The 55,353-nt window shown below is 63.3% G+C and carries 53 protein-coding genes and 1 pseudogene (2 of these 54 cut by a window edge); 20 read left to right on the top strand and 34 right to left on the bottom strand.

Features of this window, described 5'->3' with window-relative positions; translation table 11 throughout:
* Both BGRAMDRAFT_RS02510 and BGRAMDRAFT_RS02505 read right to left on the bottom strand, forming a co-directional pair.
* On the bottom strand, positions 1–146 hold the beginning of the coding sequence (locus BGRAMDRAFT_RS02510; RefSeq protein ID WP_006047076.1) for an acetate/propionate family kinase. Its footprint begins 1,003 nt before the window's first position; only the first 146 of its 1,149 coding nucleotides appear in the window; its start codon is at positions 144–146; its stop codon lies off the left edge, out of view.
* 12 nt (positions 147–158) lie between these two features.
* On the bottom strand, positions 159–2,552 hold the full coding sequence (locus BGRAMDRAFT_RS02505; protein WP_006047075.1) for a phosphoketolase family protein: 2,394 nt from the start codon (positions 2,550–2,552) through the stop codon (positions 159–161).
* Between the two features lie 329 nt (positions 2,553–2,881).
* On the opposite strand from BGRAMDRAFT_RS02505, the gene BGRAMDRAFT_RS35825 reads away from it, so the two are divergent.
* Positions 2,882–3,007, top strand: coding sequence for a hypothetical protein (locus tag BGRAMDRAFT_RS35825; RefSeq protein WP_258196184.1), 126 nt, complete (start codon positions 2,882–2,884; stop codon positions 3,005–3,007).
* A gap of 94 nt (positions 3,008–3,101) precedes the next feature.
* Complete coding sequence (locus tag BGRAMDRAFT_RS02500) at positions 3,102–3,632, top strand: ankyrin repeat domain-containing protein (RefSeq protein ID WP_006047073.1); 531 nt, start codon at positions 3,102–3,104, stop codon at positions 3,630–3,632.
* Here the strand turns inward: BGRAMDRAFT_RS02500 and BGRAMDRAFT_RS02495 are convergent.
* From BGRAMDRAFT_RS02495 to BGRAMDRAFT_RS02480, 4 genes and pseudogenes are all read right to left on the bottom strand, one after another.
* On the bottom strand, positions 3,629–4,330 hold the full coding sequence (locus tag BGRAMDRAFT_RS02495) for an HAD family hydrolase (RefSeq protein ID WP_044020110.1): 702 nt from the start codon (positions 4,328–4,330) through the stop codon (positions 3,629–3,631). The genes BGRAMDRAFT_RS02500 and BGRAMDRAFT_RS02495 overlap by 4 nt on opposite strands.
* Positions 4,331–4,406: 76 nt before the next feature.
* Positions 4,407–5,443: pseudogene (gnd, locus tag BGRAMDRAFT_RS02490) on the bottom strand (phosphogluconate dehydrogenase (NAD(+)-dependent, decarboxylating)).
* 201 nt (positions 5,444–5,644) lie between these two features.
* On the bottom strand, positions 5,645–6,988 hold the full coding sequence (locus BGRAMDRAFT_RS02485; protein WP_044020108.1) for a sugar efflux transporter: 1,344 nt from the start codon (positions 6,986–6,988) through the stop codon (positions 5,645–5,647).
* A 158-nt stretch (positions 6,989–7,146) separates the two neighbouring features.
* Positions 7,147–7,443 (bottom strand): DUF2628 domain-containing protein, encoded by a 297-nt coding sequence (locus BGRAMDRAFT_RS02480; protein WP_006047070.1) that lies wholly within the window; start codon positions 7,441–7,443, stop codon positions 7,147–7,149.
* A 236-nt stretch (positions 7,444–7,679) separates the two neighbouring features.
* Between BGRAMDRAFT_RS02480 and BGRAMDRAFT_RS02475 the strand changes: the two genes are divergently transcribed.
* From BGRAMDRAFT_RS02475 to BGRAMDRAFT_RS02465, 3 genes are all read left to right on the top strand, one after another.
* Positions 7,680–8,000, top strand: coding sequence for a thioredoxin family protein (locus BGRAMDRAFT_RS02475; protein ID WP_006047069.1), 321 nt, complete (start codon positions 7,680–7,682; stop codon positions 7,998–8,000).
* Between the two features lie 22 nt (positions 8,001–8,022).
* Entirely contained in the window at positions 8,023–8,442 is a 420-nt protein-coding gene (locus BGRAMDRAFT_RS02470) for a secondary thiamine-phosphate synthase enzyme YjbQ (protein ID WP_006047068.1), read from the top strand.
* Between the two features lie 76 nt (positions 8,443–8,518).
* The gene (locus BGRAMDRAFT_RS02465) at positions 8,519–9,538 is read left to right on the top strand and encodes a class I fructose-bisphosphate aldolase (protein ID WP_006047067.1); all 1,020 of its coding nucleotides are present in this window, start codon (positions 8,519–8,521) and stop codon (positions 9,536–9,538) included.
* A gap of 132 nt (positions 9,539–9,670) precedes the next feature.
* On the opposite strand, the gene BGRAMDRAFT_RS02460 is transcribed toward BGRAMDRAFT_RS02465, so the two are convergent.
* Positions 9,671–9,973 (bottom strand): hypothetical protein, encoded by a 303-nt coding sequence (locus tag BGRAMDRAFT_RS02460; RefSeq protein ID WP_006047066.1) that lies wholly within the window; start codon positions 9,971–9,973, stop codon positions 9,671–9,673.
* 116 nt (positions 9,974–10,089) lie between these two features.
* Complete coding sequence (locus tag BGRAMDRAFT_RS02455) at positions 10,090–12,243, bottom strand: hybrid sensor histidine kinase/response regulator (RefSeq protein ID WP_029970598.1); 2,154 nt, start codon at positions 12,241–12,243, stop codon at positions 10,090–10,092.
* 282 nt (positions 12,244–12,525) lie between these two features.
* Here BGRAMDRAFT_RS02455 and BGRAMDRAFT_RS02450 point away from each other — a divergent pair, with 282 nt between their 5' ends.
* Positions 12,526–14,118, top strand: coding sequence for an FAD-dependent oxidoreductase (locus BGRAMDRAFT_RS02450; protein ID WP_006047064.1), 1,593 nt, complete (start codon positions 12,526–12,528; stop codon positions 14,116–14,118).
* Positions 14,119–14,265: 147 nt separating this feature from the next.
* Entirely contained in the window at positions 14,266–14,439 is a 174-nt protein-coding gene (locus BGRAMDRAFT_RS34860) for a hypothetical protein (protein WP_006047063.1), read from the top strand.
* A 94-nt stretch (positions 14,440–14,533) separates the two neighbouring features.
* Here BGRAMDRAFT_RS34860 and BGRAMDRAFT_RS02445 read toward each other — a convergent pair whose 3' ends face one another.
* From BGRAMDRAFT_RS02445 to glgX, 3 genes are all read right to left on the bottom strand, one after another.
* Positions 14,534–16,606, bottom strand: coding sequence for an AI-2E family transporter (locus BGRAMDRAFT_RS02445; protein WP_006047062.1), 2,073 nt, complete (start codon positions 16,604–16,606; stop codon positions 14,534–14,536).
* Positions 16,607–16,669: 63 nt separating this feature from the next.
* Positions 16,670–16,849, bottom strand: a complete 180-nt coding sequence (locus BGRAMDRAFT_RS02440; protein WP_006047061.1) for a DUF2934 domain-containing protein — start codon at positions 16,847–16,849, stop codon at positions 16,670–16,672.
* A gap of 107 nt (positions 16,850–16,956) precedes the next feature.
* Complete coding sequence (gene glgX, locus BGRAMDRAFT_RS02435) at positions 16,957–19,173, bottom strand: glycogen debranching protein GlgX (RefSeq protein ID WP_006047060.1); 2,217 nt, start codon at positions 19,171–19,173, stop codon at positions 16,957–16,959.
* A 204-nt stretch (positions 19,174–19,377) separates the two neighbouring features.
* On the opposite strand from glgX, the gene BGRAMDRAFT_RS02430 reads away from it, so the two are divergent.
* Positions 19,378–19,797 (top strand): PRC-barrel domain-containing protein, encoded by a 420-nt coding sequence (locus tag BGRAMDRAFT_RS02430; protein WP_006047059.1) that lies wholly within the window; start codon positions 19,378–19,380, stop codon positions 19,795–19,797.
* 87 nt (positions 19,798–19,884) lie between these two features.
* On the opposite strand, the gene BGRAMDRAFT_RS02425 is transcribed toward BGRAMDRAFT_RS02430, so the two are convergent.
* From BGRAMDRAFT_RS02425 to BGRAMDRAFT_RS02395, 7 genes are all read right to left on the bottom strand, one after another.
* Positions 19,885–22,134, bottom strand: coding sequence for a xanthine dehydrogenase family protein molybdopterin-binding subunit (locus BGRAMDRAFT_RS02425; RefSeq protein WP_006047058.1), 2,250 nt, complete (start codon positions 22,132–22,134; stop codon positions 19,885–19,887).
* Positions 22,131–23,135: an FAD binding domain-containing protein gene (locus tag BGRAMDRAFT_RS02420; protein WP_006047057.1), complete on the bottom strand. Its 1,005-nt coding sequence runs from the start codon at positions 23,133–23,135 to the stop codon at positions 22,131–22,133. Before BGRAMDRAFT_RS02420 ends, BGRAMDRAFT_RS02425 begins: the two co-directional genes overlap by 4 nt.
* On the bottom strand, positions 23,132–23,692 hold the full coding sequence (locus tag BGRAMDRAFT_RS02415; protein WP_006047056.1) for a (2Fe-2S)-binding protein: 561 nt from the start codon (positions 23,690–23,692) through the stop codon (positions 23,132–23,134). The genes BGRAMDRAFT_RS02420 and BGRAMDRAFT_RS02415 overlap by 4 nt, the downstream gene beginning before the upstream one ends.
* 180 nt (positions 23,693–23,872) lie before the next feature.
* A complete protein-coding gene (locus tag BGRAMDRAFT_RS02410) occupies positions 23,873–24,739 on the bottom strand; it encodes an SDR family oxidoreductase (protein ID WP_006047055.1) in 867 nt (288 codons plus the stop codon).
* 255 nt (positions 24,740–24,994) lie between these two features.
* Positions 24,995–25,453, bottom strand: coding sequence for a response regulator (locus BGRAMDRAFT_RS02405; RefSeq protein WP_006047054.1), 459 nt, complete (start codon positions 25,451–25,453; stop codon positions 24,995–24,997).
* Positions 25,454–25,581: 128 nt separating this feature from the next.
* On the bottom strand, positions 25,582–27,267 hold the full coding sequence (locus BGRAMDRAFT_RS02400; protein WP_006047053.1) for an ATP-dependent DNA ligase: 1,686 nt from the start codon (positions 27,265–27,267) through the stop codon (positions 25,582–25,584).
* Positions 27,264–28,418: a ligase-associated DNA damage response exonuclease gene (locus BGRAMDRAFT_RS02395; protein WP_006047052.1), complete on the bottom strand. Its 1,155-nt coding sequence runs from the start codon at positions 28,416–28,418 to the stop codon at positions 27,264–27,266. The genes BGRAMDRAFT_RS02400 and BGRAMDRAFT_RS02395 overlap by 4 nt, the downstream gene beginning before the upstream one ends.
* Positions 28,419–28,553: 135 nt before the next feature.
* Here BGRAMDRAFT_RS02395 and BGRAMDRAFT_RS02390 point away from each other — a divergent pair, with 135 nt between their 5' ends.
* The 3 genes from BGRAMDRAFT_RS02390 (at position 28,554) to BGRAMDRAFT_RS02380 (ending at position 31,869) form a co-directional block, all read left to right on the top strand.
* Positions 28,554–29,456 carry a YihY/virulence factor BrkB family protein gene (locus BGRAMDRAFT_RS02390; protein WP_006047051.1) on the top strand — a complete coding sequence of 301 codons (903 nt, stop codon included), beginning with the start codon at positions 28,554–28,556 and terminating at the stop codon, positions 29,454–29,456.
* Between the two features lie 156 nt (positions 29,457–29,612).
* A complete protein-coding gene (gene zapE / locus BGRAMDRAFT_RS02385) occupies positions 29,613–30,689 on the top strand; it encodes a cell division protein ZapE (RefSeq protein ID WP_006047050.1) in 1,077 nt (358 codons plus the stop codon).
* Positions 30,690–30,783: 94 nt separating this feature from the next.
* A complete protein-coding gene (locus BGRAMDRAFT_RS02380; RefSeq protein WP_006047049.1) occupies positions 30,784–31,869 on the top strand; it encodes a hypothetical protein in 1,086 nt (361 codons plus the stop codon).
* A 67-nt stretch (positions 31,870–31,936) separates the two neighbouring features.
* Here BGRAMDRAFT_RS02380 and tkt read toward each other — a convergent pair whose 3' ends face one another.
* The 4 genes from tkt to BGRAMDRAFT_RS02365 all read right to left on the bottom strand — a co-directional run bounded on the left by tkt (position 31,937) and on the right by BGRAMDRAFT_RS02365 (position 35,494).
* Positions 31,937–34,021 carry a transketolase gene (tkt, locus tag BGRAMDRAFT_RS02375; RefSeq protein WP_006047048.1) on the bottom strand — a complete coding sequence of 695 codons (2,085 nt, stop codon included), beginning with the start codon at positions 34,019–34,021 and terminating at the stop codon, positions 31,937–31,939.
* Positions 34,022–34,262: 241 nt separating this feature from the next.
* Positions 34,263–34,865, bottom strand: a complete 603-nt coding sequence (locus tag BGRAMDRAFT_RS02370; protein WP_006047047.1) for a cupin domain-containing protein — start codon at positions 34,863–34,865, stop codon at positions 34,263–34,265.
* A 99-nt stretch (positions 34,866–34,964) separates the two neighbouring features.
* Positions 34,965–35,135 carry a hypothetical protein gene (locus BGRAMDRAFT_RS34855; protein ID WP_006047046.1) on the bottom strand — a complete coding sequence of 57 codons (171 nt, stop codon included), beginning with the start codon at positions 35,133–35,135 and terminating at the stop codon, positions 34,965–34,967.
* Between the two features lie 26 nt (positions 35,136–35,161).
* Positions 35,162–35,494 (bottom strand): hypothetical protein, encoded by a 333-nt coding sequence (locus tag BGRAMDRAFT_RS02365; protein WP_006047045.1) that lies wholly within the window; start codon positions 35,492–35,494, stop codon positions 35,162–35,164.
* A gap of 171 nt (positions 35,495–35,665) precedes the next feature.
* Between BGRAMDRAFT_RS02365 and BGRAMDRAFT_RS02360 the strand changes: the two genes are divergently transcribed.
* Positions 35,666–35,902 carry a hypothetical protein gene (locus BGRAMDRAFT_RS02360; protein ID WP_006047044.1) on the top strand — a complete coding sequence of 79 codons (237 nt, stop codon included), beginning with the start codon at positions 35,666–35,668 and terminating at the stop codon, positions 35,900–35,902.
* Positions 35,903–35,922: 20 nt separating this feature from the next.
* On the opposite strand, the gene BGRAMDRAFT_RS02355 is transcribed toward BGRAMDRAFT_RS02360, so the two are convergent.
* The gene (locus BGRAMDRAFT_RS02355) at positions 35,923–36,168 is read right to left on the bottom strand and encodes a DUF6723 family protein (RefSeq protein WP_006047043.1); all 246 of its coding nucleotides are present in this window, start codon (positions 36,166–36,168) and stop codon (positions 35,923–35,925) included.
* Positions 36,169–36,360: 192 nt separating this feature from the next.
* Between BGRAMDRAFT_RS02355 and BGRAMDRAFT_RS02350 the strand changes: the two genes are divergently transcribed.
* Positions 36,361–36,582: a hypothetical protein gene (locus BGRAMDRAFT_RS02350; RefSeq protein ID WP_006047042.1), complete on the top strand. Its 222-nt coding sequence runs from the start codon at positions 36,361–36,363 to the stop codon at positions 36,580–36,582.
* Between the two features lie 110 nt (positions 36,583–36,692).
* Here BGRAMDRAFT_RS02350 and BGRAMDRAFT_RS02345 read toward each other — a convergent pair whose 3' ends face one another.
* Both BGRAMDRAFT_RS02345 and BGRAMDRAFT_RS02340 read right to left on the bottom strand, forming a co-directional pair.
* Positions 36,693–37,799 carry a porin gene (locus BGRAMDRAFT_RS02345; protein WP_006047041.1) on the bottom strand — a complete coding sequence of 369 codons (1,107 nt, stop codon included), beginning with the start codon at positions 37,797–37,799 and terminating at the stop codon, positions 36,693–36,695.
* Between the two features lie 183 nt (positions 37,800–37,982).
* Complete coding sequence (locus BGRAMDRAFT_RS02340; RefSeq protein ID WP_006047039.1) at positions 37,983–38,663, bottom strand: MarC family protein; 681 nt, start codon at positions 38,661–38,663, stop codon at positions 37,983–37,985.
* Between the two features lie 300 nt (positions 38,664–38,963).
* Here BGRAMDRAFT_RS02340 and BGRAMDRAFT_RS02335 point away from each other — a divergent pair, with 300 nt between their 5' ends.
* The 3 genes from BGRAMDRAFT_RS02335 (at position 38,964) to glgA (ending at position 42,505) form a co-directional block, all read left to right on the top strand.
* Positions 38,964–39,179: a DUF3311 domain-containing protein gene (locus tag BGRAMDRAFT_RS02335; RefSeq protein WP_006047038.1), complete on the top strand. Its 216-nt coding sequence runs from the start codon at positions 38,964–38,966 to the stop codon at positions 39,177–39,179.
* Complete coding sequence (locus BGRAMDRAFT_RS02330) at positions 39,176–40,648, top strand: sodium:solute symporter family protein (RefSeq protein WP_006047037.1); 1,473 nt, start codon at positions 39,176–39,178, stop codon at positions 40,646–40,648. The genes BGRAMDRAFT_RS02335 and BGRAMDRAFT_RS02330 overlap by 4 nt, the downstream gene beginning before the upstream one ends.
* Before the next feature lie 249 nt (positions 40,649–40,897).
* On the top strand, positions 40,898–42,505 hold the full coding sequence (gene glgA, locus BGRAMDRAFT_RS02325) for a glycogen synthase GlgA (protein WP_044020104.1): 1,608 nt from the start codon (positions 40,898–40,900) through the stop codon (positions 42,503–42,505).
* A gap of 32 nt (positions 42,506–42,537) precedes the next feature.
* Here glgA and BGRAMDRAFT_RS02320 read toward each other — a convergent pair whose 3' ends face one another.
* On the bottom strand, positions 42,538–43,689 hold the full coding sequence (locus BGRAMDRAFT_RS02320; protein ID WP_006047035.1) for a GGDEF domain-containing protein: 1,152 nt from the start codon (positions 43,687–43,689) through the stop codon (positions 42,538–42,540).
* Positions 43,649–44,521, bottom strand: coding sequence for a hypothetical protein (locus BGRAMDRAFT_RS02315; protein WP_006047034.1), 873 nt, complete (start codon positions 44,519–44,521; stop codon positions 43,649–43,651). The genes BGRAMDRAFT_RS02320 and BGRAMDRAFT_RS02315 overlap by 41 nt, the downstream gene beginning before the upstream one ends.
* Before the next feature lie 299 nt (positions 44,522–44,820).
* On the opposite strand from BGRAMDRAFT_RS02315, the gene BGRAMDRAFT_RS02310 reads away from it, so the two are divergent.
* Positions 44,821–45,129: a hypothetical protein gene (locus BGRAMDRAFT_RS02310; RefSeq protein WP_044020102.1), complete on the top strand. Its 309-nt coding sequence runs from the start codon at positions 44,821–44,823 to the stop codon at positions 45,127–45,129.
* Here the strand turns inward: BGRAMDRAFT_RS02310 and BGRAMDRAFT_RS02305 are convergent.
* From BGRAMDRAFT_RS02305 to BGRAMDRAFT_RS02275, 7 genes are all read right to left on the bottom strand, one after another.
* The gene (locus tag BGRAMDRAFT_RS02305) at positions 45,123–45,482 is read right to left on the bottom strand and encodes a cupredoxin domain-containing protein (RefSeq protein WP_006047033.1); all 360 of its coding nucleotides are present in this window, start codon (positions 45,480–45,482) and stop codon (positions 45,123–45,125) included. The two genes, BGRAMDRAFT_RS02310 and BGRAMDRAFT_RS02305, sit on opposite strands and share 7 nt — an antisense overlap.
* Before the next feature lie 29 nt (positions 45,483–45,511).
* Positions 45,512–46,453: a metallophosphoesterase family protein gene (locus BGRAMDRAFT_RS02300; RefSeq protein ID WP_006047032.1), complete on the bottom strand. Its 942-nt coding sequence runs from the start codon at positions 46,451–46,453 to the stop codon at positions 45,512–45,514.
* A gap of 198 nt (positions 46,454–46,651) precedes the next feature.
* Positions 46,652–48,820 (bottom strand): M1 family metallopeptidase, encoded by a 2,169-nt coding sequence (locus BGRAMDRAFT_RS02295; RefSeq protein ID WP_006047031.1) that lies wholly within the window; start codon positions 48,818–48,820, stop codon positions 46,652–46,654.
* 609 nt (positions 48,821–49,429) lie between these two features.
* The gene (locus BGRAMDRAFT_RS02290; protein ID WP_006047030.1) at positions 49,430–50,065 is read right to left on the bottom strand and encodes a glutathione S-transferase family protein; all 636 of its coding nucleotides are present in this window, start codon (positions 50,063–50,065) and stop codon (positions 49,430–49,432) included.
* A gap of 51 nt (positions 50,066–50,116) precedes the next feature.
* Entirely contained in the window at positions 50,117–50,563 is a 447-nt protein-coding gene (locus tag BGRAMDRAFT_RS02285; protein WP_006047029.1) for an SRPBCC family protein, read from the bottom strand.
* A gap of 2 nt (positions 50,564–50,565) precedes the next feature.
* Positions 50,566–50,898: an ArsR/SmtB family transcription factor gene (locus BGRAMDRAFT_RS02280; protein WP_006047028.1), complete on the bottom strand. Its 333-nt coding sequence runs from the start codon at positions 50,896–50,898 to the stop codon at positions 50,566–50,568.
* A 209-nt stretch (positions 50,899–51,107) separates the two neighbouring features.
* The gene (locus BGRAMDRAFT_RS02275; RefSeq protein ID WP_006047026.1) at positions 51,108–52,262 is read right to left on the bottom strand and encodes an epoxide hydrolase family protein; all 1,155 of its coding nucleotides are present in this window, start codon (positions 52,260–52,262) and stop codon (positions 51,108–51,110) included.
* A 136-nt stretch (positions 52,263–52,398) separates the two neighbouring features.
* On the opposite strand from BGRAMDRAFT_RS02275, the gene BGRAMDRAFT_RS02270 reads away from it, so the two are divergent.
* The 3 genes from BGRAMDRAFT_RS02270 to treA all read left to right on the top strand — a co-directional run.
* Positions 52,399–52,782, top strand: coding sequence for a CidA/LrgA family protein (locus BGRAMDRAFT_RS02270; RefSeq protein ID WP_006047025.1), 384 nt, complete (start codon positions 52,399–52,401; stop codon positions 52,780–52,782).
* Complete coding sequence (locus BGRAMDRAFT_RS02265; RefSeq protein ID WP_006047024.1) at positions 52,779–53,519, top strand: LrgB family protein; 741 nt, start codon at positions 52,779–52,781, stop codon at positions 53,517–53,519. Before BGRAMDRAFT_RS02270 ends, BGRAMDRAFT_RS02265 begins: the two co-directional genes overlap by 4 nt.
* 330 nt (positions 53,520–53,849) lie before the next feature.
* Positions 53,850–55,353 carry the 5' portion of an alpha,alpha-trehalase TreA gene (treA, locus tag BGRAMDRAFT_RS02260; protein ID WP_006047023.1) on the top strand. It continues 200 nt past the right edge of the window, so only the first 1,504 of its 1,704 coding nucleotides appear in the window; its start codon is at positions 53,850–53,852; its stop codon lies off the right edge, out of view.

Raw genomic sequence — 55,353 nt, 5'->3', positions numbered from 1 at the left:
TCGCCGCGGCCGATGCCTTGCGCGCTGCCTTCGAGCAGCAGCGATTCGTCGTCGCCCGAATGCGCGAACAGCCCGAACTTCAGTGACGACGATCCGCTGTTCAGCACGAGAATGGTCGGCGGCGAAGCGCCGTGCTGCGTGTTCATGACGCGCCTCCCTCAGTCTTTCCACGTCCAGTTGCGGATTTCTTCCTTGTCGATGCCCTCGGCATGCGCATAGGCGAGATGCTCGATGATCTGCCCGCGCAGCCATTCCTTCGCGTGATCGCCGACGCCGCGCAGCTTCGGCACGCGATCGATCACGTCGATGGCGAGCGAAAACCGGTCCACCTGATTGATGATCGCGAGTTCGAGCGGCGTGTTGATGTTGCCCTTCTCGTGATAACCGTGCACGTGCAGGTTGTCGTGATTCGTGCGGTTATACGTCAGCTTGTGAACCAGCGACGCATACGAATGGAAGTTGAAAATCACCGGCTTGCTCGTCGTAAACAGCGAATCGAAATCGCGGCTCGACAGGCCGTGTGGATGCGCATGCTCGGGCATCAGCCGGAACAGATCGACGACGTTGACGAAGCGGATTTTCAGATCAGCGAAACGCTCTTTCAGAAGCTGCACGGCGGCGAGCGCCTCCATTGTCGCGATGTCGCCCGCGCACGCGATCACCACGTCCGGCTCGGCGCCCTGGTCGGTCGACGCCCAATCCCAGATGCCGATGCCCTTCGTGCAATGCGTGACGGCCGCATCCATGTCGAGATACTCCAGATGCGGCTGCTTGTCCGACACGATCACGTTCACGTAATCGCGCGAACGCAGGCAGTGATCTGCCACGCTCAACAGACAGTTTGCGTCGGGCGGCAGATAAATACGCACTACGTCCGGGCTTTTATTCGTCACGACGTCCAGAAAACCGGGGTCCTGATGCGTGAAGCCGTTGTGATCCTGACGCCATACAAGCGACGTGATGAGCAGGTTGATCGACGGCACTGGCTGGCGCCAGCCGAGTTCGCGCTTGGCTTTTTCGAGCCACTTTGCGTGCTGGTTGAACATCGAATCGATCACATGCACGAACGCTTCATACGTCGCGAAGAGACCATGCCGGCCCGTCAGCACATAACCTTCGAACCAGCCTTCGAGCGTGTGTTCGCTCAGCATTTCCATCACGCGGCCATCCGCCGATAGCGCGCCGCCGTCCGCGTCGTTCGGCTGCGAGTCGGCGAGCCAGGTCTTGTCCGATGCTTCATAGATGGCCGTGAGCTTGTTGCTCGCTGTCTCGTCGGGGCCGAACACGCGGAAGTTGGTCATGTTCCTGCGCATCACGTCGCGCAAAAATTTGCCGAGCGTCTGTGTGGGCGACGAGTACGCGGATGCGGGCTTTTTCACTTCGACCGCGTAGTCGCGAAACGCGGGCATGTCGAGCATCTTGCACAGCACGCCGCCGTTCGCATGCGGATTCGCGCTGATGCGGCGCGTGCCCTTCGGCGCGAGTTCGCGCAATTCCTCGACGAGCCGCCCGCTTTCGTCGAACAGCGACTCGGGCTCGTAACTGCGCAGCCAGCCTTCGAGCAGTTTCAGGCTCTTGCTGTTGGTCGCCGGATCGGCAATGGGCACCTGGTGCGAGCGCCACGAACCTTCCACCTTGTGACCGTCCACTTCTTTCGGACCGGTCCAGCCTTTCGGCGAACGCAGCACGATCATGGGCCAGCGCGGACGCGTCGTGTCGTTGCTGGCGCGCGCATGTTGCTGGATCGCCCTGATTTCGCCGATGCATTGTTCGAGCGTCGCGGCCATCTGCTGATGCATGACGTTTGGATCGTCACCTTCGACGAAATACGGCTTGTGGCCGTAACCGGTCAGCAACGCTTCGAGTTCTTCGCGCGGAATGCGTGCGAGCAGCGTCGGATTCGCGATCTTGTAGCCGTTCAGATGCAGCACCGGCAGCACCGCGCCGTCGCGCACCGGGTTCAAAAACTTGTTCGAATGCCATGACGTGGCGAGCGGCCCGGTCTCCGCTTCGCCGTCGCCGATCATCACCGCGACGATCAGGTCGGGGTTGTCGAACGCCGCGCCATAGCCATGCGACAGGCTGTAGCCGAGTTCGCCGCCTTCGTGAATGGAGCCCGGCGTTTCCGGCGTGCAGTGCGAGCCGATGCCGCCGGGAAACGAAAACTGGCGGAAAAAGCGCCGCAGGCCGGCTTCGTCTTCGCTGCGGTCCGGATAGATTTCCGAGTAATGTCCCTCGAGATAACAGTTCGCGAGCGTCGCGGGTGCGCCGTGCCCTGGACCGGAAATGTAGATCATGTTCAGGTCGAGCTTGTTGATGAGCCGGTTCAGATGCACGAGCAGGAAGCTCTGTCCAGGGTCCGAGCCCCAATGTCCCAACAGACGATTCTTGATGTGCTCCGGCTTCAGCGGTTCGCGCAGCAGCGGGTTGTCGCGCAGATAGATCATGCCGGCGGACAGGTAATTGCATGCGCGCCAGTAGCGGTCCATCTTGCGCAGCGTGTCGGGGTCGAGAGTTTGCGGCGGGGCAGGACGGGAGATTGCTTCAGCCATGACGTCACTCCTCGTAAGAACTGTCAGGCGGGTTAGCGGACGTTGCGAAGTGTTTTGCCGATGCGTGTCATGCGCGTGACATGACGGGGGTGAGGCGTGTTGCGAAGCGCGGTCGTCTGCGGTGTGACCGTATGCGCGCATCATGGTTCGGGAATGCGGACAAATGCTTGCGCGTGGTCAAGCGTCACCATCACCGCACGCCGCACGCCCCGCTGCAAGTCCTGCGCCACCCACGCTGCACGCATCCACCGAAACGCTTAAGCTGCGCGAAGCGACTGCGCATATCGTCGCGCACCCGTATTACTCGCTCTTAACCATACACATTCATCATGCCGACTTCCAACCGTATGAAAGCGCCGCTCGTTCTTCTTCTCACGCTCGTGGTGCTGTGCGCGGGCCTGGCTGTCCTCGTCGGCATATTCGGGCTGCTCGTGAAGCTGTTCGGCCACGCGTGATGGGACGTGCCGCTGCGCGCGTCGACGGCACAAACTGTGTATGCTGCCGGTGTTCATGCGCCGAGCGGCGCAGCGTTCCTGCAAGGAGATTTCATTGACCAATCCGGCCGACTCTTCCCCGCCTTCCGGGCAGCCCATCGACCCGCAAGTGCTCGAACTCGCGCGACAGGTGTTCGATCTTGCGCGCCAGGGCGATGCCGCGATGCTCGCCGCCGTGATCGAAAAAGGCGTGCCGCCCAATCTGCGCAACGACAACGGCGACAGTCTGCTGATGCTCGCGAGCTATCACGGACATGTCGACGCGGTGCGCACGCTGCTCGAACGCGGCGCCGATCCCGACTTGCGCAACAATAACGGCCAGACGCCTATCGCGGGCGCGGCTTTCAAGGGTTTCGACGCCGTGGTCGAAACCTTGCTCGCGCATGGCGCCGATGTCGAAGGTGCATCGCCCGACGGACGCACCGCGCTGATGGTCGCCGCCATGTTCAACCGCACCACGATCATGGATCTGCTGATCGCGCACGGCGCGAATCGCGATGCGCGCGACGCGGCAGGCACAAGCGCACAGGATGCGGCAGGCAGAATGGGCGCCGCCGACGCGCAGGAAAAACTGCGCAGCGTCTAGGGCTTTTCCGCCAGCAGCGCTTTCACGTCAAACTGCGCGAGGTCGCCGATCCGCTCGATCGTGACGTCCGCGGGCGGATTGCCGAGTATCTCCTTCGGGTCCAAAGCGTAGTGACCCTGGCGCGGAAATACCGTGGTGAGCCGCCCGCCCCAGGCATTCTTCATCGCGGTGAGAATGCGCAGCTTGTCGTCGACCATCACGTAGTGGCGCGCGGGGTAGCATTCCATCACCTGATCGAGCATCAGCTCCTTGTGGATGTAGATCAGCACGCGGCCTTCGACTTCGTCCCATAGGCCCGAACGCGCGACCTTGCGCGGCTGGAACACCACGTCCCCGTCCGACAGAATCACCGTGGGCCCGTACTCGCCGACGTGGCGCAACGCGTCGAGCGCGCCCGGATAGAGCCGGTTCGCAAACGGATAATCGATCAGAAACGACGACATCAGCAACAGCCGCGTGTCCCGCGGATGCTCCGTGCGATATCGCTGCAACGCGCCCAGGTAGTCGGCATAGCCGAGCTCGCCGCGCAATTGCTCGAAAATTTCCCAATAGCGCGTGCTGTTGTCGGTGCCGAACTCACGCATCATGTGGCTGCGCAAGTCGGAGAGCACATGGTCGTTGTCGAGCAGCGTGTTGTCGCAATCGAAGAGGAAAACGACGTCGTGCGGTGCAGTGCGGGTGGCGGGTGCGGCTGGCATGTGCGGCTCCGTGGATTCGGCTGTGCTTGTGCTCTGTGCTTGTGCTGCTTGGGCTGCTCGGGCTATTAGCGGACGATCAACCCTGCGAACTTGCGGGCGGCGCAGCCGGCTTTTCTGCATGGCCGCCGAAGTCATGACGCATCGCCGACACACGCGGTTCGCGAAGTCCGCTTCGCCGCGCGAACTGAAGCGCGCGAACAGCGCCGCGCTCAGCACGGGCGCGGGCACGCCTTCGTCGATGGCCGCCGACATCGTCCAGCGTCCTTCGCCCGAATCGGATACGCGGCCCGCGTACTGTTGCAGATCGGCATCGCCCGCGAGCGTGCCCGCGATGAGGTCGAGCAGCCACGAGCCGATCACGCTGCCGCGCCGCCACACTTCGGCGATATCGGCCAGATTGAAATCGTATTGATACAACTGCGGACGACGCAGCGGCGACGTCTCGGCGTCCGCCTCGCGCGCGTGCTTGCCGGCATCCGCGTGACGCAGAATGTTGAGGCCCTCGGCATACGCGGCCATCAAACCGTATTCGATGCCGTTGTGGACCATCTTCACGAAATGCCCCGCGCCGAGCGGACCGCAATGCAGAAAGCCCTGCTCCGCCGTGCTGTTGCCCGGATTGCGTCCTGACGTCGCGGGCGCGGCGGCGGCGCCTGGCGCGAGCGTCGAAAAGATCGGCTCAAGCCGTTCGACCACCTGCGCTTCGCCGCCGATCATCAGGCAATAACCGCGCTCGCGGCCCGCGACGCCGCCGCTCGTACCGACGTCGACGTAATGCAGTTTGCGTGCGGCGAGGTCGGCGCCGCGGCGAATGTCGTCGTGATAGTACGAGTTGCCGCCGTCGATCACGATGTCGCCCGGCCCGAGCAACGGCACGAGTTTTTCGAGCGTGCCGTCGACCACCGCGGCGGGCACCATCAGCCACACGGCGCGCGGCTTGTCGAGCCTGGCGACGAGGTCTTCGAGCGACGACGCGCCCGTCACGCCCTCCTGCGCGAGCCGCTCGACAGCCGCAGGCTGTACGTCGTAGACGACGCATTGCTGCGCGCCCTTCGTCAGGCGCCGCACCATGTCCGCGCCCATGCGTCCCAATCCAATCATGCCTAGCTGCATTTTCTCCGCTCCCGAAAGTGCCTTGTGATGCTGCCTGGTTTCAGTCAGATGGTCATGCTGCGTTTGTTGCGTCGGCCGCGTCCGGCAGCATGCGTGACGACAACGATACGCCTCCTTGCGGAAGTTGTGCGCGGCGTAAGGTCCCTGTCATTCAGCGCGTGGCAAACCGGCCCGCCGCATATGAAACGTGTGCCGTGCCCGCTAAAGCTCGCGGCCGCCGCGCAGCGCACGCCTCGATTGAAGCTTCGCGTATTGCGTGCGGGCGAAACGCCGCACGCCTCGCCACATCAGCGGATAACGATAGCCCGGCACGGCAAACAGCACGAGCGCGCACAGCGCGAGCAAGCCGCAGAAGAGGAACGTGCCGCGATAGCTGAACGCCTGCACCAGCAGGCCGGACAACACGCCGGAAAGAATCGAGCCGACCCGCGCTGCGTTGAAGAAGAGCGCGGTGGCGCGGCCTGGCGCATCGGGCATCAGGTCCTGCACGTAGGTCATGCCGAGGCATGAAGTCACGGCAACGACGAACGCGTTGAGAATCTGCATCGGAATCAGCACATGCACGTTTCCGGCGAGCGACATCGCGACGAAATAGGCCGCGTGAACCGCCGCGCAGGCGGCAAGCCAGTTCGGCTTGTGCAGGCTCGAAGACTTCGCGCCGAGCGCGAGCATCATCGGAATCTCGGTCAATGCGCCGAGGCCGAGCATCACCGATACGTCCAGATGCGTGCCGTTCAGGCCATGCACGATGTAAAGCGGCAACACGATCATCGTGGCGTTGGCCGCGAGCCCGAGCAAGGTCAGCGCGGCGACCGCACGGCCAATGTCGTTCGCCGATGCGACGCCGGGCAGGTCCTCGTGCGCGTCGGCGCCAGGTTCCCTGAGCGGCGGCACGGTAATCGACGACGACGGCTCCGATGCGGTGTCTTCTACCGTATGGTCGCCGAGATGCCCTTGCGGCTCGCGCATGCGCCACACGATGGCCGCGCACGCCGCAAAGCTCGCCGCGGCGAATAGAAAGAGTCCGGTGAAACTCGTCGCCGCGAGCACCAGCGCGCCCACCGACGGCCCGAACACCCACGCCGCCGAGAGAATCGTGCGCAGCGTCGCGCTGGCAAACGCGCGTTCGGACGCGTCGGGCACGGGCAGCGCCGCGCGGCTGAACGAGAACACCATCGAAATAGCCGAGCCGCCGACGCCGATAAACACAATGCCGACGACGAGCAGCAGCCTGTAATCGCGCACCACGCATAACGACAGATAGCCGAGCGCGGCCAGCACGAGCGCGACGAGCAGTAACGGCCGATGCCGTCCGCTTGCATCGCTCCAGCGGCCGGCGAAGGTGCTCGCGAGCACGCCGCTTGCCGCGATCAGCGTCATGAAGACGCCGAGCCGGAACGGCGTCATGCCCGCGCGCTCGACGCCGAACAGCGACAGATACGGCGCGGTGAACGACATGGCCACACCGAGCATCAGCGTGGCGGCGGCAAGCGGCTTGAAGCCGGGAATGTGCAGCAGACCAAAAAAACGTGAGTTTTTCGACACGGGCGGCTGTGAGTTCAGGAGAAGCGAGCCTGCGAGGCGCGGCGCGCACGGCAGGCTTCGTGGCGGGAATGAACGGGGCATTATCGACCGCTCGCGCGGGCGCGTAAAGGTGGGGAGGCGTGTCCCAAATCTCACTCCCGACCGCACTGGCGCGTGAACTACAGCACCGCATACCCCCGTTTCTCCAATACCCGTCGATGCCAGTCATTGCCATACTTCCCGCAGGCGATGCCAAACAGGATCGACAGGAGCAAGGTCACTATGTTGCCCCGGTCTAACCACAAGCTCGGTAAGTACAGTGCCAGCTCCACAGCCACCATTGCAAAGGCCGCAAACCACATGCGCCTCGAGAGAGCCCAGATCGGGCCCAGCAAGAATGCGCCCCAACTGAAACCAGTGGGGACGCCAATGGTGTCGTCCGTGCCGGGGCGCCCCAGATAAATCCTGTCCGCCATTTTTCCTTCCTCAAATTCGCCGGCAGATTGCCGACGATGTCAGGCATTGTTTAACAGCCGCGCGTGACGAACTTGTACGTTTGTGTCAAATCCCCGTTCCGCCAGTCTGAACCCCGAACCAATAGCTGATACTCTTATCCAAGCAAAATGCGGCGCGTGTCAACCGCAACGGCCACAGGATCGCCGCGCGCCGCGGCAACCCCACACCGCACAACCCGATCCACAGCGGAGCATGCATGGCAATACGGACGCCCTATTCCACCAAAGCCCCGTCGCGAGCCGAAGTCGACGCCCTGCCCGGCGCCACCGTCATCGAGTTCGGCACGGACTGGTGCGGCTACTGCCAGGGCGCGCAGCCTTCGATTGAAAAAGCGTTCGAAGCGCATGCCGGCGTCAGGCATCTGAAGATCGAGGACGGCCCCGGCCGGCCGCTAGGCCGCTCGTTCAAGGTCAAGCTGTGGCCCACGCTGATCTTCATGCGCGACGGCGCGGAAGTGGCGCGCGTCGTGCGCCCCACCAGCGTCGAGCAGATCACAGACGCGTTCGCGTCGCTATAAACCGTAGACGAGCGCTTCCATCATGAAGCAGGCCATCCACCATCTAAGCGTCAAGGCGCGCACTCGCGGACTTGCCGAATTCACCGACGAAGCGCGCCGCTTCGTCGCGGCGCAGCACATCGACACGGGACTGCTGACGCTCTTTTGCCGTCACACGTCGGCATCGCTGCTGATTCAGGAAAACGCGGACCCGTCGGTGCAGCGCGACCTGGAGCGGTACTTCGCGAACCTCGCGCCCGAAGACGAGCAACGCTATGAGCACGACGCCGAAGGTCCCGACGACATGCCCGCGCATCTGCGCACCGCGTTGACGCAAGTGCAATTGAGCGTGCCCGTCGAACATGGCCAGATGGTGCTCGGCACCTGGCAGGGCCTGTATCTATTCGAGCATCGGCGTCATGCGCAGCATCGCGACATCGTGTTGCATCTGATCGGCGAATAAGTCATAACCCGGGCGCAGCCGCACGCGCCGCGACGGCAGGTTTTCTTCCGCAACCCGAACAAAGGGAGCACATCTCATGGATACCCGCAGCGAACTGCAAGCCACCGTCGACGCCATGGTTCAGCCCGGCAAGGGTCTGCTCGCCGCCGACGAAAGCGGTCCCACCATCGCAAAACGCTTCAAGACGATCGGCATCGACTCCACCGAGGAAAACCGCCGCGCGTATCGCAACCTGCTGCTCACCACGCCCGGTCTCGGCGAATTCGTGAGCGGCGTCATTCTGTATCAGGAAACACTCGGTCAAAAGGCCGACGACGGCATGCCGTTTCCACAACTCGCCGCCCGAAACGGCATCGTGCCCGGCATCAAGGTCGATCTCGGCAAGATTGCGCTCGCCCATGCTCCGGGCGATGAAATCACCGAAGGCCTCGACGGCCTCGCACGCCGCTTCGTCGATTACAAGCAACAAGGCGCGCGCTTCGCGAAGTGGCGCGCGGTCTACAACATCACGGCCAGTCTGCCGAGCCGTCTCGCGATCGAAGCCAACGCGGATTCGCTCGCGCGCTATGCGGCGATCTCGCAGGAAGCGGGCATCGTGCCGATCGTCGAACCCGAAGTGCTGATGGACGGCGATCACAGCATCGAGCGCAGCGCCGAAGTCACCGAAGCGGTGCTGCACGAGGTGTTTGATGCGCTGCATCGGCATCGCGTGGTGCTCGAACATATTCTGCTTAAACCGAGCATGGTGCTCGCCGGTTCGGAGAACGCGCGGCAATCGTCCACCGCGGACATCGCCGCTTATACCGTGCGGATTCTGAAACGCACGGTGCCTTCGGCCGTGCCCGGCATCGTGTTTCTGTCCGGCGGACAATCGCCCGAGGAAGCCACCGCCAATCTCGACGCAATGAATCGCCTCGGGCCGCTGCCGTGGAATCTGAGCTTCTCGTATGGGCGCGCGTTGCAGGAACCGCCGTTGCAGGCATGGAAAGGCGCGGCGGGCAACGTCGAGGAAGCGCAGCAGGCGTTGCTCAAACGCGCGCGTTTGAACAGCGCCGCGGCGCTCGGGAAATACGACGCAGCGCAAGAGAAAAGCTAGGCTGCGTTAGCCAGAACAAACGCGAAAGTAAAAACAACAGCGCGGTGTAAATGAGTGACGCGCACACGGGCGCGTCACTCACGAAACTTACGCAAGCGTGCGTGCGTGAACTCTACGCACACGACGCACACATTACTTACCCTTCGTGTCGCTGCTCGCGTTCGCGCCCGGCATATTTGTGGTGTCGGTCGCGGGCTTGGTCGTCTTCGACGAATGCTTCTTCGTCTTCGAATGCGACATCGTGCCCGATCCCGTGTCGCCGCCTTCGCGCGTCGACGTATTCGCGCCGGCGCTCGTGCTCGGGTCGTTGCCGGCCGGGCCCGCGCCGCCACCTCCGCCGGCGCCGCCACCACCCGCACCGCCTGTGCCTTGCGCCATGGCCAGCGACGACGCTGCGAGCAGTGTGGAAACGAGCAATGCCTTCTTGATCTTCATAACTGTTCTCCTGTCGGGATGAATGCGGAATAGAAGCGGATTGCGCAAGCGGACGCGCCGCCTGCGCATGCCTCGTCAGGAGTTCAGCAAGGGGTGTGCCGCACAAACGGCGTGGCTTACGATTCGCAAGCGACGAGCGCGTGCAGTTCCTCGATATCGAATGGCTTCGCGAGAATGGCGACGCCGATGCGGCGCGCGCGTTCGAGCTCGTCGGCATAGCCCGTCATCAACGCGATTTTCTGCGAAGGCCAGGTGCTGCGCACTCGTTCCGCGAGGTCGATGCCGTTCAGCTTGCCCGGCATCTGAATGTCCGACAGCACGAGTTCGAAACGCTCGCCGCCGTTGAGCACGTCGAACGCCTGGTCGGCGGTCGGCTCGTGCCGCACCTCGCAGCCGAACGTCTCGAGCACCGCTGCGACGCCCGCGGCGACATCCTCGTTGTCTTCCACCAGCAGCACCATGCCGGCATGCCGCAGCGCGGGCTGTTCGACCACGGTCTGACTCGCCGCGTGCGTCGCGCGGCGCTCGCGATAGCGCGGCAGATACAGCCGCACCGTCGTGCCGCTGCCAGGCACGCTGTCGATCTTCGCGGTGCCGCCCGCCTGTTCGCACATCGACAGCACCTGCGCGAGACCGAGGCCCGCGCCCGAGCCGCTCAGCTTGGTCGTGAAAAGCGGCTCGAAGGCGCGCCGCGCGACCGATTCGGGCATGCCCTCGCCGTCGTCCGAACACGCGATCAGCACATACTCGCCGTCGGGCAGCAAGGTATCGCTGCCGACCAGCCGGTTGTTCTGGCAACGAATCACGAAGCGTCCGCCGCGCGGCATGGCATCGCGCGCGTTGACCGCGAGGTTCATGATCGCGAGTTCCAGGTCGGTCGGATCGGCGAGCACGGGCCACACATCGTCGACGATGCTGAGCGCCAGTTCGATTTTGTCGCCGAGCGCCGCTTCGATGAGCGGCGCCGCGCCCGGCATCCATTTCCTGAGGTCGATCGGCTCCTGCTTGAGCGGCTGCTTCTTCGCGACACTCAAAAGCCGGCGTGTCAGCGATTCAGCCGTTGCGGTCGCACGCTGCACGGCGGTCATCTCCTTCTCAAGGTTGTTGTAGCGCTTTAGCCGCGCCAGTTCGATATTGGCGGACACGACCATCAACAGATTGTTGAAGTCGTGCGCCACGTTGGCAACCAGATTGCCGAGCGCGCCCATGCGCTGCAATTGCCGGCTCGATGCTTCCGCCGACAGCCGCATCGCGACCTCGCCCTGCCAGCGTTCCCACGCGACGCGCTCGCCGTCGAGCTGACGCAGCGAGTACAGCACCAGCATCCAGATCGCGATGCACGGCACCGCGGTCAGCGCGGCGATCACGATGAAGTGCCGGCGCCATGCATCGACGATCGAGCCCGTTGCATAAGCACTCGACACGTAGAGCGGATAATCGCCGACGCGCCGAAACGCAACGAGCCGCTCCACGCCATCGACCGGCGATTTGACGCGCACATGGCCCGACAACTGTTTGTCGCGCAAGGCGGCGCCAAACGCGTTCGCCGCGGGCGGCTGCACGCCGCCTGGCCACGGCGGATAGCGCACCAGCAGACTGCCGTCCTGCCGATACAGCGAGAGCGCAAGCGACGGATCGCCGTTCGTCAACTCGCGATAAAAGCGCGAGAAATACTCGCTGCGCAATGCGACAGAAACGACGCCGAGAAATTTGCTGTCCGCCCCGATACGCCCAATCGAGGTGTTGAACACGTTCGTCTGCGACAGCGTGCCGAGCATCGGCAGCGAGAAGTACGGATGCGGGCGCATCGCGCGCGCGGCGATAAAGTCTTCGCGCTGACTGACAGACACGGTTGGCGCGGGATAAGCACGGGTCGACACGAGCAGATCGCCGTTCGCGCCGATCAGATAGATGGACGCCACTTGCGGGAAGTCTCCGCCGATCTCGCGCAACTGCCGGTTCAATTCCGCCTCGCGCGCGCGAATCTGCGCGTCGTCTTCGGTGCCGATCAACTCGACGATGCGCGACGCCATCTGCTGATTGAGGTCGAGCACCTTGACCGCCTGTTCTTCGGCGACGCGCACGAGCCGGTCGATCACATCGTTTGAATCGGCGATGCGGCGCTGGTAATCGAAGTAGCCATAACCGGCGAGGCAGGCAAGCGGGAACAGAATGGAAACGGCAAGAACAATAAGGAGCATCCGCCGCGTCGCCGCAAAGTTGCGCGACGGCATCGGAAAATCAACTGCGACTCGCTCCGCACGCTGCACGGCCCACGCTCCATCAAAGGTCATACAAGTTAGGCAATCGGACGCACGTATCGTGCCGCGGCGTTCGTGCGCTAATTCCTTAGTGAGGAATCTACCCCACTTTCGGCCATGTACATAGCGACGCGCGAAGAAACGCGAACGTTTCTGCTTAACTGAGTTATCAGGGCGTGTTGGGCACATGAATTGCTGCTCACGCAACGAGTTTCGCATTCTCCCGAGTCGCCGAATCGCTGCGGCATCCTGCCGCGCCGAATCCTGCTGATTACGTTCACGGAAACCAGCATGCCCACCACCGCCCGACACGTTGGCCAGCTTTCGCAACTGCGCGAAGACCGGGGCCAACGCGTTGTCGTGGACGGTGAAAAGATCATGCTGATCCGCGACGGCGACGTGGTGCGCGCGTATTCCGCCGACTGTCCGCACGCAGGCGGACCGCTCGAAGAAGGCGCGCTATGCCGCGGCAGGATCATTTGTCCGTGGCACAAAGGCACTTTCGATGCGGCCACCGGCAAGGTGCTGGAGCCGCCGCCGCTGGTGCCGCTCAAACGTTACGCGGTGATCGTCGACGGCGACGACGTCATGGTCACGCCCGACAAGCTGCCGGACGAAACCGAACCCGCCGCGACGCAAGAGCCGCACTTCGCGGTGATCGGCGCGGGCGCGGCCGGCGCGGCCGCCTGCGCGGCGCTGCGCGAATATGGCTTTACGGGGCGCCTCACGCTGATCGGCGATGAACCGCACGCGCCCTACGACCGCACATCGCTTAGCAAGTTTGTCCCGTCCGCCGAAATGCCTCCCGCCGACGTGCCGCCGCTGCTCGCGCCCGACTGGTACGAGCAGCACCGCGTCGAGCGCTTCGTCGCGAAGGTCGCGCGGCTCGACGTGCGCAATCGCACGATTCATCTGGAAAGCGGCGGCGAACTGACGTACGACACGGCCTTGCTCGCCAGCGGCAGCACGCCGAAAGTGCCGCGAATTCCGGGCTGCGAACTCGGCGGCGTGCATGTGCTGCGTCATCTCGACGACGCCACCGCGATTGTCGAGGCGCTCGGCGACGCGGATGCCCGCGGCCCCTCAGAAAACGCCGGCTCCCTGCAAGTCGCGATTCTCGGCAGCAGTTTCATCGGGCTCGAAACCGCAGCCGCGCTGCGCAAACGCGGCGTGCAGGTCACGGTTATTTCGCCGGATAAGGTGCCCTTTGCGAAGCAGTTCGGCGAGCGCATCGGTGCGATGTTTCGCGAGTTGCATGAACGCAATGGCGTCAAGTTTCATCTGCAAGCGAAGGTTGCTTCGCTGGAGGGCGAAGAAGGCAATGTGCATGAAGTGATGCTCGAAAGCGGCGAACATATCGCCGCGGACCTCGTGCTGTTGGGCACCGGCGTTACGCCTGCGACCGGCTTTATCGACGGCTTGCCGTTGCAGAAAGATGGCGGCGTGATCGTGAACGCGGGCATGCAGGCCGCGCCGGGTCTCTACGCCGCAGGCGACATCGCCGTGTTTCCGCTGCGCGAAAACGAAGAGCCGTTGCGGATAGAACATTGGCGCGTCGCGCAGCAACATGCGCGCATCGCGGCTCAAAACATGTGCGGAGCGCGCAACCGTTACAGCGGCGTGCCGTTTTTCTGGACCTATCACTTCGGCAAGAACTTCGAATACCTCGGCCATGCAAGCGAGTGGGACGAGCTTGTCGTCGACGGCGAGCTGGATCGTCAGGATTTTGCCGCGCTTTATGTGAAGGACGACAACGTGGCCGCCGTGCTTGCCTGCGAACGCGACACGCAGACCGCGCATCTGATCGACGCGATGCGCCGCGGCCCGCTCACATGCGCGCAGGCATTGCGGATTGTCGGGCGCGACTCGTGCGACAGAAGCTGAACCAAAGTGAAAAACAGGCTGCTTCGAATCGAAGCGTACCGGCTTATCGTTCAACTCTACATGCTCATGTAAAAAGCACCGCACGTGGGCCGCGCGAACCGCGTGTCTTTTTTGCGCACACCATTCGTTAGCTAAAGGAGAAGCGCCATGCCAGAACCCAAGGAACAACATCCGAACGCCGACAAGACGGAGAAGCAGATCGACAAGGAAGTTGAAGACACGTTTCCGGCGAGCGATCCGCCTTCTACCGGCGGCACCACCAAAATCGTGACCGACGACGAAGATTCTTCGTCCGACGACGGGGAAGCTACCGGCAAATAAATAGCATCTGCATCGCGATGCAGCGATGCACAACGCACAACGCCCGGACGCGCAAGCGCCGGGCGTTTTTTACATGCGCGGGTTGCGTCCGTTGTTATCCGTTAGCCACCGCTAGCGATTCATCGCGCGTCGTGCTGCCGCACAAATGGCAAGCGGCCAGCATCTCCTGCAACGAAGTCACGTAGCATTCGGCGCCCATCGCGTTTTGCAGATCGACGCTCCACTTCTGCAGATCTTCGGGCGTCCATAGTCCGACGATAATCGACACGTTCGGCAAGCGCGCGCGAATGCGCCGGACCATGTAGCGCAAGTGCGAGGGAATGCCGTCTATCTGCAGATAGAGAAGGCACACGATACCGACGTCGTCGGCGTCCATCCGGTCGATCGACGCACGCGATGCCGCTTCATGCGGCAATGCGCGCGCCGTGAAGCCGTGCTTGCCGAGCAACTGCAGCATGATCGTCGTCGCAAGCGGATCGAGCGGGCCGCGCCCGGGAATGCACAAGACGCGTTGATTCGCGGCGCGCGGCATTGTGTGCGCCTGCGGCAGTTCGGGCGCGCGTTGCAAGGCTTGCTCGCGCGTATCGTCTTCCGCGCTGTCGGCGGCGTTTTCGCGTGCTTCGTCGGCCGCGCCGCGTGCCTGGTTCGCGAACAGCATATGCGTTGCCGTCGAAGCAGGCGGCCCTTCACGCGACGGCGCGACCGGTCCGATCTCAGCACTTGCGTTTTCTGCTGCGTGCTGCGGCGGCTCGTCGGCATAACTGTCGAGGCCATCGACGAGATCGTTCGTCGTGGACTCGATGCGCGCAAGCTGCACCGCCGTGACGCTGCCGCGCACGACATCGTTCGCGGCCAGTTGCAAACCCTTGATCGCCACCTCGTCGTAGTAAGCCGATAACGAACGCTCGCGCAGCAGCGCTTCGGCTTGCGCAATCGCTTCGTCGGGATCGCCCGCAAGTGCGCGCTGATAAAAATTTTCGACCGGCGTGAGCGCGGGCTGATCGCCCAGCATCACGTCGAGAAATTCCAGGCGCCGGATATGGCGGCCGAGCACGAGCAGGCAAAGCGTCAACGGCGTCGACAGGATCAGGCCAATGGGCCCCCAGATCCAGCTCCAGAAGATTGCCGCGACGACCACCGAGAACGGCGAGAGCCCCGTGCTGCGTCCGTACAGCAACGGCTCGACTACCTGGCCCACCAGCAGTTCGACCGTCACGAAGAGCGCAATCGACCAGATCGCCATGTCCCAACCCGGACTCACCGCGGCGGCGAGCGCAGTGGCCAGCCCGCCGGCGATCCAGATGCCGACATACGGCACGAGCCGCAGCAAGGCCGCGAGGATGCCCCACAGAATCGGACTCGGCACGCCGATGAAAAAAAGCCCCGCGCCAATCGCAACGCCGAGGGCCGCATTCAATCCGAGCTGCGAAACGAAGTAGCGGCTCAAGCGCCGCGCGGCTTCGTCCATCACCATCGTCGTGCGGTGCAGATCGCGCGAACCGAACAGACGAATCGCGCGGTCGCGCAAGTCGTCGCGTTGCAGCAGGATCACCACCATCACGACGAATACGATGAACGCCGTCTCCAGCGGACTAATGGCCGGCGACAACACGCGGCGCGCGACTTCGAGCGGCGTGGGCACCGGCTCGCGCACTTCGACGGGCACGGCGGCAGGCGCGCGGCCATCGGAAGAAGACGCATCGTGGCGCGGCTCCGGTTGCGGCGGCTCGACGGTCGCGCGTTGCAACGCCTGGCCCGCGGCTTTCGCAAAACGGTCGAGCTTGCCCACCGTCAGCGTGTGCGCCGCTTCCATCTTGCGCTCGATCGTCGCCTGATAACGCGGCATGCCCGCGGCGAGGTCGCTCAACTGCATCGTGATGACCGCGCCCAGCACACCGATCACCGAGATCGACATCACGACGGCCGCAAACACCGACGCAACGTGGCCGAGCTTCAGTCGGCCCAACCATTTGACGAGCGGCGCGACGAGAAAGCTCAGCAGAATCGCGAGCGTCATCGGAATCAGCACGGCGCGCGCGAAGTACAGGCACGCGACGAAACCGGCGCCGACCGCGAGCGCGATCAGCGCATCGAGACCGAACGCGGCAGGCGGCGCATCGATGCGCGTGGGCGTCCCGCCGCGCGACGGTTCCGGAATGTCCTTCATTGCGCTACGTGCTTCTTGTTGCTTGTGATCGTGGTTGTGATTGTGGCGCTCCCTGTCATCACGCTATTTTTTCGGCTCTTCTGCAATCGGCCCGCTTTCCACTGGCGGCGCTTCCTTCTCGATCTCACTGCGGGCCTGTTCCCAGTACTCGTCAGGCGTGCCCTTCGGCTCCGGCGCATGCTCCCACAGGTAGTACGCGCGCGTGCGGATCTGGTCCTCCTGGGAGGTCTGCTCCTGTTCCATATGAGTCCCCTACGGTTTAGGTCTCGCGGATGCCGGCATGGCGAAGCCGCGCGCATCGTCGTGACGAACGCGCGTGGCCATCCACGCAGAGCAAGTGCTATTCCCGCTCAGCTAGCGGGCGGCGCTTCGCTTTCATCCGAGGTGAGTTGCTGTTCGAGTCTGTCGAACACGCGTTGCGTCGCGCGGCTCGGCGCTTCGAGTGCGAACAGCAGCAGCGAACGCGCGGTGACCTGATACTCGTCGCCGGCGCTGAACTGCGGCAAGTCTGGGCGCACCGGCATGTTGGTATCGAGCAGGCAGGTCCAGCGCTCGCCCTCGGGCACGTCGGGCAATTTAAAATTGACGACGTCATGGTGTGCATTGAGCACCAGCAGCAACGTCGCATCGGACGCGGGACGGCGAATGCCGCTCGCCTGCGCGCGGCCGTCGATCACGAGACCGAAGCAGCGCATCAGCGGATCAGCCCATTGCTCGGCGGTGAGATCGGTGCCGTCCGGCGCGAGCCAGCGCGCATCGGTCACGTCGAGCGCCTCGTTGTATTCGCCCGTCAGAAAGCGGCTGCGGCGCAGCACCGGCAAGCGGTGGCGAAGCGTCGTCAGATTCCTGACGAACTCGGTGAGCGCGCGGCCGTCGTCGTCGATACCTTCCCAGTCGACCCAACTGATTTCGTTGTCCTGGCAATACGCGTTGTTGTTGCCCTTCTGCGTGCGGCCGAACTCGTCGCCCGCGAGTATCATCGGCGTGCCTTGCGAGAGCAGCAGCGTGGCAAGCAGATTGCGCTTCTGACGCTCGCGTTGCTGGCGAATCTCGGGGTCGTCGGTTGGACCTTCGACGCCCATATTCCACGACTTGTTATCCGAGTGGCCGTCCTTGTTGTCCTCGCCGTTCGCCTCGTTGTGCTTGTCGTTGTACGAGACGAGATCGTTCAGCGTGAAGCCGTCGTGCGCGGCGATGAAGTTGACGCTCGCCCACGGGCGTCGGCCGCGATGATTGAACTTGTCGCCCGATCCGGTGAGGCGTGTCGCGAGATCGGCGACCATGCCCTCGTCGCCCTTCCAGTACGCGCGCACGGTGTCGCGAAAGCGGTCGTTCCATTCGGCCCAGCCCGGCGGAAAGCCGCCGACCTGATAGCCGCCGGGGCCGCAATCCCACGGCTCCGCAATGAGCCGCACGCTCGAGAGCACCGGGTCTTGCCGGCAACTGTCGAGAAAGCCGCCGCCTTCGTCGAAGCCGTGCGGCTCGCGGCCGAGAATCGTCGCCAGATCGAAACGAAAACCGTCGACCTTCATCTCCGTCACCCAGTAGCGCAGGCTGTCGGTCACCATCTGCAGCACGCGCGGATGCGAGAGATTGAGCGTATTGCCCGTGCCCGTATCGTTGATGTAATAGCGCGGCTCATCGGGCATCAGCCGATAGTACGACGCGTTGTCGATGCCCTTGAACGAGAGCGTCGGCCCGCGTTCGTTGCCTTCGGCGGTGTGGTTGTACACCACGTCGAGAATCACTTCGAGATTCGCGTTATGAAACGCGTCCACCATGCCCTTGAACTCGCTGACGGACTCGTTGTTCGACGCGAAGAAACGCGGATCGGCCGCGAAGAAGCCGATGGTGTTATAGCCCCAGTAGTTCGTGAGGCCCTTGTCGAGCAGATAGCTGTCGTTGACGAAGGTCTGGATCGGCATCAGTTCGACCGAGGTCACGCCGAGGCTCCTGATGTAGTCGATCACCGCCTTCTGCCCGAGTCCGGCGAAGGTGCCGCGCAGATTCTCCGGCACTTGCGGATGACGCTTCGTGAAGCCGCGCACGTGCGTTTCATAGAAGATCACGCGGTCCCACGGCAACGGATTGCGTTCGGGGTGAATCCACGAAAAGTTCGCGTCGACGACCTTGCACTTCGGCACGAAGGGCGCGCTGTCGCGCTCGTCGAACGACAGATCCGCGTCTTCCGAATCGAGCGTGTACCCGAAAATTTCCGGCGCCCATTTCAGTTCGCCGATATGCGCCTTCACGTACGGGTCGAGCAGCAGCTTGTTCGGATTGAAGCGATGACCCTTCTCCGGCTCATACGGACCATGCACGCGATAGCCGTACACGGCGCCCGGTTTCAGGTTCGGCACGAACACATGCCAGACCTCGTCGGTATATTCCGGCAATTCGATGCGCTCGATTTCATGCTGACCGGTTTCATCGAACAGACACAGTTCGACTTTCGTTGCGTGCGCCGAGAACAGTGCGAAGTTCACGCCGTTTCCGTTCCATGTCGCACCAAGCGGGAAAGGCGTGCCTTCCGCGATACGCGTCGAGTAATTGGCCGGGGATGACATAGGTTTTCCTGTGAGAAGCATGGGCGCGCACGCGCCTTTTTAGTGTAGGCGATACGGATGAGAGGCTCGCTCGTGTAGCAATCCGCGGGCCCGGACGTCGCGCGCCACGGGGCGGCGCGGCATGCAATTTGCGGTAACGCGTTTGAAAGCCGACTCGGCTCGACGCGCCGCGACCGGCGCGAGACATAACAAGGAGAAACCATCATGCGAAGCATGCAACCCAAGGCGCTGCTCGCGGCGGCGCTGCTCGTCAGCACGCTCGTGCCGCTAACGCCTTTTTCGCTCTACGGCAACGCGCATGCGCAAGGCGCGCCGCAGGCGATTACCGAAAAGCGCACGGACGTCGTGCAACTCGCGAGCGGCTATCGCGCGTCGAAGCTGACCGGCGCGGACGTGTTCAACAAGAACAAGGACACCATCGGCACGGTCGACGATCTGATCGTCTCGCCAGGCGGCGACCGCAGCACTTACGCGATTCTGTCCGTCGGAGGATTCCTCGGCATCGGCAAGCATCTCGTGGCCGTTCCGTTCAACGATCTGCAGATTACCAACCGTCGTGTGGTCTTGCCGGAGGCGACCAAGAAGTCGCTCGAAGCATTGCCGGAATTCAAGTACGCGGATTGATGCTGCATTTCGCGCGCCGCAAAGTGGCGAGAGCGCGGCGCGGCCAATGCACCGCGGCACCGCGCTACGCTCCTCGCCATCGCGAACTCACGCGAACAGTTTATCCAGCGTAATCGGCAAGTCGCGCACGCGCTTGCCCGTTGCATGCCAGATCGCGTTGCTCACCGCGGCCGCCACGCCGACCACGCCGATTTCACCCACGCCCTTCACGCCGAGCGGATTCACGATCGTGTCGTGCTCCTCGACAAAGAGCACCTCGATGTCGTGAATATCCGCGTTGACCGGCACGTGATACTCGGCAAGGTTATGGTTCATCTGACGGCCTATGTCATGATCGAACTGCCCTTCTTCATGCAGCGCCATGCTGATGCCCCACACCACGCCGCCCGCCACCTGGCTTGCCGCGGTCTTTGGATTGACGATGTGCCCCGCCGCAACCGCGCTCACCACGCGCGTTACGCGCACGGTGCCCAGCGCTTCGTCCACGCGCGCTTCGACGAAGATCGCCGAATGCGTGCCCATCGAATACGCCTGCTGCTTTTCGTGCGGCTTCACGGTGGCCTGTTCTTCGAGCTTGTCGAGGCCGGCGCGCTCGAGCAACGCGTCGATGTCGATCGCGTCGGCCGTGCCGTGACCGCACACGAGGCGCTTGCCCATGCGCCGTATGTCGTCGCGATCAATGCTTGCGAAGCGCCCGCCGCCATATTGCCGCGCCAGTTCGACGAGGCGATTGCGCAGCCGCTTGCACGCGGCATCGACCGCACTGCCTACCGACGATACCGTCCACGATCCGCCTTCTATCGGCGCCTTCGGCAGGCGCGTATCGCCGAGTTCGAACACGACGTCCTGCAGCGGCACGCCGAGGGCATCCGCTGCGATCTGCGTCATCGCGGTGTAGGTGCCGGTGCCGATGTCGGCGGTTGAACTGGAGACGGTCACGCGTCCATCGCGAGTGAGCACGGCGCGCGCCGACGCTTCGTTTTGCATCGCGTCCCACGCGCCCGTCGCCATGCCCCAGCCGATCAGTTCGGTGCCCTCGCGCCGCGCGCGTGGCGCGAGCGGCCGCTTGTCCCAGCCGAAACGCGCCGCGCCTTCGCGATAGCAGTCGCGCAGCGCCTTGCTCGAGAACGGCAGGTTCTTGTTCGCATCGCGTTCGGCGTAGTTGATGAGGCGCAGTTGCAGCGGGTCCATCCGCAATGCTTCCGCGAGTTCGTCCATCGCGACTTCGAGCGGGAAAAGACCTTGCGCCGCGCCCGGCGCGCGCATGTCGGCGGGCGTCGGCACATCGAGCCGCGCAACCTTGTAGCCAAGCGTCACGTTCTCGCATCGATAAAGCTGGCCGGCCCAGTTCACCACGACGTCGCAGTAATCCTCGTACTGCGAGGTCTCGGATACCGCCTCGTGAATCACCGCCTGCAAGCGGCCATCGGCAGAGGCGCCGAGCGCCACGCGCTGAATGGATTGCGGCCGATGCGCGAACGTGAACATCTGCTGGCGCGTCAGCGTCACACGCACCGGCCGCTTCAATTCGAGCGCGGCCATGACCGCAAGCGCAAGGTGATACTGCGGCCTCAAACCCGAGCCGAACGCGCCGCCGACGAACGGCGAGACGACCTGCAACTCATCGTCCTTCAAACCGAATACGGCCGTCAGATACGACTTCGTATTGACGACGCCCTGGGTCTTTTCATACACGGTCAAGTGCCCATGCTCGTCGGGCACCACCGTGCAACCATGCATTTCCATCGGATTGTGATATTCCGCGGGCGTGCTGTAGAACGCATCGACGCGCGCCGCGGCGTTCGCCAACGCGGCGTCGGCATCGCCGCGAGGTTCGGGCGGCGGATCGAAGCCGCCCTTCTCCGTGGATGGCGGCTCGGCGTTCATCAGCACTTCGCCCATCTCCGTTCGATGCGGCGCCGATTCATAACGCACGTCGACGAGCGAGGCCGCATGACGCGCGAGTTCGAGCGACTCAGCGACCACCAGCGCGACAGGCTGACCGCTGTACCACACGCGGTCGTCCCACAGCGGCCGGAGCGGGCTGCCGCCGGGCGCGACCATGTCCTTGTACGGCTTGTCCTCGCGCGGCAACTCCGGGCGATTCTGCCAGGTCAGCACATGCAGCACGCCAGGCAACGCGAGTGCCGCCGATGAGTCGATCGACACGATGGTTCCCGCCGCGATCGTGCTCGATACAACGAAGCCATACGTCAGTCCGTTGGCGCTGAAGTCGGCCGCATACTGCGCGGCGCCGGTCACTTTCAGCCGGCCGTCGACGCGCTTGTGCGGCACACCGCTCGCGCGCAACGCGGGCAAAGTCTCAATGCGGTTCATCGCGCGTGCTCCTCCAGTGAACGTTGCGCCGCCATCGCGAACGCACGCTCGATGGCGCGCGCCGTCAATTCGATCTTGAACGCGTTACCGCGGCGGCCGCGCGCATCGCGCAGCATGTCGGTCGCGAAGTTGCGCACGGTATCGGCATTCAGCGGCTTGCCGCGCAGCGATGCTTCGGCATCCGTATTACGCCACGGTTTGTGTGCAACGCCGCCGAGCGCGCAATGCGCATTGACGATGATGTCGCCGGCCAGCTCGAGCCCGAGTGCAACGGAGACCAGCGCGAACGCATACGAAGCCCTGTCGCGCACTTTCACGTAAGCGTGATGTTCCGCGAAGCCCTGCTTCGGCAACTCGACGGCGGTGATCAGCTCGTCGTCGCGCATGTTCGTGTCGATGTGCGGTGTGTCGCCGGGCAAGCGGTGGAAGTCCGCGAACGGCAGCACGCGCGAACCGTCCGGCCCCGACAGATGAACCGTTGCATCGAGCGCGGCCAATGCGACGCACATGTCCGACGGATGCACGGCGATGCAATGCTCGCTTGCGCCAAGAATCGCATGCATGCGATTCACGCCTTCCATTGCGGGACAGCCGGTGCCGGGCTCGCGTTTGTTGCAGCGCGTGCCCGCGTCGTAGAAATAGAGGCAGCGCGTGCGTTGCAGCAAGTTGCCGCCCACGCTCGCCACATTGCGAATCTGCGGCGACGCACCCGCGAGAATCGCCTTCGAGAGCAACGGGTAGCGCGCGCTTATCGTCGCGTCGTAGGCGGCCGCGCTGTTGGTCACGAGCGCGCCGATCTTGAGTCCGCCCGCGGCGGTCGGCTCGATTTGCCGAAGCGGCAAACGGTTGATGTCGATCACGAGCTGCGGATGCGCGACGTTCTCGCGCCACAGGTCCACGAGATTCGTGCCGCCTGCGATAAACGCAGCCGCCCGGTTCGCGCAATGCTGGTCGATGGCTTGCGGCACTTCGCTCGCGCGTGTGTAGGAGAAGCGGTTCATGGCCGCGCTCCTGCATCGCCGACTTCGGCTGCTTCCGCTGCTTCCTCCGGTTCTGACACATCGAGAATCGCGGCGACGATGTTGTTGTACGCGCCGCAGCGGCACAGGTTGCCGCTCATCAGTTCGCGTACCTCATCGGCGGTTTTCGCGTGGCCTTCCTCGAGCATCGCGGCGGCGGAGCAGATTTGCCCCGGCGTGCAGTAGCCGCACTGAAACGCATCGTGATCGATGAAAGCCTGTTGAAGGGGATGCAACTGCTCGCCGTTCGCGAGTCCTTCGATCGTGGTAATCGAAGCGCCGTCGTACACAACCGCGAGCGCAAGGCAGGTGTTGATGCGCTGCCCGTTCACAATCGCGGTGCACGCGCCGCATTGTCCGTGGTCGCAGCCCTTCTTGGTGCCGGTCAAATGGCAATGTTCGCGCAGCAGATCGAGCAGCGACGTCCAGGCTTCGACGCCGAATGCATGCTGTTTGCCGTTGATGTCGAAGCTCACCGGCACGCGCTCGACGTCGCTCGGCGCGACATCCAGCGGCGTATCCGCAGTGGGTGTATTCATGGGGAGGTTCTCCTGACGAGGGTGACGCACAGCGAGCGCTAGGAAGAACTAGTGGTGCGCGCAAACGCCGTGCCCGGCAGGAAGGCGCGTGTCGAAATATCGGGGACGTTCTCGCGCGAACCGCTGTCTGCACTAGCGCACAAACTGCGGTTCGCTTGCGTCGAGATTCAATCAATATGCCTAAATAATCGGCGAGCCGCCCGTGACTGCAATGGTTGCGCCCGAAATGTAGCTCGCTTCGTCGGAGGCGAGCATCACGTAAGCCGACGCGAGTTCGGCGGGTTGGCCTGGCCGCTTCATCGGCACTTGCTGGCCGAATTTTTCGACCTTCTCAGGCGGCATCGTCGATGGAATCAGTGGCGTCCAGATCGGCCCCGGCGCGACGCAATTCACGCGAATGCCCTTCTCCGCGAGCAGTTGCGCGAGCCCGCCGGTGAAGTTCTGAATCGCGCCCTTGGTCGTCGCGTACGCGAGCAGGCCGGGGTTCGGATGGTCCGCGTTGATCGACGTCGTGTTCACGATCGCGCCGCCCGGCTTCATGTGCTTGACCGCCGCGCGCGAGATCCTGAACATCGCGCCGATGTTGGTATCGAAGGTCTTGTCCCACTCGTCGTCCGTGATCGCGTCGAGCGACGGATACGTCATCTGGTACGCGGCGTTGTTCACGAGCACGTCGAGCCGGCCGAATGCCTGCACGGCCTTGTCGACGATCGCATTGCAATGCGCGCGATCGGTGATGTCGCCCGGCACCAGCACCGCCTTGCGGCCCGCTTCTTCGACCCAGCGCGCGGTTTCGCGCGCGTCGTCGTCTTCGTTCAGATACGCGATCAGCACGTCCGCGCCTTCGCGCGCGAACGCAATGGCGACCGCGCGGCCAATGCCGCTGTCGCCGCCCGTGATGATCGCCGCCTTGCCGGCGAGGCGGCCCGAGCCCTTATACGATTTCTCGCCGTGATCGGGCTGCGGCTGCATCGGCGCGGTGCGGCCCGGCGTTTGATCCTGCTGCTGTCCGTCGAACGGTGGCGCAGGACGTTCGTTGTCGCTCATACGATCCTCCAGAGTGCTGATGAACATGTGCGGCGTGCGAGACGCACGGCGTTGCAACAGGGTCAGCAACCGGCGGGCCTGCATACATGCGGTTTTTTACGGCGCATGCGTGCGGCGGTAGAAGATGTTGGGAAAAGATGAGGACAACGCGTGGATGAAGTGTGACGCTCGCGCCGCGATCTGCGCGAATAGAGGGAATCGGCAAGCATATGCAGCGAAACGGCAATCGCAGTTTTTTCAAAGGCCGCGCAGGCTTTACGGCGGCCCCGCCGCATGCAGCGCAGCAGCCGATTCGAGCACGCGCAAGAGCCGTTCCGGCGTCAACGGTTTCGCGCAATGCGCGTCGAAACCCACGGCGCGCGCGCGGGCGCGGTCGTCGCGCGAGGCGAACGCGGTGCACGCAACGAGCAGCATATGCGCCGTCGATGGATGCGCCCGCAAGCGCCGCGCAAGTTCGAGGCCGTCGATTCCCGGCATCTTGATGTCAAGCACAACCGCAAACGGTTGCCACTCCGACGCCATATCGCATACCGCGTGCGGGTCGTCCAGCGCGCGGCATTCGAATCCGTCCGCGTTCAGCAGCATCTGCAGCGCATCGGCTGCTTCACGATAGTCGTCCACCACCAGCACGCGACGGTGCGACGCCATCGCATACTGGATCGGCCGCCATACGACCACGTCTTCGCTGTCGTCGAATCGGTTATCGAGCGTCACCTTCTTCTCCTTGATCGTCGCGTGCGCCGCTATGCGGCACCCGGCGCACGGCCGCAAGATTCGCTCCCGCGCCGCGTTGTTGTTGCTTACATGGTGTGGCTTAGATGCTTGGTGAATGACTGCGGCGCTTATGCGGCCCGATCGTCGATGAAACCCTTGAGCATCGCGAGCGTATCGGCGTCGTCGATATGCTTGTCCGTGCGCCAGCGCAGCATGCGCGGGAAGCGCACCGCCACGCCGGATTTATGACGCGTACTCGCCTGTATGCCTTCAAAGCCGATTTCGAATACGAGTGTCGGCGTCACGCTACGCACCGGTCCGAACTTCTCGATCGTAGTCTTGCGCACGATTGCGTCAACCTGGCGCATTTCCTCATCGGTAAGACCCGAATACGCTTTGGCGAACGGCACGAGCGTGCGCACGCCATTGGCTTCGTCCCACACTGCGAACGTGAAGTCGGTGTACAGGCTCGCGCGTCGACCGTGTCCGCGCTGCGCGTAAACCAGTACGGCGTCCACCGCATACGGATCGATCTTCCATTTCCACCACGTACCCGAAGCCTTCGTGCGGCCCACGCCATACAACGACTCGCGCTCCTTCAGCATGAAGCCTTCGACGCCGCGCGCGCGGCTTTCTTCACGCAGTGCAGCCAACGTCTGCCAATCGGCTGCCGATACGAGCGGCGATACGCGCAGCAAATCGCGCGCAAGCGTGGTGTCGAGCGATGCCGCCAGCGCGTCGAGACGCGCACGCCGTTCGACGAGCGGCGTCATGCGCAAATCTTTGCCGTCCGCTTCGAGCAGATCGTAAGCGAGCAATGCAGCGGGCGAATCGGCGAGAATTTTTTTCGTCAGCGTCTTGCGCGCGATGCGCGGTTGCAAACGCGCGAACGGCAATGGCGCGATAGCGCCCGGCTCCCACGCAAGAATCTCGCCGTCTATCACGAAGCCGTCGGGCAAGGCCTCGCCCAACGCGGTGACTTCGGGAAAGCGATCGGTGATCAGGTCCTCGCCGCGCGACCACAACCACACGCGTCCCGCACGCTTGACGAGTTGCGCGCGTATGCCGTCCCACTTCCATTCGATCAGCCAGTGCGACGGATCGCCGAGCGTCTCGGGATCGGCCTGCAACGGATGCGCGAGAAAGAACGGATACGGCAGGCCGAGATCGCTGTCGTGCCGCTCTGTTGGATGCTGCGCATCGTCGCCGGCAAGTTCTGATGCCTCGGGCGCGATCAGCCGCAGATAGCGCGCGGCGTCCGGCTTCTGCCGCGAATCGGTCCATCCGACCATGCGTTGCGCGATCCGCTTATGGTCGACACCGGCCACTTCCGCGAGCGCTCGCACGACGAGTTGCCGCGCGACCCCGACACGAAAGCCGCCGCCGATCAGCTTCGTGAGCAAGAAGCGACCGCTCCAGTCGAGTTCGTCCCAATAGCTGAAAAGACGCGTGCGCAATTCGTCCGGCGGAAGACCGCGCAAGATCAGCACGCGCTGCTCGATCCATTGTGTGAGGCCGAGTTCGGAGCTGCGTTGCGCGGGCGGCAGAATATGCGCGATGGTCTCCGCCAGATCGCCCACTGCGTGATACGACTCTTCGAAAAGCCATGCGGGCAAGCCGGCGCGTTCGCGCGCGAACTCGGTCAGCAGGCGCGTGGGCACCGATTGCCGCGGCTTGCCGCCCGCCAGAAAATACGATGCCCACGCGGCATCTTCAGGCTCGGCCACGGAGAAATAACTCGTGAGCGCTTCGAGCTTGTCATGCGTGGAAGTGGTCGCGTCGAGCGCGGTGTAAAGAGCGGCGAAGCGCTTCATGAACGGCTCGCGGTATCGTTGGCGTCGAATGCGGGCGCGCGGGCTTCGTCGCCCGGTGCATGTGTCACCGCGTCTTGCGTGACGGTTTCGACGCTGCCCAACGCATCGGCTTCGACCGTGTCGTCGCCGTATTGCGTCGCGAAGGCTCCCGCTTCGAGCCCTTGCTCGCGCAGCCAGCGCACCATCGGTTCAACCGATCCATGCGTGACGATGACGCGCTGTGCGCCGCTCGCGTGAATCGCCGTTTGCAGCGCGGGCCAATCCGCATGATCGGAGAGCACGAAGCCGCGGTCGACGCCGCGCCTGCGGCGCGCGCCGCGCAGGCGCATCCAGCCCGACGCGAAAGCGTCGCTATAGTCGCCGAAGCGTTTGAGCCACGCGCTGCCTTGCGCCGACGGCGGCGCGACGATCAGCGCCTGTTTGAACGTGGCCTTCTCTTTCGGCGGAATTTCGCTGACGAGCCGTACCGGCGGCAAGCGCACGCCGGCCTCGCGATACGCGCGGTTGAGCGGCTCGACCGCGCCATGACAGAAGATCGGCCCGATGCCCGCGTCGACGCTCGCCAGCACGCGCTGCGCCTTGCCGAACGAATAGCAGAACAACACGGACGCGCGCCCCTGGGCCGCGTTGTGACGCCACCATGAATCGATTCCGTCGAACACGGTTTGCGGCGTGTCCCATCGGTAGATCGGCAGACCGAAGGTGGATTCGGTGATGAATGTATCGCAACGCACGGGCTCGAATGCATCGCAGGTCGGGTCGGGGTCCAGCTTGTAGTCGCCCGATGCGACCCACACGCGGCCACCGTATTCGATGCGCAATTGCGCGGAACCGAGCACATGTCCCGCCGGATGCAGCGAGACAGTGACGCCGTTGATGTCGAGCCGCTCGCCATACGCGAGCGTTTGCAGCGAGATGTCGGGCAGACGCGAGAGCAGCACGTTCGCGCCCGCACGCGATGCGAGATAGTGCCGATGCCCGAAGCGCGCATGATCCGAGTGCGCATGCGTGATCACGGCGCGCTCGACGGGCTGCCACGGATCGATATAAAAATCGCCCGGCGGACAATACAAACCCTCGGGCCGTGCGATGACGAGGTCCCCGGGGCCGGCATTGTCCGCTGCGATATTCGAGGTGGGTTCGGATGCCATGTCGCCCGTATCAAGCAAAGGTTATTCCCGGGTGGACTGTCATAAGCATGGCGGCTTTCTTGCTTATGTTTGCGATCAGGCGTGTCGGAATGCGCCGCTCATCGGCGGCACGAAACGCGCTTGTTGCGAGGACCCATGCACTTCATCATCGATCGACGCACGCTGTACGTCGCGAAACATCCGGGCCGGTTTACGCTCGACGCGCTCAAAGCATTTCGCGCGAACCAGGGACTGCTGCTCGCCGGCGCGGTCGCGTATTACGCGCTGCTTTCCATCGTGCCGCTGATGATACTCATCGTCATCGCACTGTCGCGCATCGTGCCGCAACACGTTTTGTTGTCCGCGCTGGGGCATCTTCTGCAGTGGCTCGTGCCCGGCCAGTCGAAGGCGCTCGTGCATGAACTCGCCAATTTCCTCGCTCATCGCGCGGTGGTCGGCTGGGTGCTGTTCGTCACGATGCTGTTCTTCAGTTCGCTTGCGTTCACCGTGCTCGAGAATGCGATGTCGCTTATCTTCGTGCATCGCGTGGTCATACGGCGGCGACATTTTTTGCTCTCGGCGCTGCTGCCGTATTGCTACATCCTGTTCCTCGGCGTCGGCGCGCTGATCGTCACCGTTGTGTCGAGTGGACTCGAAGCGGTCGGCGCCGCCGGCATCGATCTGTTCGGCACCTATGTTTCGCTGCAAGGTGCGTCGCGCGTGCTGCTGTATCTGCTGGGTCTCGCCGGTGAGATTTTTGTGCTGACGTCGATTTATATGGTGATGCCGGTAGGACGGCCGTCGCTGAAACACGCGCTGTTCGGCGGTATTGTCGCGGCCGTGTTGTGGGAGATCACGCGGCATGTGCTGGTGTGGTACTTCGCGACGCTTTCGCAAGTCAGCGTGGTGTACGGCTCGCTCACGATGGCGATCGTGATTCTGTTCAGCCTCGAATGGCTCGCGACGCTGCTGCTGTTCGGTGCACAGGTGATCGCGCAATACGAGCGCTTCGGCCTCGAGCCGCAAGACGCGCCGAAGCAGCCGATTAAAACCGGCTGAGTGTGTTCCTGATGCACGGCGCGGCGCAGCGCGACCAAAACGCTGCGGTAACATTACGCGCATTCGCCGCATCCATTCCGGCACGCTTACGGGATTCGATCATGAGCGCCGTTCAGCGCCACAAGATAAACCCCTGTCGATCCAGCAGCGCACCCTATGCTCGATGAAGCGCTGATCGAAAACAGTCTCGCCGCGCGCGGCATCGTTGCCGATGCGAGGCAACGCGAGGCCATGGCGGCGCTCGCCGAATTACTCCGCCCGGCTGCGCGCGATTTTCACTCACGATACCAGGGCGTGTATTGCCACGGACTGCCTGGACGCGGCAAAAGCCTCGTGGTCGATACCGTGTTCGAACTCGCGGATTGCCGCAAGCGGCGTCTGCATTTTCACGAGTTTCTGCGCGAGATGAACCGGCGCCTCGTGAACGAACCGCGTGGCGACGACCGGCTCGGCTCCGTGTCGAAGCAATGGCTTGATGGCATCGAGCTGTTGTGCTTCGACGAATTCCATGTGCACGACATTGCCGACGCGTTTCTAATGGGCCGCTTTCTCGACACGGCCATCGCGCTCGGCACGCGCATCATGCTGACGTCGAACTACGCGCCGGAGCATCTATTGTCCGACCCGGAGTTTCACGAGCGTTTCTTGCCGACCATCGGGCAGATCAGGCAGCACTTTCGCGTGATTCATTTCGACGGCGCGCGCGATTATCGTTTCGGCGGTCAGGCGCATCCGTCGCCGCGTTTCTTTTCTCCGCTCGATGCCGCGACCGGCGACGCGCTGCGCGATGTTTTTCTGCGCTACGAAAGCAGCGGCGCACTCGACGCGACGAAGCTCAGCGCAGCAGGCCGCCCGCTGATTGCGCGGGCGGTCGGCGCGGCTCTTCTATGGGCCGACTTCGAAGCGCTTTGCGTGGCGAGCCGTTCACATCTCGACTACCTCGATCTCGCCGAGCGCTGGCGTGGGCTCATCGTCGACAACGTGCGTACCGAATGGCTCACGAAAGCGCATACGCTGCAGCGGCTCGTATGGCTCGTCGACATTCTTTACGACCGCAAGCGCGCGCTGTTCATTGCATCGGATCAACCGATTCATGCCGCGTTGGGCGGCCTCGAAGGCGCGCATGATCTGTCGAGAACGCTGAGCCGGCTCGCGGAAATGCAATCGCGCGGCTATCGGAATGCGCTCGACGATGCGATGGACCGGCCAGCGCAAACAGCGGACGAACGCTGAGCCAGCACGCTTAAAAACCCGCATACGATCGATACGGGAATGCACCGTGCTACCGCCGTTGAAGTTTCATTCTTCAGCGGATAAACACTCCGAGATGATCAAAGCCGTTTCGGTAACAGCCGCACTGTGCGCGGCGTGCCTTTCTTCCGCCTGCGTGCATATTGGCCCCGCGCGCCTGAAGGCCGATCAGGTCGACTATGCCCGCGCACTCGGCGATGCAAAAAAGCGCGAGATTCTCGCGGCCGTGGTCGGCTTGCGCTATGGCGACGCGCCCGCGTTTCTCACGGTCAGCAGCATCATCGCGGCCTATACGTTCGATGCCGGCGGCGGCGCGACCGCAAACGTGGGCTCGGGCAGTCAGCCGAACTATGCGCTTGCCACCGGCAGCGTGTCGTACTCGAATCACCCTACTTTCACGTTCACACCGACCACCGGCGAAGCCTTCGCCTCCGCTTATATCCGGCCGCTCGCGCCGGCGCTCGTGCTGCCGCTCGCCGAAGGCGGCGTTCCGATCGATCTGCTGTTGCGCATTACCGCACAATCGGTGGGCGGCTTGCAGAACGGTAACGCGCTCGGCGGTGAAAACAGCGCCGGCGCGCCGGGCTTTTTCGAATTGCTGCGCGCGTTGCGGCGTCTGCAACTCGCGGGCGAGTTGAATGTGGAATCGCGCAACACGGGCGACAAGAACGAGCCGATGCGCGTCTTTCTCGTGATGGGCGCAACCACCAGCGGCGACTCGCCGCAAATCACCGCCGACGTCGCGCGTGTGCGCAAGCTGCTGCATCTTTCGTCGAATACGCGCAGCTACGAAATCGTTTACGGACCGTCGTCGGCATGGCGGAAGGCCGACAAGATTCCGATGGTGACACGTTCGGTGCTCGGCATCCTGACCGATCTCGGCGCGCAGGCACAGGTGCCCGCCGAGCGCATCAGCGACGGTTCGACGAAGCCGACCGTGGGTCTGATCGGCGGCGAGACGAGGCCGACCATCGTCATTCATTCGGGCAAGACCGCGCCCGAGAATGCCTACGTGATGATCCCGTATGGCGCGTCGTCGTATTGGGTGGACCGCAACGACTTCGACTCGAAATACGCGTTCACGGTCGTGCAGAATCTGATGGCGCTCGCCGAAGCCGATACCAGCAGCAAGGCGCCCGTCGTAACGATTCCTGCGAATTGAGTTGACGATAAAAAAACCGGCGGTTTTTACGCCGCCGGCTTGTACTAGCGCATTGCCTGCGCGTTCATCACTCCTGGCTGCGCTTGCTCTGCACTCTTTCAATCTGCTGCTTCGCCGCTTCATAAACATGCTCGGGCGTGAAGCCGAACTTCTTCTTCAGATCCGCAAGCGGCGCAGAAGCGCCGAACGTGTGCATCACGACTTGCGCGCCAAGCCTGCCGACGTAGCGGTCCCAACCGAGCGTCGCGGCCTGCTCGACTGCGACTCGCGCGTCGATGTCCGGCGGCAAGACCTCATCCTGATACGCCTCGTCCTGCCGCTCGAACAGATCCCATGAAGGCATCGACACCACGCGCGCCGCAATGCCCTCGGCCTTCAGCTTCTCGTAGGCGTCGACGCAGAGCGAAAGCTCGCTGCCGGTGGCCATCAGAATGACTTGCGGCTTCTGTCCGTCGGGTGCATCGGCGAGCACATAGGCGCCCTTCTTCACGCCCTCGGCGGATGCATAGCGGCTGCGGTCCAAAGTAGGCAGCGCTTGCCGCGATACGACGATGCACGCCGGACGGCGCTTTTGCGTCAGCGCGACGCGCCATGCTTCGGCCACTTCGTTTGCATCGCCCGGACGCAGCACGGTCAGGCCGGGCACGCCACGCAGCGAGGCGAGTTGCTCGATCGGCTGATGCGTCGGGCCATCTTCGCCGACGCCGATCGAATCGTGCGTGAAGACATAAATCGCCTCGACTTCCATGATCGCCGACAGGCGAATCGGCGGCTTCATGTAGTCGCTGAAAATCAGGAACGTCGAGCCGAACGGCCGCAGGTTCGACAACGCCAGACCGTTGACCACCGCGCCCATCCCATGTTCGCGAATGCCGAAATGCAGATTGCGGCCGCCGTAGTTGTCATGCTCGAAACTGCCCGCGCCCTCGAATTTCAGATTCGTTTTCGTGGATGGCGCGAGGTCGGCCGCGCCGCCGATCATCCACGGCACGCGCGCGGCAATCGCGTTCAGCACCTTGCCCGACGATTCGCGCGTGGCTATGCCTTTCGGGTCCGCGTCGAAGGTCGGAATGTCGTTGTCCCAACCCACCGGCAATTCATGCGCTTCGATCAACGCGAATTCGCGCGAGAGCTCGGGATACTGCTTGCCATAGGCGTCGTATTTCGCCTGCCATTCCTCGCGCGCCGCCTTGCCGCGCGCGCCGATGCCTGCGGCGAAACGTTCATGCACACCGTCGGGCACATAGAAGAATTTGTCTTCGGGCCAGCCGTAAAACTTCTTGGTGAGCGCGACTTCCTGCACGCCGAGCGCCTCGCCGTGCGCGGACGCGGTGTCCTGCTTGTTCGGCGCGCCCCAGCCGATGATGCTGTTGACCACGATCAGCGTCGGCCTGTCGGTAATACTTTTTGCTTCGACGAACGCGGCTTCGAGCGCGGCGGCGTCGTTCGCATCGTTCACATGCAGCGTGTGCCAGTTATAGCCGCGAAAACGGCTCTCCACGTCGTCGCTGTACGCGAGATCGGTGTGCCCTTCGATCGTCACGCGATTGCTGTCGTAGATCCAGATCAGGTTCGAGAGCTTCAGGTGGCCGGCGAGCGACGCCGCTTCGTGCGAGATGCCTTCCATCATGTCGCCGTCGCCGCACAGCGCGTAGACGCGGTAATCGAAGAGCGGCGCGTCGGGCTTGTTGAAGCGGTTCTCGTACCAGCGCGCGGCCATCGCCATGCCGACGCTGTTGCCGAGACCCTGGCCGAGCGGACCCGTGGTGGTCTCGACGCCCGTCGTCATCCGGTACTCGGGGTGGCCCGGCGTCTTGCTGTCGATCTGACGAAAACGTTCGATGTCCTCGAGCGACACCGCGGGACCGCCGGTCGGTTTGCCTTCTTCGTCGACGGCCTTCACGTTCGCGAGATGCAGCAGCGAATACAGCAGCATCGACGCATGCCCGACCGACAGCACGAAGCGGTCGCGGTTCGGCCACAGCGGCTCGTCCGGGTCGTAGCGCAAATGGTTCTGCCACAGATGATAGGCAACCGGCGCGAGCGCCATCGGCGTGCCTGGGTGGCCGGAATTGGCTTTCTGCACAGCGTCCATCGACAGCGTGCGAATCGTGTTGATGCACAGCTGATCGAGGGCGGGATCGTTTTGCATGGGACACTCCTTGTTCGGCCGTTGGGAGATTGCCCGCGCGCGCTGCCGCGACGTCGCAGGGGAGCGGTGTTCACACGCAACGCATGAACATCGCCCAGGCGTTGACGATGATGCGCCGATGCGCGCAAATGTGCACGCGGCGTGACATCGCGGGGCGTTTACGGGGGGCTTGCACACGCGCTTGCGGATTCGGACATCAGCCGCACTTCGCGCACCGCTGATATCCGGTGCACTGAACGCACTAGCGGCATTCAGCCGCGCCAAGCCAGTGCTCGCAAAGCGGGCCGTGCTTGCCGTCGACGGGGTCCATCGGCGGAAACGGCAATGCGTGCATCGCCGCCAGTTCCTGCGGCGTGAGCGCGTCGCGGCGAATGTCCCACTGCTGGCCCGCCGGATAGCCGGCCACGACACGAAAGTGTCCCTCGAACGATTGCAGGCAATGGCCGGTGCCGGCGGGCAGCAGCAAGGCGTCGCCGGCAGAAATGCTCACCACTTTCCCGCCCGGTCCGCCGACGATCACTTCGGCCGAACCCTCGCTGACGCCGAGCACTTCGTGCGCGGTCGAGTGGAAATGATGGTAGTCGAAGATGCCGTCGCGCCACTGCGGCGGCCACTGGTTGCGCCCGAACAGCACTTCGAACGCGGCGGCAAGATCGCCGATGGCCGGATCGACCGCTTGCCGGTAAATCACGACCGGCAGCTTGCGGTTATTCGGCACCCAGTCGTGCGGTTCGAGCATGAAGGCTTCGTACTCGGTTTGCGCGGCATCGAACGCGTGTATCGAGTCTTGGTGCGAACCTTCGGGCGAGTTTATGTGCGAACTTTCGTGCGGGTTTCGGTCCATACATGGCTCCTGTGCGTAGCGTGGCCGGTCCGGCAATCGCATGCCGGACACGGACGATCTTGCACTGCCGCATAAAGCGCGCCCGCTCGCGCGGAACGCTCAACCGCCGCCGATGCCTTGCAGCACTTTCCCCGTGCCGCCGCACACCGTGCATTGCTTTCCTTCGACCTTGCCGGTGCCGTGACACGCGCGGCAGATGTCTTCGCCGACGCCGGGCGCGTCGGGGGGCGCTTCATCGCCGGGATTCAGGGGTTCGTTGTCCTGTTGCATGTGTCTCTCCGTTCGGTTTGACGCGATCAGTTCTTGTGCGACGCGCGCCCGCCGCCGCCCGCGGGCTCGCCGTGCGTGCCGGTGCCGAGCGGCACCTCGGCGGTTTGCTCGGGGTGCTCGTTCGAGCGCGGGGGATTCGTTTGCCGATCGACGCCCGTCTGCACGACCGGTTCGATGCCGAGCGGACTCGGCTCGACGTATTGCTCGCCGCTCGGCTTGTTGCGCTCTTTGACTTCCGGCGCGAGGTCGGCAGTGGCGGAATCGTCGCGGCGTGCGTCGAGTTGCGGGTCACGTTGTGAATCGGCTTGCGGATCGCGTTGCGGATCAGGTTGCGTGTCTTGCTGCGTGTTGGGCTGCATGGCGCTCTCCATTTTTATCGGCTACTCCGCTATGTCAGCAACATACGGACCCCATCACGCGAAGCCCGCGTTCTCTCGACACACCGCACGCATGGGCGCGCGGGTTGGGCACGGCCATTGCATCGAAACTTGCTGAAGCTTCGGATTCATCTTTGTAAAAAGGAGCGCCTCATGACAGTCACCACCATTCGCGTGTCCGATACGGAAGTGCAAGTCGAACGAACGCTTTACACGTTCTCGCAAAAGAGCGACGCCGATGCGTTCGCGCAATGCGTAATAAACGATTCCATCGACGTTTGTTATCGCAGCCATCCGCCGCTGTCGGCGCGTCCCGTGGTCCCGGACGAACATCCCGACGATCCGAACCGCGGCAGCACGATCTCGCCTTCGTTAGGCGGAATGCCTTGACGAGTGCGAGCGCGCTGTCGTCACTTTTCCGGCGAGGCCCGGTCGGCAGCGACGATCTGCTTGCCGTACTCGATTGCGGCGCGGCGCGCCTGGTCCGCCGTCTCGTAGGGCCCGATCTCGGGAGCGCCGTCGAACGGAAAAAGAATCCTCCTGTCCGCTTTGCGGACAACCTTCAGTCCACCTACGTAACGGCCGTCGCCTGTTCCGTGATAGCTGGCGAAAATCTCGAACTCGCCGTCGGCGACGTCGGCCTTGTGTCGCGCCATGTGTATTTCCTTGTCCCTGTACCCGCTGCTCGGGGAGCAGCCCACGCTGTGCCGCGTCATGCTCCGCGCATGCCGCGTGACGGAACGGAGCAACGTCCGTTCCACGCGCGAAAGCCGCTACGCAAAAGGCGATGGAGGAATCAGAGAGGCATGCGCATTGCGCGCAAAACACGAACGATGACGGAGGTCACGATGATCCTGAGGGACACGCACGACGCAGCGAGTTTTGTCATGCACACGCCGACGCCGCCCGAGATAGACCCGGAAGCGCCGCCGCCGCCGAACATCGATCCCGATCCGCCGCCCGCGCCGGACGACGATCCAGGCGGCCCGCCGCCGGGCGCACCCGAAGGCGATCCGCCCGCGGCGCCACCGCCGCTGCATGCGCTGCGGCCTCGCGTGCGGCGGGCTTGAATTCGCTTCGCGGTTCGTGTGTTTTGTGTATTTCGCGTGGACGCGCGGACGCACAGCGCAACGTAAAAGCGGCGCGCTAAAAATAGCGCGCCGCTAACCCACATAGCAAATCAGAACTGATGCAGCATGCCGACGTAAGCGCCGGTCTGCGATTCGCCGACGAGCGGGTTCGTGTTGTTCGCCGCATCGCGCGGCGAAGCCTGCAGCGAAAAGTTCGAGTTGCCGCTGTTGCGCACATAGCCCACGGTGCCGTAGACGAACGTGCGCTTCGACAGGTTATAGGTGGTGCCGAGCACGTACATCATCGCGTGGCCGGACGGATCGTGCGCGGCATCTCCGGTGCCGTCGCCGACCTTCACGTAGTAGCCGCCCGCGGTCACCGCCCAGCGCGGCTGGAAGTTGTAGGTCGCGCCGAGCCAGTAATGGTCGGCGGTGTCGGCCACGCCTGCGGGCGAATCGGGCGCCGAGTAATGCGTATAGGCGCCCTGAATCTTCACCGCGTCGAAATGCACGTTCGCGCCGACAAAGTACTCGCGCGAACTCTGGAAGATATTCGAGAACCGGCCATTGCTGTCGCGCAGTTCGTCGTAGATGCCGCGTACGTCGAAGAGCTGCGAATGATAGGTCAGCATGATGCCGTCCGAGCGGCCGAACTCGCCGCTCGCGCCGCTGTTGAAAGCGCCCGGCTGATTGCCGAATGCGTACTGCGCCTGCACGTCGAAGCCCCAGAAGTTCGGGCTGTGATATTCGACGTTATTGCTGGTTTGCTGCCAGTTGCGTCCGCGCACGAGCGACGCCGACGAAAACGCCTGCTGCACGAAGGGATCGAATTCCCACACGCCGTCGCTGTCGATGAAAAGATTGCGGCCCGCTTGCAGCGTGCCCCACGTCTGGCTGCTCAGGCCCGCGAATGCGCGCCGCGACCACAGGCGTCCGCCGCTCGTGGTGCCGTCCATCACCTGCAGACCGGTCTCGAGATTGAAGATCGCCTTGAGTCCGCCGCCCAGTTCCTCGCTGCCCTTCAGGCCGAGCATGCTGGTGCCCCAGTCGCCGCCTTCGCCGCGCCAACGGCTCGAATTTCCGCCCGCGCCGTTGTCGATGTGATTCATGTATTCGATGCCCGCGTCGAGACGGCCATATAGCGTGACGCTCGTTTGACCATATGCAAGCGGGCTTGCGACCGCGAGTGCGGCCACCAGTTTTGTGTGTAATCTCATTGTCTCGCCGTGAGTTTTTATGATGCTTCTTGTGATGCTGTACTGGGCAACGCGGGGGCAAAGCAGAGGCAAAACCAAGATTAAAACGAAGACACAATTGCCGCCGAACTATAGGCGATGCAGCGCCCGTTCACTATCCGTTTTTCGCAATAGATTTTTGCGGCGCGCTCAATGGAGGGCGGCTTATTTGCTCACCGCCGGCTGCATCGTCGCAATGGGAATGAGGAATTCGGAGAAGCCGGTCAGCATGATCTGCACGCCGATGCACAACAGCAGGAACGACGACACGCGCATCGCCACCTTCGTGCCTTCCGTGCCGAGATACCTGGCGAAGACGTCGGAGCGGCTATAGACCACGTAGACGGTAAGCGCGACCGCGAGCGAGATCACCACCGAGGCGATACCCGACAGCACGAATTCCGAGAGCTTATGCGTGCGGTTCGCGGTGAGCGCAATGGCCGTGGCAATCGAGCCTGGCCCGGTTGTGAGCGGGATGGTCAGCGGGAAGAAGGCGCGCGCCTTCGCGTTCTCGGCGTCGACGCGCTTCACGCCCGGCTGTTCGGCGGGCTGGGTGTCGGGCGCATTGAGCATTTGCCAGCCGCCCACCGCGACGGCCAGCCCGCCGCCGATGCGCAGCGCCTCCATCGAAATGCCGAAGAAATGCAGAATCGGCGTACCGATGAAAAACGCCACCAGCAGCACGCACACCACATTGATCGCGATCTTTCTGGCGAGCACCCTGCGCTCTTCGGTCGTCAGCGAAGCGGTCCGGTCCAGAAAGACAAAGGCGACGCCGATCGGGTTGATGATGCTGATGAGCCCCGTGAAGCCAAACAGAATGTCCGAGATCAGGCTTTCGATCATATGCGATCCGTGTTGTGCGGCGGCCCGGCATGGCGGCTGCTCAGCCGGAATCATATCGCGGCGCGATATAAGTTCGCGGAAAATGCGCGGACGCGCGGCATGCCGATGCGGCCTTTGCTCAGGAGCCTGGCGCATTGCAACGCAACAAGCCGATCCGCCGAGCGTGAATCGATGCGCGCGCAACTTTCAGACAGCCTACATTTATTTTGAACTGCTTTACGCGACCAAAGCATCCGGCATACAGTCGCCAGCGAAGCCGCAGTTTCAACGAGATCTACTCACCGTTCGAGGAGTTGCCCCATGTTGCTTCGTGTACTCGCCGCGCTGCCGTTCATCGGCATTCTGCTCGGTGTTCCGTTTGTGAACCGCGTCGAGCCGCTGCTGCTCGGCATGCCGTTCGTGCTGGGATGGATCGTCGCGTGGGTGGTGCTGAGTTCGATCATCATGGCGATCATCTACCGCCTCGATCCGTCGAACCGGCAGATCGCGGCGGACAGCGAGGAGGTCCGCCCATGAGCGCACTCGTCATCATTGCAGCGATTACGCTGTTTGCGCTGTTTCTGGGCGTGCGCGCCAGGCATGGCCACGACATGAGCCTCGAGCAGTGGACCGTGGGCGGCCGCAGCTTCGGCACCGCCTTCGTGTTCCTGCTGATGGCCGGCGAGATCTATACGACGTTCACGTTTCTCGGCGGCAGCGGTTTTGCATACGGCAAGGGCGCGCCTGTCTACTACATTCTGGCGTACGGCACGCTCGCCTACATTCTTTCGTACTGGATGCTGCCGCCCATCTGGCGTTATGCGAAACAGCAGCGCCTCGTTTCGCAGCCGCATTTCTTCACGCGCAAATACGAGAGCCCCGCGCTCGGCACGCTCGTCGCGCTGGTCGGGGTGGCCGCGCTGATCCCCTACCTGGTGCTGCAACTGAAGGGTTTGGGCATCATCGTCGCGACCGCTTCGTATGGCGCGATTTCGTCGACGGCGGCGATCTGGATCGGCGCGGCCGTGGTCACCGTGTATGTGATCGTCTCGGGCGTGCGCGGCTCCGCGTGGAATTCGGTCGTGAAAGATCTGCTGATTCTCGCCATCGTGCTGTTCCTCGGCATTTATCTGCCGCTGCACTACTACGGCGGCCTCGGCGAGATGTTCCATGCCATCGACACCGCCCGCCCCGGCTTCCTGACCTTCCCGGCGAAGGGCTCGAGCGTGACCTGGTTCCAGTCGACCGTGCTGCTCACGGCGCTCGGCTTTTTCATGTGGCCGCACACGTTCGGCTCGATCTTCACCGCGAAAGACGAGCGCATTTTTCGCCGCAACGCGATGGTGCTGCCGCTGTATCAACTGATTCTGCTGTTCGTGTTCTTCGTGGGCTTCGCGGCGACGCTCAAGGTGCCGGGGCTGAAAGGCGGCGATATCGACCTGTCGCTGTTCCGTCTTTCGTTGCAGACCTTCGACCCGTGGTTCGTCGGCGTGATCGGCGCGGCCGGCATTCTGACCGCGCTGGTGCCGGGCTCGATGATTCTCACGTCGGCGTCCACGCTGCTTGCCAACGACGTCTATCGCGGCATGGTGAACCGCAATGCGTCCGACGCTACGGTCGCCAACCTCGCGCGCGTGCTGGTGCCGGTCGTCGCGCTGGTCGCGGTCGCCTTCACGCTGCATGGCGGCGAGACCATCGTGGCCTTGCTGCTGATGGGCTACAGTTTCGTCACGCAACTCTTTCCTGCGGTGATCTGCAGTCTCTTTCCGCGCAACCGGGCGACCAAGCAAGGCGCGTTCTGCGGCATTCTCGCGGGCGTGGCCGTGGTCGCGATCACCACGACGATGCACCTGACCATCGGGCAATTAATGCCTTTCCTGCCCGACGCGATGAAAGACGTGAACATCGGTTTCGTCGCGCTGGCGGTCAACGTGATCGTCTTCGTCATCGTGAGTGCGATGACGCAAAGCGGACGCGTCGAGCACACGCACGCATCGGCGCATTGATACGGACGGCGCACGCCGCCTGCGAAAGCCGTCGCCTCGCGCGACGGCTTTTTTTATTGCGCTCGACGAACGGACGTCAAAAGTACACGCGCGTGAAAAATCGGCGGGAGCGCGACCGCCCTAACCGCTGAAACATTCGCATCGACGCTGCCCGCGAAGAACGACGTACTGGGCACAGCGTTTGCTGTTTTATGGCCCTGTGTTTCCGCCGCACTGCACAAGTGCATATCGCGTCCTCTGGGGGCCACCTTGCCGCTTAACGTTCTACTTGTCGCTTCCGAAGCCGTGCCTCTGGCCAAATCCGGCGGACTCGGCGACATGGTCAGCGCCTATGCCGCCGCGTTGCGCGACGCGGGCGTCGACGTCTCTATCCTGATGCCCGCCTATCCGTCCGCGCTGGAACGCGCTGTCGACATCGCCCCAGTTGCGCGCATGACCGGCCTGCCCGGCGGCGACGCGCGCCTGCTGCGCGGGCGCATGCCCGACACGGGCGTGACGGTGCTGCTGCTGCAAATGGACCATCTGTTTGCACGCGAAGGCTTGTACCGCGATCCGCAAGGACGCGACTACCTCGACAACCTCACGCGCTTTGCGTCGCTCGCCGCCGCGGCGACGCGCGTGGCGCGCGGCGTTCGCAATCTGAGGCGCCCCGACATCGTGCACGCGCACGATTGGCATGCAGGTCTCACGCCGCTTTATATGCGCCTCGCGGGCGTGGCCGCGAAAAGCGTGTTCACGATTCACAACCTCGCATTCCAGGGCAACCATCCGCTCGCAATGGGCGGCTGGATCGGCGTGCCGCCCGAGTTACTCGTGCCCGCGTTGAGCGACGAGCGCAGCATCGAGTTTTACGGATCGCTCAGCATGATGAAGGCCGGCATCGTACACGCGGATCGCGTCACGACCGTGAGCCGGCGCTATGCGCGCGAAATCCTCACGCCCTGCTTCGGTCACGGAATGGAAGGTGTGTTGCAGGCGCAGGCGGCGAAGCTCAGCGGCATCGTCAATGGCATCGACATGTCGGTGTGGAATCCCGCTCGCGACGAGTACATTGCCCGCTCCTATTCGGTCGACGACACCGCCGGCAAGCAGGCGTGCAAGCGCGAACTGCAACAGGCATTCGGTTTGACGCGCGAGCCGTTTGCGCCGCTTGTGGCGATCGGCAGCCGTCTCACGGAACAGAAACTCGCCGATGTAGCGATTCGCGCGCTGCCCATGTTGCTCGAGCAGCATCCGCGTTTGCAGTTTGCGATCCTCGGCCAGGGCGAGCGCGCTTTCGAACACGCGATGCAGGAACTGGCCGCAGCGTGGCCGGGCCGCGTGGGCGTGCAGATCGATTACGACGAGCGGCGCGCGCATATGCTGCACGCGGGCGCGGACATGCTGCTGCACGGCAGCCGCTTCGAGCCTTGCGGACTCACGCAGCTCTATGCAATGCGTTACGGCACGATTCCGGTGGCCTCGCGCGTGGGCGGCCTCGCGGATACGATCGTCGATTACGCGCCGCACGAAGCGCGCGACGAAGATTGCGCGACCGGCTTTCTATTCGACGGCCAGCATCCGCACGACATCGTGCATGCGGTAGGCCGCGCGCTTGCCGCATTCGCGCAGCCGTCGTCGTGGCATGCGTTGCAGCGCAACGCGATGAGCCGCGACTCGAGCTGGGAAGTGTCGACGTCGAACTATCTCGCGTTGTATGCGGATCTCGTCGATGCACGTCCCGCAGTACACGACACGCGCGTTCGCAAGACGCCGGGCCGCGCGAGAACGGCGAACGCTGCCGGCGCGCGGCAGGTTCGCCGCGGCCGCGATGAAGCGTTCAATGCGGGCGTCGAGGAGATGGTGAGAAGCGCGTGATGTAAGGCACAGCGGTGAAGCGCAGCGTTGCCTCACTGCTCACGGCCGCGCGATGCGAACGCGTAACCGTCCTTGCCGCTGCGCTTGACCTGGTACATGGCTTCGTCGGCGGCAACCACGAGGCGGCGATAGTCGTCGACGAGATCGGGATAACTCGCGATGCCGATGCTCGCGCGAACCATGCCCATGCCCATCTGTTCGTCGGTGCGAACCACGCAGCCGATCAGCCGCTGCGCGATGTGGCGCAGCTCGTCCTGCTCGGAGAATTCGCGCACCAGCACCGCGAATTCATCGCCGCCGATGCGCGCGACGACATCGTCCTTGCGCACCGATTCGCGAAAGCGCTTGGAGACCTCGATGAGAAACTCGTCGCCGACGCGATGACCCAGCGAATCGTTGACCTTCTTGAAGCCGTCGAGATCCATATACAGCACGGCGATCTTGCGCAGCCTCGCGCCGGTCGACACCTGAGTGGCGGCCTGCTCCAACGCGGCAACCAGCTTGCGCCGGTTCGCGAGGCCCGTCATCGGGTCGTGCAGCGCCGCGTGTTCGAACTCGTGCGACTGCCCGGCCAACAGACGATTGCGCTTCGCATACATGCCGAGCGCCGTCAGCAGCATGCAGAAAAGCAGCGCCGCGACGGCGAGCAACATACGCGCGACGAGCGTGATCCGCTTGCGCATGTCGGCGCTTTCGGCATCGCGTCGCGCGTGCCAATACGACGACGCGTCGTGGAGCAACGTGTCCATCTGCGCGAGCGTGGTATCCGGCAACAGCACCGATGAAGGAATGCGCGGCGAGCCCGCCGGACTCGCATTCACCAGCGCGGCAAGCGACGCGAGGCGCCGCGTCAGTTCGGCGCGCGCGTCGCGATAACCCGCGGCCGCGGACTCATGCGCGCCGGGCACCTCGTCCCACACGCCGACGCGCGCGCGCGCCGTCTCGGCCCGCTCGACCGCTTCGAGCACGAGACTCGCGTATTCCTGTTTGACGTGATCGGAGAACACGGTCCTGATCTGCATGGCCAGATACAGCAGGCCGACCAGCAGGCACAGCAGCGACGCCACGGCGACGGTGGCGGGACCGAGCGTGAGCCGCCAGCCGTTGGCACGCGGCAGGCCCGGGCGCGACCCGAACAGCGGCTCAGGGATGGGAGTAGAGGTCTTGCTGGCTTCCGCTGCCATGTTGTCGATAGCTTATGCGTCGAAAGAACGAACCCATCTTGGTGAAGAGATTGCCTTTGCGCCGCGCGCCGTTTGCCGACGCGCGCCGTTCCTGCGGTGCGTATTTCGCTTCGCGCGCGGGACGGCTCGAGGCAAGCTCCGGCGCGGGCGCTTCGGCCGGGCCCGCGGTGGCTTGCATCGCGGGACGCGCAGCGCCTCGCGCAGCCGCCAACGTCGAGGGCAAATCGGCGCCGTCGTCCGCGAGCACCTCTTCGACCTCGTCTTGCTGCGGACGTATGATCTGGCCGGCCCACGTCGACGGCTTGCGATTGTCATCGGCAGTGGATGCGGACGCTTGCGCCGGCATTGCCGGCAAGTCGAGCAGTGCGATGGAGTCGGCGGGCGTGTTGGGTGCAACGGCGGGTGCAGTGACAGATGCGGTGGCGGGCGCAGAGCCGGGACTTCGCGCAGGTGCGCCGATCGCGGACGTCACGAACGGCGTGGTCGCGACCGATGCTGCCGAGGGCGTGGTCGTCGCTGATCGCGTATCCGGCGCATTGCCATTCACCTCCGACGATTTCGCCAGCACCGTTGCCGCGTTGCCCGGCGCCGGCATGCGCAACGCCTGGCGCGCGCGGGCGATGGCCTCCGCATAAGTCTGCTGATCGCTATTGAACCAGACGCTATAAGCGACCGTGCCGACGACGCCGAACGCCAGCGCGCTCGCTGCCGCCACGCACAGCGCAAGACGTCCGAAGCGGGGGGCCGTGCCCGTCACGTCCGCGGCGTCGCTCTCGCGCGCTGCATCGTCGTAGTCTCCGCGAACAGGAGGCAAGTCAGGATCGTTGTACATCGTAATACGCTCCGCAATTCTTCCGTCTGACGCTCCATCAGGCCTGGATCACACAATTCGCACGGTCGATGCAAACGCTGCTGGAAGAATGTAACTCTCTCGTCCGATAGCGACAACACGACGGGCTCTGCTTCGAACGTCTGTTCGGCAGATCGCATTCGAGCCTGGAAAAGCAGGTAAAACGTTCCACGCCGCATGCATATGCGACACACTTTAGTGCCTCGATGGGGGCAAGTCCCGCTGCGAAAGCCCGCCGCGCATGGCGATGAAACCAGCGGCGGATGCGGGGGCTCCCTTCCATGCAAAAATCGGGCCGGTCATGGCCGATTTCGACGAACGCCGCGCGGACAGACTTCAACCCTTCGCGCCACGACGCGCACGGAAATGGTTGCGCCCTCCACCAAACCGAGAAATTTTCTCGCGACGTCGTGCGTGAGCGCAAGCAGGAGATGCTGGCTGCGATGATGCAACGTCAATGCGACGTCGTTTTTGCGCCTCTCGTCTGGCGCGGCCAAACGATGGCGCGTTTCGACGAGGTTTCGGCACAAAAGCGCTATGGCGAAAACGGCACGCCTCGCGGTTCATCGACACGAGTTCCCAGTTACTGAACGGTGATCGTCTCCTTCATGTTCGGATGAATGCCGCAAAACACGTTGTAGACGCCAGGCTTGTCGAAGCGAAACTGATACGTGTCGTTCTGATCGAGTGCCGCGGAGCGGAAGATGCCCGCGTCGTTGACGACCGTGTGCGGCTCGCCGTCGAGATTCTTCCAGGTGACGGTGGACCCGGCTTTGACGGTGAGCGACATCGGCGAAAACATGAAGTCTTTGATGACGATCTGGTTGGGCGTTTCCGCCCAGGCCGACAGTGCGCCGGCACTCGCGATGACCGCGACGAACGTGACAGATGCTGCGCCGGCAGCAAGCCGAAACCATCCGCGGCGAATGAAATTGTTCTGCATGACTGATCTCCAGGGAGCGGACTTTGCCGTTACGAGACGAGCGTCGCGTCGGCGAGCGTCGCGCTGAGCGGATGACGCGCGATGGTGACGCTCGTCACGCCGAGCATCCTGGGCAACTGGTCTTCGGCGACCTTCATCGGGCCGGGACCCGAGCCCTGGCCCGCAGCCGGCTGCGGATAAGCCGTGGATCGCGCGGTATGGAACGTGACGTTGCCCTCCACCTTCGACACGATCTGATGGATATGTCCGTTCAATACGGTCACCGAGCCGAAGCGTTTCAGATAGCTCAGCGCCTCGCCAGCGTCGCCGGTGCCCCAGCCCCACGGCTCGTAAATCGTCCACATCGGCATGTGCGCGAACACCACGATCGGCGTGCTGGACGAGCGCGCCTTCAGGTCGTTTTCGAGCCACTTCAATTGTTCGTCGCCGAAACTGCCCAGGCCGTTCGGCTTGAAGTGCATCACATTGACGAGACCCACGAAGTGCACGCCTTGATGGTCGAAACTGTAGTAACCCCTGTTATTCGACGCCTTGCCGAAGCGCTGGAAGTACTCAGCTCCGGGCCCGTCGGTGACGTCGTGCTCGCCGGGCACGGTATGCAGTTCGGTGACGGGCAGTCCCGACAGCAACTGCGCGGCCAGATCGAATTCGGACGCTTTCGAAAGATGCGTGATGTCGCCGGTATGAATGGCGAGCGCAGGTTTGACGGGCATCGCGTTAACGAACTCGATGGTCTGCTTCAGCGTGCCCGCCACATCGGGGTTGGCTTCCTTGTTGAAGCCGATATGCGTATCGCTGATCTGAAGAAAGAGCGGCACGCCGCTCGCCGCGGCCGGTTTGCCGTCGGCGGCGAGTGCGAGTTGAACCGGCGCCAGCACGCCGCCGGCAAGCACGAACAGCGTGCCCGCGCCGCCGAACGCGAGACATTTGAGCGCGCCGCGGCGCGATGGATCGAAGGGATGGGACGACATGTTGGCCTCACGATGACGGGCCACCGACAGAGCGCCGGCTTATCCAGCGTTCTTCGGGCCCGGTTCGTCAGGCATGACTGCGGCCGCGCGGAATTTATTCCCGGCGGCCGCGAATCTTCAACATTGTCTTCAACATTGCAGCGCTACCGTGCAGTGGCCGGCATCGCGCGAACGACGCCGGCCATGCTGCGGATCGGCTTACTCGCCTTGAGCCTTCTGGCGCAGCTTGCCCTGGTAACGGATCGTCGGACGCAGCGATTGCGTGGTCGGCGCCGGTGCCTTCAGCAACTGACGGGCAACCATCGCATTCGACGAACTGAGCGAGCCGATGCTCGATTCACGCGACGGGTCCGCGAGACCATGCGCGACGAGCAGCTTGGCTTCGAGTTGCAGGCTCGTCAGCAGCACCGGGTCCTTCAGCGCGCTGCTTTGTGCGAGCAACTGGCTCCACGCGTTGTTGCTGTAGTTCGTCACGTAGTAGTCCAGGCCGCTCGGATCGGCCAGCACTGCGGAACAGCCGTTCAGCCGCACTTGCGTTTGCAGGTCCTTCATCGCGACCGTCTTGCGCGAGGTGAGTCCGTCGCCATAAGCAAGCGTCAACGGAATCGTCCACTGCGTGCCGGGATACTGGTTCTGATTCGGGAACGGCGACTGTTTCAACGTGACGATGGTCTGGTTCGTCGTCAGATCGCATTGCGTGTCGAGCGAGATCAGCGGTACCCCGGTTTGCCGCACGAAGCTGTCGCCGATCGCGACCATCGGCTCGCCGCTCGCCTTCGCGAGTTCGTCCCACAGGCGCTTGGGCGTCACGTTGCCGAGCGAATAGTCCGCGAGATACTGCTGCAGACCCTTGCGCATCGTTTCCTCGCCGAGATAGTTCTCGATCGTCTTCAGAACATGGCCGCCCTTGTCGTACGTGAAGGCGCTTGCGCTCAGCACGAAGTCGTTGGACGCCCAGCCGTTGAAGTTCGGCTGCACGGGGAACGATGTCGACTTGAGATCGGCGTTGATGACCGCGTACTTGTTCTTCACGTCGTCGACCCAGCTAAAGCGGTCGGGGAAGAAACGGACCTTGGTCTTGTTCTCGAAGAACGTCGCGAACGATTCGTTGAGCCACACGTCGTCCCACCAGTCGAGCGTGACGAGATCGCCGAACCACTGATGCGCCGCTTCGTGCGTGAGCACCGTCACGCCGTAATCGGACATGGTGGTGCCCGGCGCGGGCAGAATGTCGTCGGCGAATTCCAGAATCGCGCCCCAGTTCTCCATGCCGCCGAAGTTCAGGTCCTTCTGCTCCTTGAACGCGTCGTTCGCGGCGACCGTGTCGAACTTCGTGAGCGGCAACGGGATGCCCGTGTAGCGATAGTAGTAATCGAGCGCCTGCTTGGTCTGCTGCATCGCGGGCTTGGCCCAGTCACGCATGCCGGGCGGCGTGAAGATGCGCAGATGCAAGCCCTTGCCGTCCGGCAGCGGACTCGTGAAATCGTCTTCGAGAATATCGAACTGACCGCCGCCGAAGAACAACAGATACGACGGCATCGGCGGCGTCTTTTCGAACGACACCAGCTTGTAGCCGCTATCCACGTTCACCGCGGGCTTTTCGGCAGCGTTCGACACGACGTTCCAGTTCTGCGGCACTTCGGCGCTCACCTCGTAGGTCGGCCGGAATGCCGGCTCGTCCCAGCCAGGGAACCATTGCCGCGCGAGATTCGACTCGCCTTGCGTGAGAATCGCGCCGCTCGTGGTGCCGTCGGTCGACTTCAGATCGACGCGGAACACGCCCTCGGCCGCCGAGCAGCCGGGATAGTGGTCGTCGCCGCAACTGCCGCCCGTTTTCGCCACCGGGTCGTCATAGCTCTTGAAGTTGATGATGCCGCTCCACTCCATGTGCAGCGAGTAGTTGCCCGCGGCGATCTGGCCGCTGACGGGCCGCAGCTGATAAAAATCGCCGTCGTCCTGCGGCGTGGCGATCAACGCGATGTTGCCCGGTTGAAGCGTGATCGTGCCGTTGGTGAACTTGACGCGATGGCCGGCAATCGTGATCGCGTTGACCGGCTTGAGCACCTTGATCTGCACGTCGGCGCGGCCGTCGAACGAGGAAAGCGCCGGGTTCGGCCTGAACCACAGCTTGTAGTTGATCGGCGTGACCGTGTTCGGCAATTCCACCGGCTGCACGGTCTTGTCGATCGATGTATTCGCCAGCACAGCGCTCGCCGGGGGCACTAGCGGAACGTCGGATGCGGCCGTTGGAGCTTGCGCGGATTTGCCCGTCAACGAAGCCGAGCCGTCGCCTCCTCCGCAGCCGGCCATTACCATTATTCCGGCTAACGCCAGGCACTGCACCTGTAATCGGAAATTAATACGCATTTTTAATCCTCGACTGACAATATCGGTATAAAGAAAGTGCGTTGAGTCACTTCAGCCGTGTTTCTTTTTCAGCGAAAAAGGTCTCCCGCACTAGCACCGAATTGCTAGCGAGAATATATGGACGTGTTATGTCCTCAGCACTAATGGCTGATTTTTAAAGCGGAAACTCGTTTATTACAAAACTTTCAGAAAGACGATTAAAGCCGCCCTTGCGGATCGACGGGTCAAGCGCAGCCCGCCTGCTCTTCCGGGTGCAATGCAATAAAACAGGATCAGTATTGACGACAGTGCGTAGCCTAGTTTGGCAAACGTTACCGTGTCAACTTCCTTTCACAATCTTTCTTCGATTGGCGCGCGCCGTATGCAAAGCGAATGCCTTAAGTAATCGGCCTGAGTTAATACTCTAAATAGCGGGATTTTCGCGCGGGACTACGGAAAATTTTTTATTTTCCGGGTGCGGGATGTGATAAGCGGAGCTGAGCCAGCCGATTGGAAAACCGGTGGCGAATTTGTACTAGCTATTGAGTCCAGCGGGCGGGTTCGGTGGAGAGCCGAGCCGCGCGCGATCGTCATAGGTCATGGCGACGATCGCGCGGCACATGCGTTTGCTCAGGCCGCTGCTGCCTCGGTCTGCCGTGAAGGAAACGGATTGCGCCACGCTTCCAGTTCATTCAGCCGATCGTGCCAGCGCACGACACTCGGAAACTCGCCGAGCGGCATCGCGGCGCTCGACGCATACGGCAACGTGACGGCGACCGAGAAGTCAGCAATGCTCATCGCGTCGCCGAGCAGCCACTTCCGGTTCTCGAGATGCCGGTCCAACACCGCTGCGTGCTTGCGAAACCAGCCTTGCGCTTCGGCGACCTTCGCGCTGTCGGGTCCGCCGAGTCCAATAGCGGGCTTAATCAGGTGCTCGAAGTAAAGCGTTCCGCCGTGGCGATAAAAATGCTGGCTATTCCAGCTCAGCCAGCGCAGCGCGTCTGTCTGCTGCTCGGCGTTTTGCGGCCACAACGGCGATCGCGCACGTTGCGCGAGATGGCAAATGATCGCGTCGGCTTCCCAGATGCTTCGCTCTCCGTCGACGAGGCACGGCACTTTGCCGTTCGGATTAATCGCCAGATAAGCGGGCGCGACGTGCTCGCCCTTGCCGAGGTCAACGAAAACATATTCGATTGGCAACCCTAAATAACGCGCAACTGTGCAAGCCTTGCGAGGGGCCAGCGTTTCTGAATAGTAAAGCTGCATGTGACGTCTCCGTGTGAGTTCACTCCATTCGATGTTGCCTCTTCAAGCGCTTCAAACTCCTGTGCCGCCGAGTTCCGCGATCAATGCATCGAGCTTCTCGAACGCGCCTTTCCAGCCTGCATCGTGACCGTCACGCGCGGCTTCATCGAAGAACTGCGAGTGCGTGAAATTCATTTCCGTGCCTTCGTCGACGGGACGAAACGTGATCGTCACGAGCGAGCGGCGCTCGGGCAGCGTCACCCACTGCCACGTGAACACGAGCTTGCGGTCGGCCTCGACTTCCTGATATTCGCCGCGGCAATCGTGCGTTTCGCCGTCGAGCGTCTGGAACACCACGCGAAAACGGCCGCCCACGCGCGGATCGGCTTCCGCGCTCAGCACCGGCCCGGCGTCGGGGCCCCACCAGCGCGCCATCAACTCCGGTCTCGTCCACGCGGCATAGACTTTCTGCGGCGGCGCCTTCAGGCGCCGTACGATCGTCAGGCTCGGCTTCTGCATATTCACTCCTCTCCTTCGACAAAATCGGCGAGCCGGTCGAGGCTCGCGGACCAGAAGCGCTCATAGCGTCTGAGCCACGCCATCGCCTCTTCCATTGGGCCGGCCACCAGGTCAACCGACACGGTCCGCCCATGCTTGGCACGTGTGATCAGCCCGGCGTCGCTCAGCACGTCGAGATGCTTCATGACGGCGGGCAGCTTGAGCGGCAATGGGCGTGCGATTTCCGTGACGGACAGGCCCGGCTCCCGCTCGAGGCGGGCGAGGATGGCCCGCCGCGTGGGGTCCACCAGCGCGGAAAACGTACGATCGAGTTGACTGACAGGAGACTTCACCATATGGTGAACTATAGAGACTCGGCGCGCGGTGTCAAGGTGTTCTATGTCTACTTTTTCTCGGAGCTTGAGACCGGGGAATTGGCGCGGCGCTGAGCAACGTATCCAACCTCGCTGCGCCGCGAACCGCGATCAGCTCGTCAGCGCGTTGCGCTTGCTGGCGTGCACGCTGAAAGATCGTCCGCGCGCGCTGTTCGGCACGATTTGACGCGCTACGTGCGTAGCGGTCTGAAGAAGCTGCGGATCTCGGCGGCCAGCAGATCGGGCTTTTCCATCGCGGCGAAATGGCCGCCGCCCGGCATGTCCGTCCACTGCGCGACATTGAAGGTTCGTTCGAGCCAACTGCGCGGCGGATGGCTGATCTCTTTCGGAAAGCGCGCAAAGCCGACGGGCGGCACTATGCGCTGGCCTTCGGCAAAACGCATCGGTTGAAGGCGGTTCTCCCAATACATCTGTATGGCCGGCCCGATGCATTGCGTGTACCAGTAGAGCGAAATGTTGGTCAGCAACTCGTCCTTCGAAAACACGCGTTCGACGTCGCCTTCGCAATCGCTCCACGCGCGAAATTTTTCGGCGATCCAGGCGGCGAGTCCAACCGGCGAATCGTTCAGCGAAGCGGCGAGCGTCAGCGGCTTCGTCGCGTGCATGTGGGCATAGCCGCCTTCGAGTGCGGCCCAGTCGTTTTTCTCGCGCAAAAAGCGCTCTTCTTCCGAGGTCAACGGTCGTTGCGCCGCGCCGATTGCCGGCTCGTAGGAACTCGGCAGGAAGTTCAAATGAACGCCGTCGACGGCCTGCGGATGCCGCGCCGCCAGCGCAAGCGATACACCCGCGCCAAGGTCGCCGCCTTGCGCGCCGAAGCGCCGATAGCCAAGCCCGCTCATCAGCGACACCCAAAGATCCGCGACCTGAAACGCCGACGTGCCCGGTTGCGCGGGCGCCGGCGAAAACGCGAAGCCAGGCAGCGAAGGCACGACCACATCGAACGAATCCGCGGGATCTCCGCCGAACGCCGCGGGATCGCAGAGCCGTTCGAGCAGCGCCTCGAACTCGACAAACGAACCGGGCCAACCATGCGTGACGACGAGCGGATAAGGCGCGTGACCCACGCCGCGCCGATGAATGAAATGCACGCGCTGTCCATGCACATCGGCGATGAATTGCGGCTGCCGGTTCAGGCGCTGCTCGGCCGCGCGCCAGTCGAACTGGTTCGCCCAATAGTCGACGAACTCGCGCAGCCATGCCGGGTCGATGCCCTGCTGCCATGCGGGCGACGGCGTCGCGGGCGCCCAGCGCGTTGCACGAATACGTCGGCGAAGATCGTCCATGTCGGCATCAGGCACGGCGATATGAAACGGTTCGATCTGCATGGGCGTCATCCAGGTTGAAGTAGCCGATAGCGCACTGCCGAGCCGCGAGACTCGCGGCAATGCGCTCGCGCGAACCACGAAATTATCGGCATGGTACACAATGGCCGCATTTCCGTTTCGTGCGCTGGAGATCGACATGCTGGGAGCGCTCGCCGCCCTGCTTCTATTTCAATGCCTTGGAGAAGGCGTGTCTTACGTATTCCATTTGCCGGTGCCGGGCCCGGTGATCGGCATGCTGTTGCTGTTCGGCTTCATCATGATGCGCCCGCAAACGGCGGACGCAATCGAGCCGACCGCGCTCGAATTGCTGCGGCATCTGTCGCTGCTGTTCGTGCCTGCGGGCGTCGGCATCATGGTGTCGGCAAGCCGCATTCGCGGCGATGCCGTTGCGGTGATCGTCTCGATTGCCGTCAGCACGACGCTCGCGATTGCAGCGGCCGCGCTCGTCACGCGTGCGTTGATGCGCCGGCAGCAGCGCCGGCAACCGCACGATCGCGCCGATACGGAGGCCGCACAATGACCGCGTTACCCAAGCTCGGCGCGATCTGGGTCTATCTTGCGGCAAGCCCGCTGCTCGGCCTCACCATCACGTTGATCGCGTATCTGATCGCGCAGACGTTGTATGCGAAGGCGCGTTTCAATCCGCTCGCCAATCCGGTGTTGATCGCGGTCGCGCTGCTGGTCGCGGTGCTGGAGATCACGGGCACGCCGTACGCCACGTATTTCGAGGGCGCGCAGTTCGTGCACTTCCTGCTCGGTCCCGCGACGGTCGCGCTCGCGTTGCCGCTCTATCGTCAGTGGCCGAAGCTGCGGCGCTATGCGTTGCCGCTGTTAGGCGGGCTCGTCGCCGGCTCGTTGACCGCGATCGTTTCGGCGATCGGCGTGGCCGCGCTGTTCGGCGCATCGCATCAAACGCTCGCATCGCTCGCACCCAAGTCCGCGACGACGCCGATCGCGATGGCCGTCGCGTCGGAAATCGGCGGGATTCCGTCGCTGACCGCAGTGCTCGTCATATCGACGGGCGTCTTCGGAGCGGTCTTCGCGCGGGCCATCCTCAACGCGCTGAAGATCGCAGAACCCGAAGTGCGCGGTTTCGCACTCGGCATTGCGTCGCATGGCATCGGCACGGCGCGCGCCTTCCAGGTCAGCGAGCAGATGGGCGCGTTTGCAGGGCTCGGCATGGGGCTTAACGGCGTGTTCACCGCGTTCGTGGTTCCTGTGCTGATGCCGGTTGTTGCACGCTGGTTGGGTGCGTGAGCGAAGGTTTCTTTCATGCTTCAGAAACAGATTAGCCCGTGAATCAAGGGTTAATCTGAAACACGCCGGCGCGCTTAGCTCCGCATCGCGGACAGTAACGGCGTCGATTTAATCATTAACTAATTCGCCATCCGAACTAAACAAAGAGCGTGGCCAGCAAGCGCTCGCGACACCTCATCAGAACGCTGCCCGCCCATTCGTCCCGCATAGTTTGAAGCGCCGTCTGTTTTATGCCATGCTAGCCACGCCCCAAAAGGATCATCACGGCTAGTCATCAAAGAGAGGGCGTGAGAGGCGACCAATCCTGTTGTCCATTCCTCAGGAGGAGACATGATTGTGTCATCGCAAGCGCGCAGCATTCGCTGTGCCGGACGCGTGCCCGGCGTCGCCGGTTTCCCCGCTTTTTTATCGCAGCCTTCCCTTCCCGCCGCGCGGTTCAAGTACCTGCATCGCGCGGCCGCCGTGTCGAGCTTCGCTTTACTAATCGGACTGTCGTCCGTCTGTCACGCCGACACGCAGGTCGGCGGCACGTTGCCGCCCGCGCCGGACATACTCTATGGCGACCTGTTCGTGGCCGTGCAAACGGCGCAGATCTATCCGGACCAGAAGACCTTCGTCGATGCAACGCCGAATGCGGATCCCGCCGCAATCGTGCAGCTTTATCACCAGCAGAGGAGCAAGCCCGGCTTCTCGCTCGCGAACTTCGTGAACCAGTACTTCACGCCGCCGAGCGAGCCGGTCATCACGCCGCCCGCGAATCAGACGCTGCGTGAGCACATCAACTGGCTGTGGCCCGCGCTCACACGCACGACCATGAGCGCGCCGCCGAACAGCTCGCTGATTCCATTGCCGAAGCCGTACGTGGTGCCCGGCGGACGCTTTCGCGAAGGCTACTACTGGGACACCTACTTCACGATGCTGGGCCTTCAGGAAGCGGGCCGCGAAGATCTCGTCGACAACATGCTCGACAACTTCGCGTACATGATCGACACGTTCGGCCATATTCCCAACGGCAATCGCACGTACTATCTCGACCGTTCGCAGCCGCCCTTCTTCTCGCACATGGTGGAGCTCGCGGCCAAGGTGGAAGGACGCGGCGTCTATCAGAAGTACCTGCCGGCGCTGCGCAAGGAATACGGCTACTGGATGCAGGGCGAAAGCTCGACGCCGGCCGGCTCCGCGACGCGCAACGTGGTCGTGATGCCCGATCGGACGGTGCTGAACCGCTACTGGGACGAGCTCGACACGCCTCGCGACGAGTCCTATCTTGAGGACATTCAGACCGCGCAAAAGGCGACCGGGCGCAATCCTAACGACGTCTACCGCGAACTGCGCGCCACCGCCGAAAGCGGCTGGGATTTCAGCTCGCGCTGGTTCGGCGACAACATGACGCTCGCGACGGTGCGCACCACGTCGATCATTCCCGTCGATCTCAATAGCCTGATGTTCCACCTGGAGATCACCATCGCGAAGGGCTGCGGCGAGACGCGCGATTTCCGCTGTGTCGGCGAATTCGCGGGACGCGCGGCGAAGCGCGCGCTCGGCATCAATCGCTACTTGTGGAACGCGAACGGCTACTACGGCGACTATGACTGGCAACTCGCCAAACCGCGCGAAAACAAAACCGCGGCGATGGTGTTCCCGCTGTTCGTCGGCGCCGCGTGGCCGGATCGCGCGAAAAAGACCGCGCAGCAGGTGCAATCGACGTTGTTGCAGCCAGGCGGCCTCGTCACCACGACGTACAACACCACGCAGCAGTGGGATGCGCCGAACGGCTGGGCGCCGTTGCACTGGGTCGCGATCCAGGGCTTGAAGCGCTATGGTCAGGACGCGC

The sequence above is a fragment of the Paraburkholderia graminis C4D1M genome (assembly GCF_000172415.1).
Classification (GTDB): domain Bacteria; phylum Pseudomonadota; class Gammaproteobacteria; order Burkholderiales; family Burkholderiaceae; genus Paraburkholderia; species Paraburkholderia graminis.
Note: the sequence above shows the minus strand (reverse complement) of the source record. Positions and strands in the feature narration are given on the sequence as shown.

Excerpts from the sequence above, each read along its gene's own strand:
- BGRAMDRAFT_RS02505 (WP_006047075.1), bottom strand. The coding sequence starts at position 2,552 with ATGGCTGAAGCAATCTCCCGTCCTGCCCCGCCGCAAACTCTCGACCCC.
- BGRAMDRAFT_RS35825 (WP_258196184.1), top strand. The coding sequence starts at position 2,882 with ATGCCGACTTCCAACCGTATGAAAGCGCCGCTCGTTCTTCTTCTCACG.
- BGRAMDRAFT_RS02495 (WP_044020110.1), bottom strand. The coding sequence starts at position 4,330 with ATGCCAGCCGCACCCGCCACCCGCACTGCACCGCACGACGTCGTTTTC.
- BGRAMDRAFT_RS02480 (WP_006047070.1), bottom strand. The coding sequence starts at position 7,443 with ATGGCGGACAGGATTTATCTGGGGCGCCCCGGCACGGACGACACCATT.
- BGRAMDRAFT_RS02475 (WP_006047069.1), top strand. The coding sequence starts at position 7,680 with ATGGCAATACGGACGCCCTATTCCACCAAAGCCCCGTCGCGAGCCGAA.
- BGRAMDRAFT_RS02470 (WP_006047068.1), top strand. The coding sequence starts at position 8,023 with ATGAAGCAGGCCATCCACCATCTAAGCGTCAAGGCGCGCACTCGCGGA.
- BGRAMDRAFT_RS02465 (WP_006047067.1), top strand. The coding sequence starts at position 8,519 with ATGGATACCCGCAGCGAACTGCAAGCCACCGTCGACGCCATGGTTCAG.
- BGRAMDRAFT_RS02460 (WP_006047066.1), bottom strand. The coding sequence starts at position 9,973 with ATGAAGATCAAGAAGGCATTGCTCGTTTCCACACTGCTCGCAGCGTCG.
- BGRAMDRAFT_RS02450 (WP_006047064.1), top strand. The coding sequence starts at position 12,526 with ATGCCCACCACCGCCCGACACGTTGGCCAGCTTTCGCAACTGCGCGAA.
- BGRAMDRAFT_RS34860 (WP_006047063.1), top strand. The coding sequence starts at position 14,266 with ATGCCAGAACCCAAGGAACAACATCCGAACGCCGACAAGACGGAGAAG.
- BGRAMDRAFT_RS02445 (WP_006047062.1), bottom strand. The coding sequence starts at position 16,606 with ATGAAGGACATTCCGGAACCGTCGCGCGGCGGGACGCCCACGCGCATC.
- BGRAMDRAFT_RS02440 (WP_006047061.1), bottom strand. The coding sequence starts at position 16,849 with ATGGAACAGGAGCAGACCTCCCAGGAGGACCAGATCCGCACGCGCGCG.
- glgX (WP_006047060.1), bottom strand. The coding sequence starts at position 19,173 with ATGTCATCCCCGGCCAATTACTCGACGCGTATCGCGGAAGGCACGCCT.
- BGRAMDRAFT_RS02430 (WP_006047059.1), top strand. The coding sequence starts at position 19,378 with ATGCGAAGCATGCAACCCAAGGCGCTGCTCGCGGCGGCGCTGCTCGTC.
- BGRAMDRAFT_RS02425 (WP_006047058.1), bottom strand. The coding sequence starts at position 22,134 with ATGAACCGCATTGAGACTTTGCCCGCGTTGCGCGCGAGCGGTGTGCCG.
- BGRAMDRAFT_RS02420 (WP_006047057.1), bottom strand. The coding sequence starts at position 23,135 with ATGAACCGCTTCTCCTACACACGCGCGAGCGAAGTGCCGCAAGCCATC.
- BGRAMDRAFT_RS02415 (WP_006047056.1), bottom strand. The coding sequence starts at position 23,692 with ATGAATACACCCACTGCGGATACGCCGCTGGATGTCGCGCCGAGCGAC.
- BGRAMDRAFT_RS02410 (WP_006047055.1), bottom strand. The coding sequence starts at position 24,739 with ATGAGCGACAACGAACGTCCTGCGCCACCGTTCGACGGACAGCAGCAG.
- BGRAMDRAFT_RS02400 (WP_006047053.1), bottom strand. The coding sequence starts at position 27,267 with ATGAAGCGCTTCGCCGCTCTTTACACCGCGCTCGACGCGACCACTTCC.
- BGRAMDRAFT_RS02395 (WP_006047052.1), bottom strand. The coding sequence starts at position 28,418 with ATGGCATCCGAACCCACCTCGAATATCGCAGCGGACAATGCCGGCCCC.
- BGRAMDRAFT_RS02390 (WP_006047051.1), top strand. The coding sequence starts at position 28,554 with ATGCACTTCATCATCGATCGACGCACGCTGTACGTCGCGAAACATCCG.
- zapE (WP_006047050.1), top strand. The coding sequence starts at position 29,613 with ATGCTCGATGAAGCGCTGATCGAAAACAGTCTCGCCGCGCGCGGCATC.
- BGRAMDRAFT_RS02380 (WP_006047049.1), top strand. The coding sequence starts at position 30,784 with ATGATCAAAGCCGTTTCGGTAACAGCCGCACTGTGCGCGGCGTGCCTT.
- tkt (WP_006047048.1), bottom strand. The coding sequence starts at position 34,021 with ATGCAAAACGATCCCGCCCTCGATCAGCTGTGCATCAACACGATTCGC.
- BGRAMDRAFT_RS02370 (WP_006047047.1), bottom strand. The coding sequence starts at position 34,865 with ATGGACCGAAACCCGCACGAAAGTTCGCACATAAACTCGCCCGAAGGT.
- BGRAMDRAFT_RS34855 (WP_006047046.1), bottom strand. The coding sequence starts at position 35,135 with ATGCAACAGGACAACGAACCCCTGAATCCCGGCGATGAAGCGCCCCCC.
- BGRAMDRAFT_RS02365 (WP_006047045.1), bottom strand. The coding sequence starts at position 35,494 with ATGCAGCCCAACACGCAGCAAGACACGCAACCTGATCCGCAACGCGAT.
- BGRAMDRAFT_RS02360 (WP_006047044.1), top strand. The coding sequence starts at position 35,666 with ATGACAGTCACCACCATTCGCGTGTCCGATACGGAAGTGCAAGTCGAA.
- BGRAMDRAFT_RS02355 (WP_006047043.1), bottom strand. The coding sequence starts at position 36,168 with ATGGCGCGACACAAGGCCGACGTCGCCGACGGCGAGTTCGAGATTTTC.
- BGRAMDRAFT_RS02350 (WP_006047042.1), top strand. The coding sequence starts at position 36,361 with ATGATCCTGAGGGACACGCACGACGCAGCGAGTTTTGTCATGCACACG.
- BGRAMDRAFT_RS02345 (WP_006047041.1), bottom strand. The coding sequence starts at position 37,799 with ATGAGATTACACACAAAACTGGTGGCCGCACTCGCGGTCGCAAGCCCG.
- BGRAMDRAFT_RS02340 (WP_006047039.1), bottom strand. The coding sequence starts at position 38,663 with ATGATCGAAAGCCTGATCTCGGACATTCTGTTTGGCTTCACGGGGCTC.
- BGRAMDRAFT_RS02335 (WP_006047038.1), top strand. The coding sequence starts at position 38,964 with ATGTTGCTTCGTGTACTCGCCGCGCTGCCGTTCATCGGCATTCTGCTC.
- BGRAMDRAFT_RS02330 (WP_006047037.1), top strand. The coding sequence starts at position 39,176 with ATGAGCGCACTCGTCATCATTGCAGCGATTACGCTGTTTGCGCTGTTT.
- BGRAMDRAFT_RS02320 (WP_006047035.1), bottom strand. The coding sequence starts at position 43,689 with ATGGCAGCGGAAGCCAGCAAGACCTCTACTCCCATCCCTGAGCCGCTG.
- BGRAMDRAFT_RS02315 (WP_006047034.1), bottom strand. The coding sequence starts at position 44,521 with ATGTACAACGATCCTGACTTGCCTCCTGTTCGCGGAGACTACGACGAT.
- BGRAMDRAFT_RS02310 (WP_044020102.1), top strand. The coding sequence starts at position 44,821 with ATGCAAAAATCGGGCCGGTCATGGCCGATTTCGACGAACGCCGCGCGG.
- BGRAMDRAFT_RS02305 (WP_006047033.1), bottom strand. The coding sequence starts at position 45,482 with ATGCAGAACAATTTCATTCGCCGCGGATGGTTTCGGCTTGCTGCCGGC.
- BGRAMDRAFT_RS02300 (WP_006047032.1), bottom strand. The coding sequence starts at position 46,453 with ATGTCGTCCCATCCCTTCGATCCATCGCGCCGCGGCGCGCTCAAATGT.
- BGRAMDRAFT_RS02295 (WP_006047031.1), bottom strand. The coding sequence starts at position 48,820 with ATGCGTATTAATTTCCGATTACAGGTGCAGTGCCTGGCGTTAGCCGGA.
- BGRAMDRAFT_RS02290 (WP_006047030.1), bottom strand. The coding sequence starts at position 50,065 with ATGCAGCTTTACTATTCAGAAACGCTGGCCCCTCGCAAGGCTTGCACA.
- BGRAMDRAFT_RS02285 (WP_006047029.1), bottom strand. The coding sequence starts at position 50,563 with ATGCAGAAGCCGAGCCTGACGATCGTACGGCGCCTGAAGGCGCCGCCG.
- BGRAMDRAFT_RS02280 (WP_006047028.1), bottom strand. The coding sequence starts at position 50,898 with ATGGTGAAGTCTCCTGTCAGTCAACTCGATCGTACGTTTTCCGCGCTG.
- BGRAMDRAFT_RS02275 (WP_006047026.1), bottom strand. The coding sequence starts at position 52,262 with ATGCAGATCGAACCGTTTCATATCGCCGTGCCTGATGCCGACATGGAC.
- BGRAMDRAFT_RS02270 (WP_006047025.1), top strand. The coding sequence starts at position 52,399 with ATGCTGGGAGCGCTCGCCGCCCTGCTTCTATTTCAATGCCTTGGAGAA.
- BGRAMDRAFT_RS02265 (WP_006047024.1), top strand. The coding sequence starts at position 52,779 with ATGACCGCGTTACCCAAGCTCGGCGCGATCTGGGTCTATCTTGCGGCA.